Genomic DNA, 57,671 nt, shown 5'->3' on the forward strand with positions numbered 1-57,671 from the left:
CAACTTTTTTCATTTTTTTAAATTATTTTTTCAGTTGTTTCAAAGAGCGGAGAAAGAGGGATTTGAACCCTCGCGCCGGTTACCCGACCTATACCCTTAGCAGGGGCACCTCTTCAGCCTCTTGAGTATTTCTCCTGAAGTGTTTTTCAATATGATAGCATCTGTCGTTCACAGTGCATTATTGATTATACTAGAGGTTTTATAACTTGTCAATGTTTTTTTACATGTTTTTTTACATATTTTTTTCTTCTATTTTATTCTTCTCTTTCTACTACTTCCGCAATACGTTTTTTCACTTCATTTGCTATCTCCGTTGTCTTCATATCTTTATATTCTTCATAGTACATAGGTTTCAAAAAATGTACTTCCACATTAACCTGTTTAATTGAATTTGTATCAAACGGTTTAAACGAATTTACAAGCGCAACCGGCACAATAGGACATTTTGCTTTTGTTGCTGCTTTAAAACTTCCTCCTTTAAAGTCTAATAACTTATTTCCCAACTTTGATCGTGTTCCCTCAGCGAAAATCAAATAATTTCTTCCTGACGCCACTTCTTTTGATACATCTATAATTACCTGCATAGATTGTCTTAGATCATCTCTATCAATTAAATATGCTTTCATGCAGGCAAATACCTGTTTTAAAAACTGAATGTTTCCCACTTCTTTTTTTGCCACAACAGAAAAAGGAACGGAACAAGCCTCTACAATGGCAAGTACATCGTACATTCCTTGATGATTTGGATAGAACATAAATCCATTTTCTTTAGGAATATTTTCTTCTCCATGTACATCAATATGCACATTTCCACCTTTGTTGGCACGAAAAACAATGAAACGAAGCATATCATATCTTTTTTGCTCTGCATATTTTTCTACATGTGAAGCGTAATAGCACAGTTTACACCACATAAACGGAACTAATATAATATTTCTAAATACCATTAATAAAATTCTTTTCATTTTATTTAACCTTCTTTGTACTCTTCTATTGCTGTTTCATATAAATTATTTCCCTGACTGTCGATTACAACGATAACAGGAAAATTCTCAACTTCTAATCTTCGGATTGCCTCTGTTCCCAAATCATCATACGCCACTACTTCAGATTTTTTAATACATTTTGACAATAACGCTCCCGCTCCGCCTACTGCTGCAAAATATACTCCTTCATTTCTTATAATTGCTTCTATAACTTCTTTACTTCTCTTTCCTTTACCTATCATTCCCACAAGTCCTAAATCCATTAATCTCGGAGCATATTTATCCATTCTGCTCGCCGTTGTAGGACCGGCCGAGCCAATTACTTTACCTTCTCTGGCAGGAGATGGACCCATATAATAAATAATTTTATTTTCTATACTAATAGGTAAATCTTCATTTCTATCTAAAGTTTCATTTATTCTTTTGTGTGCTGCATCTCGTGCTGTATAAATTGCACCGGTAAGATACACATAATCGCCTGCTTTTAATTCTCTAATAATCTCTTTTTTAATTGGTATCTGTATCTGTTTTTCCATTATTATACCTCCCGAATAATATGCCTGTTTACATGACAACAAATATTTACTGCTACCGGAAGTCCTGCAATATGAGTCGGATATGTGTTAATATGAACTGCTAGAGCCGTAGATGTTCCACCTAAACCTCCAGGTCCTATTCCAAGTTGATTGATTTTCTTAAGCATTTCTTCTTCCAATTCTTTTACATATGGAATTTCAGAATAAGTCCCCGTTTTTCTTGTCAGAGCCTCTTTTGCCATTAACGCACATTTTTCAAATGTACCACCAATCCCTACACCGACAACCATCGGAGGACAAGCATTTGGACCTGCATCTTTTACTGCAGTCAAAATTGCATTTTTCACCCCATCTAAACCATCTGCAGGCTTAAGCATAAATACACGGCTCATGTTTTCACTTCCAAATCCTTTTGGGGCAACCTTTATCTTTACTTTATTTCCCTCTACCATTTTATAATGAATAACTGCAGGCGTATTATCTTTTGTATTTTCACGGATAATAGGATCATTTACAACGGATTTTCTTAGAAATCCTTCGGTATATCCTTGACGTACCCCCTCATTTACTGCATCTTCCAGCAATCCTCCCTCAAAATGAACATCTTGTCCTATTTCCAGAAAAATAACTGCCATTCCCGTATCCTGACAAATCGGAATCATTTCCTTTCCCGCAATTTCCAAATTTTCCTGTAATTGCCCTAAAATCTGCTTTCCCAAAGGTGAACGTTCTGTATTTTTCGCATTTTCCATTGCACAAACCATATCATGTGACAGAAAATGATTCGCCTCAATACACATTTCTTTAATTTGTTTCGTGATTTCATTTACATTTATCGTGCGTATCATATTATCCTCCTATGTTTTCTCTGTTTAGTGTTTATCATAGCATATGTTTTTTAAATAGAAAAGTCACTTCCTTATTTCACAAAAAAATAATTTGATTCTGTTTACTACACCATGATAAAATTTATTTAGTATATTTATTGTTTTATAAAGGAGGTTTTTTATGACAACAAACATAGATATGCAAGCATTAAAAAATGACGCTGTAGAAATTTTCAATCAGGGGTTTGCCTGTTCTGAATCTATAATTTATGCAATTAAGAAACATTTTGAATTGGATTTATCAGATGATGCTATTGCAATGAGTTCCGGTTTTCCATGGGGACTTGGTGGGGGCGGATGCATTTGCGGCGCACTTGCCGGTGGAACAATGTGTCTTGGATACTTTTTTGGAAGACGAACACCAAATGATCCTGCCATTCAAAAATGTTTTCGATTAACAAATGAGTTACATGACTTTTTTAAACAAAATTGCGTGGGAACCTGCTGTAGAATTTTGACTAGAGGATTAGAAAAAAATTCTCCTGAACGCAAAGCCCAGTGCACGCGCTTTGTTGCTGATACGGTTCAGAAAACCGCTGAGATTATATTAAGAGAATTATAAAAGGGACGGGGTAAAACTTAATTGGGGACGTAGTGTTTTTCAATTTTACTACGTCCCCGTTCACAGTTTCTACACAATTTCTCCACAGGCTATTTTCTTTCCTGCATTTCCTGACGGCTGTGTTTTAAAATCATCTGCCATATCATGTATTACAACCGTCCTTCCAACAACATCTTCCGGATAAAATCTTTCCGTATATACCGCACTCCATGAAACTCCATCATTTGCCAATATTGGTGGCAAATCTCCTCTATGTTTTGGATGCGCTGTTTTTTCAGGATTATAATGCTCTCCTGTATTTTTAAAGGAATCTTCCGTATTTCCTGTACACTTCACCCCTTCATGTATGTGAAACCCATAAAAATTTCCATTTTCTTTCTCTTCTGTATTTGGTAATCCATAAATTTCTGTAACAACAAGTGTCCCTTTATACATCCCATAAAAATAGACTTTTCCATGTGTTTTTGAATAATTTTTATTTCCTTTAATCTCTGCATACGCATCCGGAATACCCTTTATATTTTTAATCATATCATCCCTCCCTTATTAGTATATTCTTTAATTAAATATATGTTAATAAGATTTGTACCTCTAAAAAGGGACAGGGCAAAACTTAATTGGGGACGTAGTGAAATCAAAAAACACTACGTCCCCAATTATTAATTATTCTCATTCTTTTTATTTTTTTCACGGTCATAATCGGCCTTACTTATCTTATAACCTCTTACCAGACTAAATACAATTAACCCCACACCAATAATTGCAAACGCAATCATGGCTACAAATAATACAAGTTGCTCTGAACCCGCACTGTCTGATATTCCTTTAAAGATACTATATGCCATATAAAGAATATAAAGTCCGGCCATTCCATATATCGCCAGTCTTCCTTTTTCTCTTGCTTTGTCGCTCATAACTTCTCCTATTTACGAACAAGGTATTTTCTCATATCGATTGCACAAGCAACTAAGATAATTAAACCTTTGATTACATATTGTAAGTTCTGGTTGATTGATAAGAAGTTTAATGCTACGAAGATGATACGAAGGATAAATACACCCATTACAACGCCACGGATTTTACCAGTACCACCTACGAAAGATACACCACCGATAACACAGGCTGCGATAGCATCACATTCATAGTTAAGACCAGTATTTGCCTGGTTTGAACCAATACGTGCTGCTTCAATAAAACCTGTTACAGCGTACATAGCACCTGCTAATGTATGTACTAAAATAATTGTTTTTGCAACATTTACACCAGATACGTTTGCTGCTTCCTGATTTGAACCAACAGCGAACATATTTTTACCAAATGAAGTTTTATTCCAAATGAACCACATTAAAATAACAATAATACAAGCATACCAAACATAGTTTGGAATTGGAACTCCATCGATCTTCAAGACACTACCAGTTACAAAATCTTTAAATGATTGATCTAATCCTGATAATGGCTGTCCATTGTTTCCATTTAACATAATGTACATTAATAAAACACCATATACAATTAACTGTGTTGCCAATGTAACGATAAATGGATGTAATTTAAAGTGTGCTACAAAGAAACCGTTGACTACACCAACAATTGCACCAACTAACACTACGATTAAAATAACAAGTGGAATTGGTAATACCGGTAAATCAGGGAAAATTTTTGTTGGATAATCAACAGCCTGTAATAAAGATGCTGAAATACATGCTGTAAGACCAACTACACGACCTGCTGAAAGGTCAGTACCTGTAAGTACGATACATCCCGCAATACCAACAGCAATTGGAATATTTGCTGCTGAAAGTGAAATAATATTTACAATAGATGATGTACTAACAAATTTAGGGTTTTGTACTGCAGTGTAAATAACTGCAACAATAATTAAGAAATATAATGCATTATTTAACGCAAATTCCTTCCAATATGTTCTTTTATCTTTGCTGTCCAAGGCTTTGTAACTTGCCTGACGTTCTTTTATATTTGCAACTAATCTCATAAAAACGCTCCTCCTCTATACGAATTTTGCCGCAAGGGTCATAATTTCTTCCTGTGTTGTCTCTTTTGCATCAACTTCTCCTGCAAGGCGTCCGCCTGACATAACAAGAATTCTATCACAAATTCCAAGTAATTCCGGCATTTCTGAAGAAACTACCATAACAACTTTTCCTTTGTTTGCTAAATCAAGTATTAACTGATAGATTTCATATTTAGCACCAACGTCAATACCACGTGTCGGTTCATCAAGAAGAAGTACTTCCGGTTCTGTAAGAAGCCATCTTCCGAGAATAACTTTCTGCTGATTACCACCTGACAGAGAACGGATTTTTGTTTCCTGAGTAGGTGTTTTTGTATGCATTGCATCAATAGACCACTGTGTATCTTTTTTCATTGATTTTTCACTTAGATACAAACCAGCTTTTTTATGTTTTTTCAAACTGGAAATAACCGTATTTTCACGAATACTTAAAATTCCAAAAATACCGGTTGCACGTCTTTCTTCTGTTAATAATGCAAAACCATTCTTAATAGATTCTCGTGCATTTCTATTTTTTACTACTTTTCCGTCCAACTTAATTGTACCTGAATGTCTTGTGGCAATACCGAAAATATTTTCCAAAGTTTCTGTACGTCCACTTCCGTCAAGTCCTGCTAGACCTACAATTTCTCCTTTTCTTACATTGAAAGAAACGTCTTTTAATGAAGAATACTGTGCAGTTAATCCTTCTACTTCTAATGCAATTTCTCCCGGTTTATTTGTTTTTGGAGGAAACTGATTAGTTAATTCACGACCTACCATTAATCTGATAATATCATCCATAGATAATTCATCGGCAGGTTTTGTTGCTACCCATGTACCATCACGCATAATAGTAATTTCATCAGAAATTCTCTTGATTTCTGCCATTTTATGTGAAATATAAATAATACCTACTCCGCGATCTCTTAACATATTGATAATCTTAAATAAATGTTCTACTTCTTCTTCTGTAAGTGAGGAAGTAGGCTCATCAAATACGATTACTTTTGAATTGAATGAAACTGCTTTTGCAATTTCAACCATCTGTCTTTGTGAAACCGGCATAGTACTCATAATTCTTTTTGGGTCTACATCGATTTCCAATTCTTTGAATACATCCATTGTATCTTGGTAAATTTTCTTTTCATTTACCATTACTCCGGCAACTTTCGGATAACGTCCAAGCCAGATATTATCCATTACATTACGTTTTAGTGCCTGGTTTAATTCCTGATGCACCATTGCCACACCATTTTCCAATGCCTCTTTAGAATTTTTAAAATCTACTTCTTTTCCTTCTAGTTTAATTGTTCCGCCATCTTTTTTGTACATTCCAAACAGACATTTCATCAGTGTTGATTTTCCCGCACCGTTTTCACCCATAAGCGCGTGTACCGTTCCCCTTTTTACAGTTAAGGAAACATCGTCAAGTGCCTTAACACCTGGAAATTCTTTACTGATATGACTCATCTGCAAAAGAACATCGTTTGCCATGACCATTCCTCCATTCTTTTAGATTTTAGACTTCAAGAAAGCAGCCGTCAAGTTTTGGCAGCTGCTTTCAATATTTGTTATTTTACAGTCCCGATTATTTACCTTCACCTGTATAGATTCCGTAAGGAATATAGATTTTTGTATCAACTTTTTTAGATTTGTTGTATGAATCTGTTCCTTCCATTAAATCTTTTCCTTCAGATGTGTTCTTTGTTAAATCAGCGATACATTTAGCCATACCTTCAGCATCCTGTTTGATTGTACCAACCATTTTTCCGTCAGCAATTAATTTCTTAGCTGCGTCTGTAGCGTCTACACCAAATACTGGAATTGTTTTGTTTGCATCACCTGTGTTCCAACCTTTATCATTTAATGCTGCAATAGCACCTTCTGCCATACCATCGTTATTACAGATAACAAGTTCAATCATGTTTTTATTACCTTCGTTGAACTGTGAAAGGTTTGTAGTCATGTAGTTATTTGCTGCTCCAGCACTCCAGTTACCATCCTGGTCAACCTGATATTTATCTTTGTTTGATGGATCAAAGAACTGTAATTCTGGTTTTCCTGCTTCAGTTAATTTTTTGTTAGCATCTTCTACACCATACTGTGTACGGTAGATTGCTTCAACATTTCCTAACTGTCCCATGAACATAGCATAAGAAATTTTTCCGTCTTTGTTAAGGTCTACTTTGTCATAATTTTTAACTAAGTAATCACCAATCATTTCACCCTGCATATGTCCTGCTTCCGGAGCGTCTGTTCCAACGAATGCACATTTGTCATATGTCTTAAGAACTACACCTTCTTCTCCTTTTGGATCTTCTACTGCACGGTTAAAGAAGATTACAGGTACATCTGCCGCTTTTGCTTTTTCGATAATCTGTGTAGAAGCATCATTTGAGCCTGATGTTACGATGTTAACAACTAATAAGTTTGTTCCTGATTGAATAGCTGTGTCAATCTGTTCATTCTGTGTTGTCTGGTTACTGTTTCCATCATAATCCTGATATTCAACACCCATCTCGTCTAACTGTTTGTCAAGTGCTGTACGAACTGAAGAGATATAAGTATCAGCATATGTGTAATAGAATACACCTACTTTTAAGTCTGATTTTTTGTCTCCACCTTTTTTACCATCGTCAGATGAACCACAACCAACGAGTGTTGCTGCTACCATTGCCACGCAAAGAACAGCTGCTAATAGTTTCTTTTTCATGATTGTTTCCTCCCTTTGCTAATCATTGATGAGGTTATTATAACACAAACTTGTATAAATTCCTATTAAATTATTTATTTTTTTTGTATAATTTTTTACGATTTTATTCAAAAGCAAACAATGTTTTTTGATATTCGTCATCATACATATTCTCTCGAGTGGCACAAATTGTTTCCGTATCTACTCTTTTACTCTTTAACGGAATATCATTTAAAAGATTATATGCGCTTTCTACTCCTAAATATCCCATTGCATATGGGTTCTGTACAATCAACGCATCTACCTCTCCCGTTTCCAACATTCCCACAGAAACCGCATTATTGTCAAAAGCAACTACCTGTACTTTATTCTGCATTCCAAGTTCCTTGACCGCATACCCCACACCCAGACTTGTCCATTCATTAAATGTAACAAGAACGTTCATTTCCTGATGATTTTTCAAAAATTCTTTTGTCTGTTCTTTTGCCTGCTCCACCGTGGAAATAACATTAATTGTTTCCACATTTTTTACACGTTCATCTTTTTTGATAGAATCCTTAAATCCTCTTTCTCTTTCCTGACCATTTTGCGAGTTTTTATCAAAGTTTACAATACCGATATTTAATTTTTCTACCTGATTTCTTAATACGGCTTCTCCTGCCATCTTTCCGGCATTGTAATTATTTGTACTAATTCTGCAATTTACGTTTTTGCTGTTGACGTCACTATCAATGACAATTGTTTTTATACCTGCCTTCACTGCTTTATCGATTGCGTCCGCATTAGCGTTATAATCTACTGCCGAAAATACAATCGCATCATATTTCTCTTCGATTGCCTTTTCAATCATTCTGTTTTGTGTCAAATAATCTTCTTCATTTTCAGGACCTTCAAACAAGATTTCCATGTTATATGCAGTTCCCGCAGCATTTGCTCCCGAACTTACCGCCTTAAAAAAAGCGGAATCTGTTGATTTCATAATAACGGCAACTTTTCTCTTCTGAATATTTTCACTTTTTTCCATTACACAGCCGGATAGGAGCAACATACAAATACAAAAAAATGCAAGTATTCTTTTTTTATTTTTCTCCATAATCATTCTCCGTTATTTTTGGCATACTGATTGTTACACGAGTTCCTTCATCCAATTCACTCTGTATCGTCAATCCGTATTCTTCACCAAAATAAATTTTAATTCTGTCATTTACATTTTTAATTCCTATTCCCACTCTGTCACTTGCGTCTTTGTGTAAAATTTCTTCACACTGTTCTTCTGTCATACCTACACCGTTATCTTCCACAGTAAAGAGAATGGTATCTCCTTTTTGATGTATACCTATATTGATTTTTCCTTCATCTACCATTCTATCTATTCCATGATAAATGGCATTTTCAATAATCGGTTGTAATGTAATTTTATTGCAAAGGTAGTTTAAACATTCTTCATCCACATCAAAAGAGTAGGTAAACTGGTTCTTGTAACGGAAATTTTGAATTTTAAGATAACTTTTTGCGTGTTGCATTTCTTTTTCAATTGTAATAAGTTCATGTCCCCTACTTATACTTATTCTAAATAATTTTGCAAGAGAATTTACCATTTCAACAGCATCCTTATATCGTTCTTCCTCACAAAGCCACGCTATCGCATCCAACGTATTGTAAAGAAAATGTGGATTAATCTGTGCCTGAAGTGCTTTTAATTCCGTTTTCCTCAACGTAATTTCTTCCTGTCTTACCGTTTCTACCAGTTCTTTAATTTGCACGACCATATGCTCAAAGGACTCCGTCAGAGAAGTAATTTCTGCTGTTCCTTCAATCGTTTTAAACTCAAAATTATTTGTATCCTTTTCAAATTCTCGCATGGCATTGGCAAGTTCTTTCGCCGGATTTGAGAAAAGTTTTGAAAAGAAGCGGATAATGATAACCGTAAATAGTACAACTACAAGAAATATAACAAATAATGTTTTCATAATATGGTTGACTTTGTTCGTTATCATCTCATCAATATAACACACACTTATAATTTTCCACTCACAGTTATCCAATGACTGCACCGAGTAAATTGCGTCCTTCTCTATATGAGAGCCGTCTTCCAAATAATTATATTTTTCTTCCTTTAATCCCGCATAAATCAACTGTTGTTGCGGATGATAAATAATATTCCCTTTTTTGTCCGCTATGTAGCAGTATCCATGCTGTCCTATTCCGACTTCATCAATATAGTTTGCAATCTGCGAAAACTGAATATCCAGTGCAATCTGAATCGTTTCACCATCAGCATTTTTCATATATTCCGAAATCGTAACGACCCATGGATAGTATTCTACAAATAAGGATGACACATGAGGCTTTGAAATATTTAATGTATCCTCCCCATTTTTAGAGATATTTGAATTAAAAGAAAGATTTTTAAAAATATTTTGTTTTAATTTTCCCCTATCAGACCACGCCTTTAACAAATTTCCTTGTTCATCATAAGTTGTAATCGCCACAATATCTTTTCGGATACCGATTAAATTATTTAGGTATATGTCCGCTTCATTTTCTCCCTGACTAATATTTTTCTTAATCATTTCCATCAGAACGTCCATATCACTCGTATAATTTTCGACTGTATTTTTTACCTGTAAAATAGCCTGCTCGCTACTTGTAACAACGCTCTCTTCCGTTGTGTTTTTATAAATATTAACGAAAGTAAAGAAAAACATCAGTGTCAGAACAAGTACTATTACGACAACAATGCCTGTAAGCATCTCCGAAAGAGAGATTTTTTTCATTATATTTCGCTTATTCTTTGTTTTCTTCATGATTTCTCCTACAAGCATTCGGAGACATTCCCGTATACTTTTTAAAACAGTAACTAAAGTAATGTTGATCGTTATATCCACATTTTTCTGCTATTTCTCTAATTTTCATTGAAGTACAGAGAAGTAATTCCTCTGCTTTTTCAATTCTTCTCTTTGTCAGTAAATCTTTAAATGTACTTCCGTTTTCCCGTTTAATTACCGCACTAAGATAATTCGGGCTTACCGAGTTTTCACTACTTACATCGGACAGAGAAAGGTTGGGATCCATATACTGCTCATTTATAATTCTAATTGTATTTTCACATAACACTTCACTACTCTTTTTTCTCTGTTCCGATACAATGTTTCGTGCCATTAAACAAATTTCCTCATAATATTTTAATGCTGATTCTGTGCTTCCTGTCAGCACCGGCATATTATAAAACGCAAAATTTGTCTGTATCTTCTGCACTGCATCATTTCCTGCAACTGCATACACAACCTGAAAAACAGATGCAATAAGTTGTACGAAAATAAAATTGATTGCCATTTTGGCGACTTTTTTCTGCTCAATCAATTTTCCAAAAGAAATAAAATACTCATGTATTTCCTCTTGGCTTCCGCTTCGGATTAAATTTTCAATATCCTGTATCGTCTGCTGTACCAATTCCTGATCAAGCGTGTCCATTCTCTCCTCATCACCAATAAAATGAATATTTCTCCTGTTTTTCTTGGAATAACTTATGGCATTCATCGCCTCCAAATAACATTCATGAATACAAGATAAATCTTCTCCTACACGACTTACCCCTATTCTACAGTTCAACCCCATAATTCTCTGTACACTTTGGCTTATATCTTCTACGATGATGTGAAGATATTTATTAAATCCCGCATTGGTTGCACTTAGAAGTGAAACAACCTTTCCCTGCATATATACGCTGGAATGTTTGATATATTTTTTTAAAATCGAATCAATGGCATTGACACTTGTTCTATCTGTACAAACTTCTCCATCCTCATTCAAAATACGTGTTACAAGGACGACATATTTCAACACATCTAAGTTGCCCGACTCAAGCACACCGCACTCCACCGCTTTTTCTGCCAGTCTTCTTTTTTCATCCTCAGAACGCTCTTTTTGAAAACTGTCCAATAATAAAGGCATTAAAAATTCAGATTTTTCCATTTTCTCTGTGCTTGGTGTTTTCGTCGCAAATTCTTCAAATTTTCTTTCAATCTTCAGTTTTATATTTTTTAATTCTTTTGTAATTTCCTCTGATGAAATTGGTTTCAGCATATAACTTACGATATTGTACTGAATTGCCTGCTGTGCATAAGAAAAATCATCATATCCGCTTAAAAATGCAATCTGAATGGTTGGTCTTATTTCCCTTACCTGCCTTGCCAGTTCAATTCCTGATATAAACGGCATTTTTACGTCTGTTAACAATAAATCCGGTTCTAATTTTTCGACAAGTTCCAAAGCATCTTCTCCATTTGCCGCTTCTCCTACAACTTTAAATCCAATATCTTCCCAATCAATTTTTCTAATCAGAGAACGTCTGATTTCTTCTTCATCGTCTGCAATGATTACTGTATACATTGACTCTTTCCTTTCTGTTTAGGCTGATAAATTTCTGAGCCTATCGCCCCCACAACGATAATAACTGCACCTGCTATCTGTAAACCTGTTAAATGTTCATGGAAAACAAAAAAACCCGCAAGAGTTCCGACAACAACTTCCAAAGCAGAAAGTATACTTGTTGTAGTAGCCTCCACATATTGTGTTGATTTTACACAGGCAACATTTGCCACCATTGTACATAAAATTCCAATTCCAAATAAATCCCACAGTAAATTTGTCATCGGTACTTTTGAAATATGTTCGATAACTGCTCCTACATCCATTCCAAACAGCAATACAAATGCCGCTCCCAAAAATCCATAAACAAGTAACGTATCTCTATCATACTCTTTTGCAAAAAATTTCGGAAGTAAAATTTGCAATGCAACACCTATTCCATTTACAATCCCCGCCAAAATTCCAATTGCGTCCAACTTAATGTTTCCGGCTCCGATAATGTTTGCTACAAGTACCGCTCCGGTAAAACATATAAAAATTGTAACTATTTTACTTTTTTCCAATTTTTCTCTAAACATAACCGTACTGAGAATTGCCACCCAAATTGGACTCATAAACATTAATACCGTTGCAACTCCAACCGGAATTCTTGATACGGACACACTGTAACTGACAAAACTTATGCTATAGGCAATTGCTCCGTAAAGCACACAGATAATAAGCCCTTTTAAATTAATTTTTAATGCTGACGGGTTTTTAACAAGTAAAAACAGAAAATATGCTGCTCCCGCCAACGCGCATCGAAAAAAGGAAATCTCTATGTTTGAGAATTGATAGTGGGATAAATCTCTCACGAAAATTCCCATAATTCCCCACATTACAGCCGTTATGACTGCCAGTATAATTCCTTTACTTCTCTGATTCATTTTCATTATCTCCGCTTTTGTAAATTACTTTATTTTCTTTAATCGTCATCACCACTTTAATGTCTGCAAGTTTTTCCTTTTCTGTTTCCAATGGATTTTTATTTAAAACAACAAAATCCGCATATTTTCCTTCCTCTATTGTTCCCTTTTCATTTTCCTCCGAATACTGATATGCAGCATAACTTGTAACTGCTTTCAGCGCATCCAATACAGAAACACATTGATTTTTCCCAATGCTCTGTCCCGTTTTTGATACTCTGTTTACAGCAGCTGAAATGGTACGCATCATATCCGGCGGAACAACCGGAGTATCCTGATGAAATGTATATTTCATTTTTAAATCTACCGCATCTTTTACCGGTGAAATCTGACTACCTCTTTCTTCACCAAAATTTTTCAAATGAATATCTCCCCAATAATATGTGTGGGCAACGAAGAAACTTGGTATCATCCCAATATCTGCCATTCTCTTTAATTGGTCTTTTCTTACAAGTTGTGCATGAACCATAACTGCACGATAAATATCTTTTTCTTTTTGCTCTTTTAATACCTGCTCAAACATAGAAACATACTGTTCTGCAGCCGCATCTCCGTTACAGTGTGCAAGTAACTGTTGTTTTTTATCTAATGCAAGACAAATATATTTTTTTAATTCTTCATCACTATGAATTGGATATCCACGGTAATCGTCTTCATTTTCATATGGCTTTGTCATCCACGCTGTTTTTCCCTGCGGAGAACCGTCCAAAAATACTTTAAATCCTCCAAGTTTAAAATGATTCTGATACTTGTTTGCATACGCCTTTTCTTCTTCAAATATATTTTCTGCCGTCATTATATCGGCATAACCGACTACATCCAAATATAATTTCCCGGTGGATGCCGCATACTGAAGTAGTTGAAATAACGGTTTTCCTACCATTCCGTCCTGGACGGTTGTCACCCCATAACTTGCATACATTTTCTGTGCTTCCTGTATACAAGAAATTAACGTTTCCACAGACTGCATCGGAAGTTTTGACTGAAAATCCAAAAATACCTTTTCTTCCATGTATCCGTCAGGAATATTTGTTCCTTCTATTCTTCCGTATTTTCCTCCTGCACAATCCTTTGTATTTTCATCAATCTTCTGTATTTCCAAACCCTTGCTATTTGTCACCGCCATATGTGATGACGCATGGACAATAAGTACCGGATTTGTATCACTAATCTGATTTAAAATATATTTATCAGGATGGCGTCCTTCCCGTAAAAAATTCTGGTCATAATTACTGCCTATAATCCATGTATCATCAGATAATTTTCTTTTTTCTTTAAAGTTTTTCATCGCCTTTACAATATCTGCAAAATCTTTACAAGAAGATAAATCACACTGTGTCATTGCATTTGCCGTCCCTACAAAATGTGAGTGAGCATCAATAAATGCAGGAAGCATTGTTCTCCCTTGTAAATCAACAGTTTCATCTCCTTCATTTCGCAGCGCCAGTACTTTTTCCTGTTTTCCAACAGAAAGGATTCGACCATGTTCTACACATACCGCCTCTGCACATAGTGAAGTTTCATCCATTGTAATTATTTTTCCGTTAATATAAAAAGTTTTCATACATCCTCCCACAGTTCTGATATAGCAGAAAATCAGAGTGGATATGGAATATTTCTTCCTATCCTCTCTGATTTTTCTATTTTATTCCACTGTTTCCTCCGGATTTTCTTCCAACTCCGAAGAAGTTTCTCTTACTTTTGCAATGCTTGCAACCTTTTCATCTTCGTGTAAATTAATCAGTTTTACACCTGATGTAATACGTCCCAAAACGGAAATACTACTACATTCCATACGAATGATAATTCCTTCCGTGTTAATGATCATCACTTCATTGTCTTCATTGACTGCCTTAACACCGACTACATTTCCTGTTTTTTCTGTAATCTTATAACATTTTACACCTTTACCTCCACGGTTCTGACTTGTAAATTCACTCATCTCCGTGCGTTTTCCCATACCTTTTTCAGATACGATCAATAGATGTTCTCCCTGTGTATTTAACTGCATTCCGACAACTTCATCTCTATCGCCTAGATTCATTCCCCTCACTCCCATGGAAGTTCTTCCTGTTGAGCGGACGTCTTTTTCATTGAAACGTATACACTGACCGTATTTTGTCACTAAAATAATATCTTTTTCATTATCTGTCGCTTTTACTTCGATTAATTCGTCTTCTTCACGAAGTGTAATTGCAGCAAGTCCTGTTTTTCTTACGTTTGCATAATCCGTAATCGGTGTTTTCTTCACAAGACCTTTCTTTGTCGCCATAAACAGATATTCACCCTGCACATATTCTTTGATTGGAATAATTGCAGTAATCTTTTCTTCCGGCATTAACTGAAGTAAGTTAATAATTGCTGTGCCTCGCGCTGTTCTGCTTGCTTCCGGAATTTCATATGCTTTCAAACGGTACACACGACCTGTGTTCGTAAAGAACATAACATAGTGATGAGTACTTGTCATAAACAGATCCTCAATGTAGTCCTCCTCGAGAGTCTGCATTCCCTTTATACCCTTACCGCCTCTGTTCTGACTCTTAAATGTATCTACCGTCATACGTTTAATATAACCAAGTTTTGTCATTGTAATAACAACATTTTCTCTCGGAATTAAATCTTCCATGGAAATATCATACTCATCAAATCCGATTGATGTTCTTCTCTCATCACCGTATTTATCACGGATAATGATAATCTCTTCTTTGATAACACCCAACAATAACTTTCTGTCTGCAAGAATTGCTTTCAACTCTCCAATACGTTTCATCAGTTCCGCATATTCTGTTTCGAGTTTTTCTCTTTCTAATCCTGTTAATGCACGCAATCTCATATCAACGATTGCCTGTGCCTGCACTTCTGTTAAATCAAACGCTGCAATCAAGCCTTCTTTGGCAATCTGCGTTGTCTTAGAGCCCCTTATAATTCTGATGACTTCATCAATATTATCAAGGGCAATTAATAATCCCTGCAAAATATGAGCTCGTTCTTCTGCCTTGTTTAACTCATATTTTGTTCTTCTTGTTACCACTTCTTCCTGATGTTTTAGGTAGTGGTTTAACATATCAAGAAGATTCATTACTCTTGGTTCATTATTTACTAGCGCAAGCATAATTACACCAAATGTATCCTGCATCTGTGTATGTTTGTATAATTGATTTAAAATTACATTTGCATTTGCATCACGGCGAAGTTCAATACAAATACGCATTCCTTCTCGATTTGACTGGTCACTTAAATCTGTAATACCGTCAATTTTCTTATCACGGACAAGTTCTGCGATTTTCTCTATCAATCTTGCTTTATTAACCATATACGGAAGTTCCGTTACAACAATACGGCTCTTTCCGTTCTGCATCGGTTCAATATCCGTCACTGCACGAACACGAATTTTTCCACGTCCTGTACGATATGCTTCCTCAATTCCTCTTGTGCCTAGAATTGTAGCGCCTGTCGGAAAATCAGGACCTTTTACAATCTGTAAAATATCCTCAATCGTTGTTTCTCCTGTTTCTTCAATCTGATCATCGATAATTTTTACAACCGCATTAATCACTTCTTTTAAGTTGTGCGGTGGTATATTTGTTGCCATTCCTACAGCAATTCCTGATGTTCCGTTTACAAGAAGATTTGGAAATCTCGCAGGAAGTACGGCAGGTTCTTTTTCTGTTTCATCAAAGTTTGGTACAAAATCAACAGTATCTTTGTTAATGTCTGCTGTCAGTTCCATTGAAATTTTACTTAAACGTGCCTCTGTATAACGCATTGCGGCAGCACCGTCGCCGTCCACAGAACCGAAGTTTCCATGTCCGTCTACAAGAGGGTATCTTGTAGACCATTCCTGAGCCATATTTACTAATGCACCGTAAATGGAACTATCTCCGTGCGGATGATATTTACCCATTGTATCACCGACAATACGAGCACATTTACGGTGTGGTTTGTCCGGCCCGTTGTTCAATTCTATCATCGAATATAAAATTCTTCTCTGTACAGGCTTTAATCCATCTCTGACATCAGGCAATGCACGGGAAGCGATAACACTCATGGCATAATCGATATATGAACTTTCCATTGTCTTTTTCAGGTCAACATCATGAACTTTATCAAAAATATTATCTTCCATTTTTCTTTCTCCTTCTCGCTATCCTAGACGTCTAAGTTCTGGACATATTTTGCATTTTCCTCAATAAATTCTCGTCTTGGCTCTACTTTATCGCCCATAAGGGTTGTAAATGTCAAATCAAGTTCTGAAGATGTTTCCTCGTCCATTGTAACACGGAGCAATACTCTGTGTTCAGGTGACATTGTTGTTTCCCACAACTGTTCTGCATCCATCTCTCCAAGACCTTTATATCTCTGAATCTTATTATTTCCGTCCCTTCCCACTTCCGTAAGAATTTGGTTTAACTCTTCATCGCTGTACGCATACCATACTTTTTTGTTTTTCTCAAGTTTGTAAAGAGGCGGCTGCGCAAGATAAACATATCCCTCTTTAATCAAATCCGGCATAAAACGATACAGGAAAGTCAACAATAATGTACTGATATGAGCGCCGTCTACATCGGCATCCGTCATGATAATGATTTTATGATAACGCAATTTTGAAATGTCAAAATCATCGTGAATTCCCGTACCGAAAGCAGTAATCATCGCTTTGATTTCCGCATTGGCATAAATTTTATCTAATCTTGCTTTCTCCACATTCAAAATTTTCCCACGAAGAGGAAGAATTGCCTGTGTAGCTCTATCTCTCGCAGTTTTTGCCGAACCGCCGGCAGAATCACCCTCTACAATGTAAATTTCGCAATTTGCCGGATCCTTATCCGAACAATCTGCAAGTTTTCCCGGAAGTGACATTGTTTCTAAAGCAGATTTTCTTCTCGTTAAATCTCTTGCCTTTCTTGCCGCTTCTCTTGCACGTTGTGCCATAACGGATTTTTCTACCGTCATTTTTGCAACATTCGGATTTTGTTCTAAAAATATTTGTAACTGTGTGCTGACAATATTGTCCACTGCACCTCTCGCTTCACTGTTACCTAATTTCTGCTTTGTCTGACCTTCAAACTGAGGGTCGCCGATTTTTACACTTACAATGGCAGTAAGCCCCTCTCTTATATCTTCTCCTGAAAGGTTTGGCTCACTGTCTTTTAATAGTCTGTTTTTTCTCGCATAGTCATTAAATGTTTTTGTGAGGGCATTTCTAAATCCGACAATATGTGTTCCCCCTTCCGGAGTTGTAATATTATTTACAAAACCGTAAGTATTGTCGCTGTAGGAATCATTGTGCTGCATGGCAACTTCAACTGCAACACCATCCTTCTCACCTTCACAATAAATGATTTGTTCATATAGCGGTGTTTTGCTTTTGTTTAAGTATGTTACAAATTCCTTAATACCGCCTTCATAGTGAAATGTCTTCTCAACCCGTTCTTCAGGACGTTCGTCTGCAAGAATAATTTTTAAATTTCTTGTTAAGAATGCCATCTCTCTGAAACGTTGTTTTAATGTATCATAATCGAAAATTGTTTCTTCAAAAATTTCTTTATCCGGTAAAAATGTTACTTTCGTTCCTGTTTTTTCTAGGTCACAAGTGCCTGTAACTTCCAGTTTATACATTACATGACCTCTCTCGTAACGCTGTTTATAAACTTTTCCGTCCTTGTAAATTTCTACTTCAAGCCATTCTGAAAGTGCATTTACAACCGATGCACCTACACCGTGAAGTCCTCCGGATACTTTGTATCCTCCTCCACCGAATTTACCGCCTGCATGAAGGACCGTAAACACAACTTCAACCGCCGGAAGTCCCGCTTTATGATTAATTCCCACAGGGATACCACGCCCATTATCAATAACCGTAATGGAATTATCTTTGTTAATTGATACATAAATTGTATCACAATACCCTGCAAGCGCCTCATCAACCGCATTGTCTACAATTTCGTACACCAGATGGTGAAGTCCTCTTACCGATGTACTTCCAATGTACATTCCCGGTCTTTTTCTTACCGCTTCCAATCCTTCCAGTATTTGAATCTGATCTGCACCATATTCTGTACTCATATAAATCCTCCTAATTTTCTTTCTTTACCTGTCCGCCATTAACATGAAATACTTTATTTATCAAAAAGCGTCTGTTGACAAATTCATCTACACCTGTACAGGTGATGATTGTCTGTATATTGCTTATACTGTCCAATAAATAATTCTGCCTATTTTTATCCAACTCCGATAATACATCGTCAAGAAGTAAAATAGGAGTATCGTGAATTAACAGTTTTACCAATTCTATTTCCGAAAGTTTTAAAGACAATGCCGCTGTCCGTTGTTGACCCTGCGATCCGAATTTTCGAATATCTAAATCACCTGTCTTAAAACATATATCATCCCGATGCGGTCCTACAGACGTACTTTTCATTCTAATGTCCCTCTCTCTATTTTTCTGAATTGCCTCAGAAAAATCCGCATCTCCAATGCTTTTCTCATAAAATAAATTTAATTTTTCTTTACCGCCGGTTAATTTTCCATGCACATCCTCAATAATCTCATTGATTTGTGCAATAAATTTTTCCCGCCTTTGCATAACTCTGTTTCCATAATGTGCCATTTGTATATCCCACACATCAAGAGTAGCAAGTAAATCATCTCTGCCGCAAATATCTTTCAGCAACTTATTTCTCTGATTGATAATCCGATTATAGTTTGACAAATCATTCAAATATACTTTATCCAATTGGGAAAGTTCCATGTCTATAAATCTTCGTCTTTCCGAAGGACCGTTTTTTATAATATTTAAATCCTCCGGCGAAAAAAACACAAGATGAATTACACCGAACAGTTCACTCGCCTTTCTGATCGGCATTTTATTGATAGCAATTCCTTTTGGGCTATTTTTCTTTAAGTGAATATCAATTTTAAATTCTATTCCCTTTTTCTCAATAACAGTTTCAATGTGAGATTCTTCCTGCCCGAACCGTATCATATCTCTGTCTTTCGTTCCCCTGTGGGACTTTGTTGTCCCTGATAAATAAATTGCCTCCAAAATATTTGTCTTTCCCTGTGCATTATCGCCGTAAAGAATATTTGTTGCATTATCAAAATCAAGGTTTAACAAATCATAATTTCTAAAATTTTTAAGTTTCAAAGATTTAATAATCATTTTTCTATCTGAATTTCTTCTCCGTCAAAAAAGACAATATCTCCGTCATACAGTTTTCTTCCTCTTCTTGTATCCACTTCTCCGTTGACCTGAACAAGTCCGTCCTGAATGACTTCTTTTGCCTCGACGCCGGACTCAACAAGTCCGGCTGCTTTTAACGCCTGTCCTAATTTAATAAATTCATCTCTTAATTTTATTTTTTCCATCTCTACACCACCGCACTAAAATTTACCGGTAAAATCAGGTAAATGTAACTTTCTTTTTCATCTCTGATAAAACAAGGTGCTTTCGCATTTGTCAGATAAATATTAATCTCTTCATCCTCTATAACACGAAGTGCATCCATCAAAAATTTAGGATTAAATCCAATCAATAAATCTTTACCTTCTTTGGCAATCAGAATATCCTCGTTCATTGAACCGAGTTGAGATTGAATCTTTAATTCCATTGTATCATCGCCGATATTAATGATAATCGGTTTCTTATCTCCTTCTTTGACAAGAAGCATTGCCCTGTCGATACAGTTTAACAATTCTTTCTTATTCACTCTTACTTTAGTTTCATAATCACTTGAAAGCATTTGATCTATTTTGAAATATTCTCCCTCAATCAAACGGGATACAACAACTGTTCTGTCAAATTCAAATACAATATGATTATCCGTAAAATAAATATTTGCCTTGCTTTCTACTTCACCTGAAAGGATTTTACTAACCTCAATCAAAGTTTTTCCCGGAACAATCACTTTTCTCGATGTATAATTATTCATCAATTCTACTTTTCTGATAGAAATGCGGTGTCCGTCCAGCGCGACCACTTTCAGAATACTCTCATTAATTTCAAACAATTCTCCGGTCATTAATTTATTACTGTCATGATCAGAAATTGTAAAGATGGTCTGTCGTATAATTTCTTTTAAAGTAAATTGCGACAATTCTACCGGTTCTTCTTTTTCGATATAAGGCAGATAAGAAAATTCTTCTCCTGACTTTCCTGCAATATTGAATTTTGCTTTTTCACAAGTAATCAATGTCTGAAGGTTTGGTTGGGTTTCAATAACAACTTCATTATCAGGTAATTTTCTAACAATTTCAGAAAAGATTTTTGCATCAATGGCAATTAACCCTTTCTCAATAATGTCACCTTCAATAATTGTTTCGATACCAAGTTCCATATCATTTGCTGTCAACTTAATAATATCTGTTGTAGCATCTATCAGAATACATTCAAGTATAGGCATTGTTGTTTTTGAAGGTACTGCTTTCGAAACAATGCTTACACCTTTAACTAGATTTGATTTTGTACAAATAATTTTCATGTGTTGTTAACTCCTTTCACAATCCCCATAGAGAGTAAATAATATAAAAGATATCCGCCTTATTCGCCGTAGGGGCTGGGGATATGTGGATAACTCCCCTTAAACCTGTAAATAAAAGCATTCTAAGGTTGGATAAGTATGTTCATATCTGCTTTATAATGTGTGTAACCTTTAAGGATAACTTTTAAACCGGGTTTAACTTTTTCTTAATAATGTCAATTGTATTGTTAAGTGTATCGTTAGTTTTCAACTCAGCCTTAATTTTATCCACACCGTGATTAATAGTGGAGTGGTCACGACCGCCAAGAATAATTCCAATGGATTTTAAAGGCGTATCTATCATTGTTCGGCAAAGATACATGGCAATTTGTCTTGGCATAACAATTTCTGAGTTACGTTTACCGCTCTTTAAGTCGGCAACGGATACGTTAAAGTGTTCTGCAACAACATCTATAATTAAATCAATCGTGATAGTACGATTTTCATTCGGTGAAATAATATCTTTCAAAGCTTCCGCGGCAAGAGGAATATCAATTTCTTTGGAAGAATTATAGTTCAGTTTATAAAGGGCAATTAACTTATTTAAAGACCCTTCCAATTCTCGAATATTTGATTTAACGTTGTTAGCTATATATTCCACAACATCATCAGGAATGTGATAAACATCTAAATTATCCAGTTCGATTTTTTTCTGAAGAATAGCCATTCTTGTTTCATAATCCGGTGAAGAAATATCGGCGATAAGTCCCCACTCAAAACGGGTACGAAGGCGCGCTTCCAGTGTTTCAAAGTCTTTAGGCGGCTTATCACTGGAAAGAATAATCTGTTTTCCTGATACATGAAGGTGGTTAAAAGTATGGAAAAATTCTTCCTGTGTACTTTCTTTACCTATGATAAACTGAACGTCATCGATTAAAAGAACATCGATATTACGGTATTTTTCTCTAAATGAAGTCATTGTAGATTCATTTCCTGTACGACCGCTTTTAATTGCTTCGATCAGTTCGTTTGTAAATGTTTCACTTGTAACATATAACACCTTTTTTGTAGGGTCTTCTTCTAATATAAAGTGGGCGATTGAGTGCATAAGGTGGGTTTTACCCAATCCTACACCTCCATATAGAAATAGAGGATTGTACACTTCGCCGGGAGATTCGGCAACTGCCAGAGAAGCCGCATGGGCAAACTGGTTGTTATTACCTACGACAAAAGTATCAAAGGTGTATTTATGATTTAGGTTGGCTTGTTCAATAATGGTCTTAATTTTTTGATTTTCTTCTTTTGTTTCTGTTTTCTTTATATCGTCTTCACAAATAAAAACTACATTATATTCCTCATCTGTTACTTCGGCGATACAAACACGCAAAGGAAGTTCGTATTTATGTTTTATGTGGTCGATACTTGCTTTTAACTCACATAGAAGAAAAACGGTATTGTCCTTTACTTCATGAACCTTTAGAGGTTTAATCCATGTATTAAAAGACACATTTGAAAGCCCATATTCAATTCTTAATTTTTCAATAATTTCACTCCACTTTTCCTTGACGATATTCATATTAACGACTCCTAATTCTTGCATTTGTGCATAGTACACCTACTATACCTATACTATAATACAGTATATTTTACATCAAAATTGGTGTTTAAGCAATGAAAAATCATGTGGATAACTTTATAAACACGGAAAATCCCAGTAAAATAGGGGAAAACTATAAAGGAAAAAAAGAAAATACACATAAAATTAACACTATATCCCCGAAATATCCACAAGTTATCCACACAATGTGGATAATGTGGAGAAATGAAAAAAATAGTATAAAATTGTAGGTTTTGCTTGACGAAAAGCGGTTTTATAACTATAATTAAAAGCGATGTCTTTAAAAAATAATATACTTATATATATAGTATAGGTTTGAGTTTAAGGAGGTGGATATCAATGAAAATGACATTCCAACCAAAAAAGAGATCTAGAGCGAAAGTTCACGGATTCAGAGCAAGAATGAGCACAGCAGGTGGAAGAAAAGTTTTAGCTGCCAGAAGAGCAAAAGGAAGAAAGAAATTATCAGCGTAGGCCGCATATATGTGGCCTTTTCTTCTATAAAAATTGGGAGATGAAAGATGCAATTTTCCGAATCTTTAAAGAAAAACAGAGATTTTCAAATCGTATATAAGCGTGGCAAATCGTACGCAAATAAATATTTGGTTATGTATAAGAAACCAAACGGTTTAAATAAAAACAGAATAGGAATTTCGGTAAGTAAAAAAGTAGGAAATAGTGTGGTAAGACACAGACTAACTCGTTTGATTAGAGAAAGTTATCGACTACAAGAAAGTAAAATGCAATGTGGATATGATATAGTTGTGATTGTGAGGGCATCGGCGAATGACAAATCGTATAGAGAAATAGATAGCGCCCTAGTCCACTTGGCTAAACTTCATCATATATATAATCTGATGGAAAAGAAAAATGGAGATGGAATAAGTGAAGAAACTGCTTATAATGCTAATTAAGTTTTATAGAAAATATTTATCCGGATTGAAAGTAAGAACGCACTGTATTTATATACCAACCTGTTCAGAGTATGGGTTAGAGGCAATTGAGAAGTACGGTGCTTTTAAGGGAAGTATTCTTACAATATGGAGAATTATGCGTTGTAATCCATTTTCAAAAGGGGGATATGACCCCGTACCTTAAAGTGCAGTAGGAGGAAAAAATATGACTGGTACATTATTAACACAGGCAACTACGCCAATCATTGGACGGATAGCATGGTTGCTCGGAAAATTAATGGACGGTATCTTTAATGTAATGAGCAGTTTATTCGGTATTGAAAATATCGGTATCTGTATTATTATCTTTACAATTATTATTTATACATTATTAATACCGTTGACAATTAAACAGCAGAAGTTTTCAAAAATGTCTGCGGCAATGAATCCTGAACTTCAGGCAATTCAGAAAAAATACAGAGGAAAAAGAGATCAAACGTCCGTGCTGAAAATGCAGGAAGAAACACAGTTGGTTTATGATAAATATGGAACATCACCAACAGGCGGATGTGGTTCATTATTAATTCAATTTCCTATTTTATTGGGACTTTGGCAGGTAATTCAGAATATTCCGGCATATGTAGGCGGAGTTAAAGATGCTTATTTACCGCTTGTAAAATCCATTATGGCAACAGACGGTTACCAGAAGATTATGGAAGGTATCGGAAAAGCCTCTCCTATATTAATCGACCCGAAACATTTTGATTATACAAAAACAAATACAATTATTGACGTATTATATAAATTTCAGGATAGCACTTGGGATACACTTGCAGATAAATTTAGTAATTTGGATTCCGTTATTGAAAGCACACATCAGAATGTACAGCATTTAAATAGTTTTCTTGGAATTAATCTTGCAGAAACACCTAAAACAATGTTTATGGATGGAATTAAGACGGGTGCGTTAGTATTAATTGTTGTAGCGTTAATTATTCCTGTTTTATCAGGTCTTACACAGTGGCTCAGTATTAAGTTGACATCAACAGCATCAACAACACAGACAGCAGATAATCCGATGGCAAGTCAGATGAAAATGATGAACGTGATGATGCCTATGTTATCAGTATTTATGTGTTTCACATTCCAAGCCGGTTTAGGTTTGTACTGGATTGCCAGTGCGGTTGTCCGATGTGTGCAGCAGTTGATTATTAATAAGTATTTGGAAAAAATATCAGTAGATGATTTGATTGCTAAAAATGTAGAGAAAGTGAAAAAGAAACGTGAGAAAAAAGGAGCATCTGCTAAGAATATTAACGAAATGGCTCAAAGAAACGTAAGAAACATTCAGGAGCCAAATGTGAATAAGATGACAGATGCTGAAAAAGAAGAGCGTTTAAAGAAAGCAGCGGAAGCAAATAAAAATGCTAAAGCGGGAAGTCTTGCATCAAAGGCAAACATGGTAAAGAGATTTAATGAGAATAACTAAGGGGGTTTCATTATGAATGAAATTACAGTATCGGCAAAAACATTGGACGATGCGATTACAGAGGCTCTTATTCAGTTAGGCGCTACAAGCGATCAGGTTGAATACGATGTAATTGAAAAAGGAAGTGCCGGATTTCTTGGAATAGGAAGTAAACAGGCAGTTATTAAGGCATGGAGAAAAGTTGAAACACCTGTTGTAGAAGAGATAAAAGAAGAAATTAAACAAGAGATAAAAGAAGAAAAAGAACTTACTGTTGAGAAAAAAGTTGTTGAAGAACATCCTGTAAAAGAACATAACGAGCATAAACTTGGGGCGGTGGAAAAAACAACTGTATCAGTTTGCGAAGCATTTTTACATGATGTATTAAAAACAATGGGAATGGAAGTTGAAATCGTTTCTCATATTGACGAAGAAGGTGCGTTAAATATTGAAATGAAGGGTGAAAATATGGGAATCCTTATCGGAAAAAGAGGACAGACTTTAGATTCACTTCAATATTTAACAAATCGTGTTGCAAATAAATCACAAGAAGAATATGTTCGTGTGAAATTAGACACAGAAAATTATCGTCAAAGAAGAAAAGAAACATTGGAAAATCTTGCAAAGAATATTGCATATAAAGTTAAGAGAACAAAAAAATCAGTTTCTCTTGAGCCGATGAATCCTTATGAAAGAAGAGTAATTCATTCAGCATTACAGGGCGACAAATATGTATCTACGCACAGCGAAGGTGAAGAACCATACAGACGCGTAGTTGTAACATTGGCAAGAAGATATTAAGAATAAAGGCGGCATCTTTTATAAAGAGGCTGCCTTTTTTGAAAGGAAGATTTCTTATGAAAAAAGATACGATTGTGGCAATTGCAACGGCGATGTCCAGTGCGGGAATCGGCATTGTCAGAATAAGCGGAAACGAAGCGATAGAAATTATTCAAAAAATATTCAGAGGGAAAAAAGAGAAGAATTTTGAGGAAGAAAAAACATATACAATTCATTACGGATATATTGCTGATGGGGAAGAAATCATTGATGAAGTATTAGTTATGCTGATGAAAGCACCTCATAGTTACACCGGAGAAGATACGGTAGAAATAGATTGTCACGGCGGAATTTATGTAGTGAAAAAAATTATGGAAACTGTTATTAAATATGGTGCAAGACCAGCGGAGCCGGGAGAATTTACAAAAAGAGCATTTTTAAACGGAAAAATGGATTTATCACAGGCAGAGGCAGTTATTGATATTATTGATTCAAAAAATGAGTATGCCTTGAAGAGTTCCGTAAGTCAACTGAAAGGCTCGGTGCAGAAGAAAATTAAGGAAATTAGAGAAGAAATTCTATATCATACGGCATTTATTGAAACAGCGTTGGATGATCCGGAGCATATTAGCGTAGATGGTTATGGGGAAACATTAAAAGAAGTTGTAGATAAACTGCTGGAAGAAATCGACAGGTTGCTGATAAGTGCAGATAATGGTAGAATAATCAAGGAAGGAATTAAGACGGTTATTGTTGGAAAACCAAATGCCGGAAAATCATCCCTGCTAAATGTCCTTGTAGGTGAGGAACGTGCTATTGTTACCGATATTGAGGGAACGACAAGAGATGTTTTGGAGGAAAATATTCAACTACAAGGCGTAAGTCTTAATATTATGGACACAGCGGGAATTCGAGAAACAAAAGATATTGTGGAAAAAATCGGAGTAGATAAGGCGAAAAATCATGCCAGTGAAGCGGATTTGATTATTTATGTGGCGGATGCGTCCAGACCGCTTGATACAAATGATGAGGAAATTATCGAGATGATACAGGATAAACAGGCAATTGTTCTGTTAAATAAATCTGACTTGGAAATGGTTGTAACAAAAGAAGAATTGCAAAAAAAACTGGACAAACCGATGATTATCATTTCTGCAAAAGAAGAGCAGGGAATAAAAGAACTGGAAGAAACGTTAAAAGAAATGTTTTTCCATGGAGATATTTCTTTCAATGATGAAGTGTATATTACAAATATAAGACATAAAACGGCACTTCAAGATGCGGCGGAAAGCCTTAAAAAAGTGCTTATCAGCATAGAAAATGGAATGCCTGAAGACTTTTACTCCATTGATTTGTTAGATGCATATGAGTCACTTGGAAGTATTACGGGCGAAACGATAGGAGAAGATTTGGTAAATGAAATATTCAGCAAATTCTGTATGGGAAAATAAAGATGAATACGATGTTGTTGTAATCGGAGCGGGGCACGCCGGCTGTGAAGCAGGGCTTGCCACGGCAAGACTCGGATTAAAAACGATTGTATTTACGGTAAGTATAAATAGCGTTGCCCTTATGCCATGTAATCCAAATATCGGCGGGACATCAAAAGGGCATCTAGTAAGGGAAATTGATGCTTTAGGCGGAGAAATGGGAAAGGTAATTGATAAAACATTTATTCAGTCTAAGATGTTAAATAAATCAAAAGGACCTGCCGTGCATTCATTAAGAGCGCAGGCGGATAAAGCGCAGTATAGTAAAACAATGCGGTGCGTGTTGGAAAATCAGGAAAATTTAGAATTAAAACAGGCGGAAGTAACGGATATTTTGGTGGAAAATGGAAAAGTAACCGGTGTTCAGACATATTCGGGTGCAATTTATCATTGTAAAGCAGTTGTTTTATGTACGGGAACATACTTAAAATCAAGATGTATTTACGGTGATATCAGTAATGAAACAGGTCCTGACGGTTTACAGGCTGCCAATTATCTAACAGATTGTCTGAAAAGTCTTGGTATTGAAATGTATCGTTTTAAGACAGGGACACCTGCAAGGATTGATAAAAATTCTATTGATTTTAGTAAAATGGAAGAGCAGTTTGGTGATGAGAGAGTTGTTCCGTTCTCCTTTACGACAAATCCGGAGGACATACAGATTGAACAGGCATCTTGTTGGCTTACTTATACAAATGAAAAAACGCATGATATTATCCGTAAAAATTTAGACCGTTCACCTTTATTTTCAGGGATGATTGAGGGAACAGGACCACGTTATTGTCCGTCTATAGAAGACAAAGTTGTAAAATTTGCGGATAAAAACAGACATCAAGTATTTATTGAACCGGAAGGATTGGACACAAATGAGATGTATATTGGAGGAATGTCCAGTTCACTGCCGGAAGACGTACAGTATGAAATGTACAGAAGTGTTCCGGGCTTGGAAAATGCAAGAATTATGCGAAATGCCTATGCCATTGAATATGATTGCATAGATGCAAGACAACTATATCCGACACTGGAGTTTAAGAAAATAGAAGGGCTTTACAGTGGAGGACAATTTAACGGAAGTTCGGGATATGAGGAAGCGGCAGCACAAGGATTAATTGCAGGAATTAATGCGGCATTGAAACTTCTCGGACGGGAACAGATTGTTATAGACCGCTCAGAAGGATATATAGGTGTTTTGATTGATGATTTGGTAACAAAAGAAAGTCATGAACCGTATCGTATGATGACTTCCCGTGCAGAGTATCGCTTGTTATTAAGACAGGATAATGCAGACCAAAGATTAACGGAGATTGGCTATAAAGTGGGATTGATCTCAAATGATAGGTATTCTCATTTGAAAGAAAAGGAAAAGCAAATTGCTCAGGAAGTTGAACGAGTTAAACATACAAATATAGGAGCAAATGCAAAAGTACAGGAAGTTTTGGAAAAGTATGGAAGTACACCACTTAATTCGGGGACAACTTTAGCAGAATTAATAAGAAGACCGGAGTTGAATTATGAGGCACTTGCACCTATTGATGCGAAGAGAGAAAAATTGAGCGATGAAGTAATTGAACAGGTAAATATCAGCATTAAATATGAAGGATATATTACACGGCAGATGAAGCAGGTAGAACAGTTTAAAAAATTGGAAACGAAACGTATTCCGGATGATATTGATTATGATGATGTAAAAAGCCTTAGAATTGAAGCGGTGCAAAAATTAAAACAGTATCGACCTATTTCTATTGGACAGGCATCTAGAATTTCGGGTGTTTCACCTGCGGATATTTCAGTACTTCTTGTATATATGGAACAGTGGGGAAAATAAGATGAGCAAATTATTTGAAGAAAAATTAGCACATTTAGATATAGTATTAGATGATGTACAGAAACAACAATTTCATCGATTTTATGAAATCCTTGTAGAGTGGAATAGTTTTATGAATTTAACAGGGATTACAGAGTATGAAGAAGTAAACGAAAAACATTTTGTGGACAGTGTATCTCTAGTAAAAGCGTTGGATGTATCAAAGGTAAAGACGGTGATAGACGTAGGAACTGGGGCGGGTTTTCCGGGGATTCCGCTAAAAATTGCATTTCCTCATTTAGAAATTGTTCTTTTAGATTCATTAAATAAAAGAGTGAAATTTTTAAATGAAGTGATTGAACAACTTGGATTGACTGGAATAAAAGCAATTCATGGAAGAGCGGAAGACTATGCGAAACAGAAAGAGTATAGAGAACAGTTTGATCTCTGTGTTTCACGAGCGGTAGCAAATCTTTCTACTTTATCAGAATATTGTCTTCCGTATGTAAATGTGGGTGGAATGTTTATTCCATATAAATCGGGAGAAATTGATTCGGAAGTAGAGGCGTCTAGGAAAGCGATTCATATTTTGGGAGGCAAACTTTCGGAAGTGATTAAATTTCAGTTGCCGGGAACAGACATTGGACGTTCATTTGTAAAAATAGAAAAAGTACAGAATACAAGTAAAAAATATCCAAGAAAAGCCGGATTACCGGCAAAAGAGCCACTTTTGTAAAGTGGCTCTTTTATTTATTCTGTTTCTAATAAAATCTGTAATTGTTCAATAAAGGTTTCGGGTTGTTCTATATGAGGAACAAAAAGAGATTTTTCAATATGGACAACTTCGATGGAAGGAAGTTTTTCCTGATATTGTTCTCCTATACACTTACATTCTTTTATATGTTCATCTCCTGAAATAATAAAAATACTATTATTTAAAGAATGCAAAGCGCTTATTACATTTGCGTTTAAATAGCGCCCTTTTATACTTGCAAAAACATATTTTGATGCGGAATTACAAGTGTGTGCAGACTCGTAATAATTTTGTATCAGTTCTTCGGATACTTTGTTGCTATTGTAATAGTATTCCTTTTCTAATAGGGAAGTAATATTTTTCTTTGTGAAAATAATATTATAAACCAAAGTACCAATAATATGTGTATTTAAAAGTAGTTTTAGTATTTTACTGTTTTTATTAGGTGATTTGTTTAATGATGCGAAAGAATGTGGAGAAACCATGACAATTTTATTTATAATGGTATCATCCATATAACACGCCATCAAAATAAATGAAGAAGATAATCCGCTTGCGACAATATCTGTCTTTTTACCGATTACCTGCTTAATAAAATCAGTAATTAACTGTACATATAAATAATTGGTGTATGTGATATTTGGCTTTTCTGAACGACCACAGCCAAGCAAATCTATTGTGTAAACCGTATTTGTTTTAGATAATTCCTTTACAATTTTATTCCATTCATATCCGGAATTCATTGAAGTTGTATCGTGAATGAGTAGCAGTGGTTTGCCTGTTCCGTGTTTTGTATAAAAAATTTTCCCGAAACGCCACTCATAATAGTTTCCCTTGATTTTATCTAAAACATTTTCAACAGTAGAAATAAAATAGATTAGTTTATTTATAATGAACATAACAAATGTAGTTATTGCTACAAATAAGGCGCAGTTCATTAATTTTTTCTTCCAGTTCATAAAATCACCTCGCATCTTTTTGTTTTTATTATACTACAGAATAAAGGACAAGGAAAGAAAATGTTTCACGTGAAACATTTTTGAGAAAAATCTTTTAAAAATAACAATGTTTCACGTGAAACATTGTAGATTTAAAAATAAAAAGGTGTTATAATTGGAAAGTGATAGAAAGGGGACTATACAAATGGGAAGAATAATAGCGATTGCGAATCAGAAAGGTGGAGTTGGAAAAACAACTACATCTATTAATTTGTCCGCTTGTTTGAGTGCTTTAGGAAAAAGAGTTTTGGCAATAGACATGGATCCACAGGGAAATATGACCAGTGGATTAGGAATAGATAAGGACAATGTGGAATATACTGTATATGATTTGATTATTGGAGAGGCTGATATTAAAGAAGTTATCTGCAAAGAAACTTTAGAAAATCTAGATGTTTTACCAACAAATATTGATTTGTCAGCAGCTGAGATTGAATTGATAGGAGTAGATAATAAAGAGTACATTATCAGAGATGCAGTAGATAAAGTAAAAGAAGACTATGATTTTATTATTATTGACTGTCCGCCGTCATTGAGTATGCTGACAATTAATGCAATGACAACAGCAGATACAGTTCTTGTTCCAATTCAATGTGAATATTATGCATTGGAAGGTTTAAGTCAGTTGATACATACGATAGATTTGGTAAAGGAACGTTTAAATCCTAAATTAGAGATGGAAGGCGTTGTCTTTACAATGTATGATGCCAGAACGAATTTATCACTTCAGGTTGTGGAAAATGTAAAAGAAAATCTCAATAAAGCAATCTATAAAACGATTATTCCAAGAAACATACGTTTAGCAGAAGCACCAAGTCATGGAATGCCAATTAATTTGTATGACCCGAAATCAGCAGGTGCAGAAAGTTATATGTTGTTAGCAGAAGAGGTAATTAATAAAGGAGAAGAATAATGGCGGTAAAACGTGGTGGTTTGGGAAAAGGACTGGACAGCCTGATTCCTGAGAAAAAAGAAGTAAAAACAAAACAGGAAAAACCTGTCAAAGCAGGTGAACAAATGATTAAATTATCATTAATTGAGCCAAATCGGTCACAGCCAAGAAGAATGTTTGAGGAGGACTCTTTGCTGGAATTGGCAGATTCAATTAAACAGTTTGGTGTATTACAACCGCTGCTTGTACAAAAAAAAGATGATTTCTATGAAATTATTGCAGGGGAAAGACGCTGGAGAGCGGCAAAACTTGCGGGAATAAAAGAAGTTCCGGTTGTTGTAAGAAAATATACAGATCAGGAAATGGTAGAAATTGCACTGATTGAAAACATACAAAGAGAAAACTTAAATCCGATAGAAGAAGCAATGGCATATAAACGCTTGTTAGAAGAGTTTTCGTTGAAACAGGATGAAGTAGCGGAAAGAGTTTCAAAAAGCAGAACAGCAGTAACAAATTCTTTGCGTCTGCTCAAGTTGAATGAAAAAGTACAGCAAATGATTATTGATGATATGATTTCCACAGGACACGCGAGAGCATTGCTTGCCATTGAAGATGAGGAACAACAATACCTTTTGGCAGACAAGATTTTTAATGAAAAATTAAGTGTGCGTGAAACGGAAAAATTAATTAAAGAATTAAAAAATCCGAAAAAGGAAAAAGCGAAAAAAGTTATAGAAAATGACTTTATTTACAAAGCAAGTGAAGAACGAATGAAATCACTTATGGGAACAAAAGTCAGCATTAATCCGAAGGCAAACGGCAAAGGGAAAATAGAAATAGAATATTATTCAGAGGAAGATTTTGAACGCATATATGACTTGATTATGAGTATAGAAAAAGGAGATGCGTCAAATGAACAGTAAGATATTAGAAAGTATTGGAATTGATCCGTTTTACATTTTGGTTGTTATGCTGTTATTGATTGTATTATTGTTTGTGATCGTAATCGGTATAAATATGAAATATAATCGTCTAAAAGCAAGTTACAATTCTTTTATGCGCGGAAAAGATGGAAAAACATTAGAGAAAAGTATTTTATCTAAATTCAAAGAAATTGATGCACTTTCCACGTTGACAAAAAGAACACGACAGGAAGTAAAAGAAATGAGTCGAAAAATGGCAGGCTCATATCAGAAAGTAGGAATTGTAAAATACGATGCTTTTAATGAAATGGGAGGAAAACTAAGTTTTGCTCTTACATTATTAGATGGAAACGACAATGGATATATTATTAATGCGATGCATAGCAGAGAAGGCTGTTATCTCTATATAAAAGAAATTGTAAAAGGACAAAGTTATATAGAACTTGCCGAGGAAGAGGCAGAATCATTAGAAAGAGCAATTTATCAGGAAACATTCGGTTTAGATGTTTAAAGGAAATAAGGAGGAAGATGATATGTTAGACATTAAATTTTTGAGAAGTAATCCGGAGGTAGTAAAGCAGAATATCCGTAATAAATTTCAGGATGCTAAATTACCTTTAGTAGATGAAGTGATTGAGTTAGATAAAAGAAACAGAGAAATTAAACAGGAAGTAGAGGCTTTAAGAGCAAACAAAAATCAGATTTCTAAAAAAATCGGTGCGTGTATGGCTCAGGGAAAAAAGGAAGAAGCAGAAGAATATAAAAGACAGGTAGCACAAAACGCAGGAAGAATGGAAGAATTGTCAACAGAAGAAAAAGAAGTAGAAGAAAAAATTAAAACAATTATGATGACAATTCCAAATATTATTGATCCATCAGTTCCAATTGGAAAAGATGATAGTGAAAATGTAGAATTGGAAAAATTCGGTGAACCGGTTGTGCCTGATTTTGAAATTCCATACCACACAGAAATTATGGATAAATTTAACGGAATTGATACAGAGGCAGCCGGAAAAGTTGCAGGACAGGGATTTTATTACTTGATGGGAGATATTGCAAGATTACATTCGGCAGTTATCTCATATGCTCGTGACTTTATGATTGACAGAGGATTTACTTACTGCATTCCGCCATATATGATTCGAAGCAATGTTGTTACAGGAGTAATGAGTTTTGCTGAAATGGATTCTATGATGTACAAAATTGAGGGGGAAGATTTATACCTTATCGGAACAAGCGAACACTCAATGATTGGAAAATTTATCGATACATTAAATGATGAAGAAAAACTTCCATATACATTAACAAGTTATTCACCATGTTTCCGTAAAGAAAAGGGAGCGCACGGTATTGAAGAACGAGGTGTATATAGAATTCACCAGTTTGAAAAACAGGAAATGATTGTTGTATGTAAGCCGGAAGAAAGTATGGAATGGTATGAAAAAATGTGGAAAAATACAGTGGATTTATTCCGTTCTCTTGATATTCCTGTTCGTACATTGGAATGTTGTTCAGGTGATTTAGCAGACTTGAAAGTAAAATCAGTAGATGTGGAAGCATGGTCACCAAGACAGCAGAAATATTTTGAGGTGGGAAGTTGTTCAAATCTCGGAGATGCACAGGCAAGAAGGCTTGGCATCCGTGTAAAAGGAAAAGACGGAAAATATTTTGCTCATACATTAAACAATACGGTAGTTGCACCGCCTAGAATGTTAATCGCATTTTTGGAAAATAATTTACAGGCAGATGGCAGTGTGAGAATTCCGGAAGCGTTAAGAGCATATATGGGTGGAAAAACAGAAATCAGATAATACAAAGGCGGAAATAAAGTGCATGAATTTTTAAAAGCAATTGGATTTTCAGATTTACATTCAAGAAAAGAATTAAAAGAAATAGTATCGGCTGTAGAAAATGATTTTTCTATAGAGCAGAGGATTACTCTGGAAGAAAATGTGGATTATTGCGAGAGAAAAAAAGAATTTGGGGATAATATAGGAATAACCGTTTGTGGTGAAATCAATGAGGACGGTAAGTTTGAAAGGGAATATTACTATCCTTATTTCGAAGGAACGGGAGTTACAAGTTATGCCGATGTAATTTTGGAAAAACGTATGGAGAAAGAAATGTATGCCGGACTCTGTGAGGAAATGAAAGTAGGAGTAAGTCTTATTTTTCATTTGCAGAATATGGTGGAATATCGAAGAGAAAAACGTCTTGGACATATTAAGAAAAATTCTATCTCCGTTACGTTATCCGCACTTGCAGAAAGCGGAACAATTTTATTTCCTATTCAAAAGGATGAATTGCAGGAACAGAGAAGTCAGGAAGATGCGAGAAATCGAATGATGTTGATGAGCGCTGCAAAAAGCGGAGATCAACAGGCGATTGAAAGCCTTACATTAGATGATATTGATATTTATTCTCAAGTATCTAAAAGGTTGATTACAGAGGACATATTTAGTATTGTAGATACCTACTTTATGCCGTATGGTGTAGAGTGTGACAGATATTCCATTATGGGAACAATTTTGGGCATAAAAGAAATACATAATTCTTACACAAATGAGGAATTATATATATTTACATTGGACGTAAATGAATTGGTTTTTGATGTGTGTGTTCCAAAGAAGAGCGTAATGGGAGAACCGGAAATCAGAAGGCGATTTAAAGGGAATATATGGTTGCAAGGTCGCATTAATTTCGGTATAATATAAAAGATGAGAAGAAATCGGAAGGTTTCTTCTCAAATTGAGTTCCCTTAGTTAAATGGATATAACAAGTGCCTCCTAAGCACTAGTTGTGAGTTCGATTCTCGCAGGGAACGGTTGTAAAGGAAATGATGAAAATCATTTCCTTTTTTGTTAGAGATAAAAATGTGATATAATATCCTATAAAGCGGTAAATATAATTGAATAGGAAGGTGATAAATTGTTACATTTAATATTATTTATAATCTATATTTTGCTGATTCTTATGGTAATTTTTGTAGAACGGAAACGTCCCACAGAAGCACTTCTATGGGTGGTAATTATGATTTGCCTTCCGTATTTTGGAACAATTTTATATCTTATTTTCGGAAGCACCGTTGCAATTAAGTTGACAACTGTAATTCGTAAAAAGAAGTTGAATGCACAGCCGTATAATGTGGAATTATTACCGTCAGTTTCTATTGATGAAAGTCAGGTTTCTGAATCGGATTTACAGGTTATTAGATTTAATACGGTTTATAATGCAAGTGAACTTACCTGTTATAACAAGTCTGATTTCTATACAAATGGGAAAAGTCATTATACGCAATTATTTCAGGATATTACTTGTGCTAAAAAATGTATTTTTATAGAATTTTATACGATTCATCATGACGTGGTTGGGGAAAAATTTGTAGAACTTCTTACCGAGAAGGCGAAAGAAGGAGTAGAAGTATGGGTAATGTGTGATTTTATTGCCAATTTATCTACTCCGAAAAAGATGTTTCAACCACTTGTTGATGCAGGCGGAAAAGTTGTACGTGTGAAACCGTATTTTACACATTATAGAAGTCATAGAAAAATTGTATCTATTGATAAAAAAATAGCGTATATAGGTGGAATGAATATTGGAAAACAGTATGCAAATATGGATAAAATCAAAAATCCGTGGCGAGATACACAGATTCGTTTGGAGGGAGCATGTACATCTGTTTTGAATACATATTTTTTAAAAGATTGGTTATGTTCAATTAAACGATGTGATTGGCAGCATACGATTTCCTATATAAATAAGATGAAAGTAGAAGAATATGAGATGACTTCATCTTTATGTCAATTTATTGTTGGTGGTGTAGATACGGATAAGGAAGCCGTTAAGATGTGTTATCTGAGTATGATTAGAAGTGCAAAAAAACGTATTCGTATTCAATCACCATACTTTATACCGGATGCTTCAGTTTTAGATGCGCTTAAGACAGCAGCGGCTTCAGGAGTGGAAATAGAGTTGATGATTCCGGGAATTAAAGCAAGTTTCTTTTTAGATCCGGTTACAAATTATTATAGCGGGCAGTTGTTGGAATACGGAATAAAAGTGTATAAATATAAAGGATATATTCATGCGAAGACAATGATTATTGATGAAGAATTATGCTGTATTGGTTCTGTAAATATGGATATGAGAAGTTTGATGGTTGATGATGAGGTATGCGGAGTATTCTATGAAAATCAGTTAGTACAGAAATATAATCAAATATATGATGAAGATATTTTAAATAGTGTTCCGTATACTTGGGAGCAATTTCAAAATCGTAGTAGAAAAGAGAGAATAATGGAATGTATTTTCTTTCTGTTTGCACCATTAATGTAGTAGATTTTCTTTGGCATTTGAAAAAAGGAGAGTATATGTCGCAGATAAAAGTAACAGAAACAAAATTACAGGGGATAAAAGTCGTGCAACCGCAAGTGTTTGGGGATAATCGAGGTTGGTTTATGGAAGGGTACCAATACGACATATATAGCCAAGCGGGAATTACCTGCACGTTCGTGCAGGATAATCTTGCATATTCAAAGAAAGATGTGTTGCGGGGATTACATTTCCAAAAGAAGCATCAGCAGGATAAATTAATTAGCGTATTGCACGGGAAGATTTTAGATGTGGTTGTAGATATAAGAAGAAACTCAGCGACATTTGGACAATGGTTTAGTATTGAATTGTCTGCTGAGAGTAAAAAGCAGTTATTTATCCCGAAAGGCTTTGCACACGGATACATCGTACTGTCTAAGGATGCAGAAATATTATATAAATGTAGTGAAAAGTATTATCCGGAAGAAGAGAGCGGTATTTTGTGGAATGATAAAGACTTACAGATTGACTGGCAGGTTGAAGATGAAGGAAAGTTGATTTTGTCTGAGAAAGATAAAAAATGGCAGACATGGAAGGAGTTTTCCTGCGGATGCGAGTATTAGTTACAGGGGCTGACGGACAACTTGGCAAAGCAGTTGTGGAAGTGCTGGGTAGAAGAGGTTACGAGATTATCCCGACAAATAAAAGAAATATGGATATTACGGATGAACGGGCGGTTGAAGATATTTTTTCTCAGAGAGATATGGATGCAGTTATACACTGTGCAGCTTATACTAATGTGGAAAAAGCCGAAGAAGAACGGGAACTTTGTGGAAAAATAAATATAGACGGGACAAGAAATATTGCAAGATCGTGTGAACGAAAGAAGATAAAGATGGTTTATATCAGCACAGATTATGTGTTTGATGGGGAAGGAACCCCCCCATATTGTATTGCCACGCAGAAGAATCCGTTGAATATGTATGGTTGGAGTAAACACATGGGGGAGGAGATTGTCCAAGAAGAAGTAGAAAAATATTTTATTGTTAGAACATCATGGATATTTGGAAATTCAGAGAATGACTTTGTAAAGAAAATGTGCAGACTCGCGAAAGAGGGAAAAACGCTAAAAGTGGTAAATGACCAGTTTGGAAAACCTACATATGCTTGGGATTTGGCTGAGGTTATCGTTGATTTGCTCGAAGCAGAGAAGTATGGTATATATCATGTGGCAAATGATGGGGATTGTACATGGTATGAGTTTGCAAAAGAAATCTTTAAACAATTAGAAAAAGATATAGATGTTCTTCCGGTTTCCAGTGAGGAATTTTTACAGAAAGCAAAAAGACCGACTGACAGCAGACTAAAATGTAGTGTGATTTTACCCCATTGGAAAGACAGATTGAGAAGATATTTAGGAGGTAGAAAATGACAGAAGAAATGATTAAAGAAGAATTTATGAAAGGATACGATTGTTCACAGGTAGTTTTAAGAGCGTTTTCGGATAAATTAGGATTGACGGTAGATGAGGCGAACAGAGTATCGGCCTGTTTTGGCGGCGGAATGATGATGGGAGAAGTATGCGGGGTTGTAACGGGAGCATTAATGGTGCTTGGATTGAAATATGGACACAGTAAAGAAGAAAATCTGTTGGAACAGAAAGAGATAATGGCAGAAAAGAGCGGAGAATTTAGAGAAAAATTTATGAAAAAATACGTAACGGTGAATTGTAGAGCGTTGCTTGGTTATGATGTTTCTAAACCGGAAGAGTTGGAGGAGGCATTGAGCAGCGGACGTATGTTAGGTTTTTGTCCGAAACTGGCAAAAGAAGCGATAGATATTTTGAATGAAATGATATAGAAAATATCTATATATAAAAATCTATAGAAAAAACCAATTTGATATTGTACATATATTGTGTCAATATTAAATTGGTTAGGAGAAATAAAGTATGGTCAGCATTGTTTTAAGTACATATAATCGTGCAGGAACGTTGAGAATGACATTGGATAATATATTACAACAGACGTATGAGGATTTTGAACTGATTATTGTAGATGACGGTTCTACGGATTGTACGAAAGAATTATTAAAAGAATATACGGACAGGCGAATAAAGATTTTCTTCTTAGAAGAAAATCAGTTTTATTGTATGGCGGCAAATTATGGACTGCAACAGATAAAAGGTGAATATGTGGCGTTTGCCACAAGTGATGATTTGTGGGAAAAGGACAAGTTAGAACTACAAATGAATTATCTGGAAAATCGAAAGGAATGCGGAGCGTGTTTTACCTATTCAGATGTGATTGACGAGAATGGGGAAAGTGCGAAAGAACAGTTCGATATGTTATCAGGATTGCTTATGAAAAATTTCTATACGCAGAAAGAGTGGATTCAACAGTTTATTTTTGAAGGTAACTGTTTAAGTCACCCTTCTGCAGTTGTCAGAAAAGATGTTTTGGACAGAGTTGGAAATTTTAATTTATTATACTGTCAGTCAGCAGATATGGATTTGTGGCTTAGAATTGTGCGTTATTATCCCATTCATGTCATTGATAAAGAGTTGGTGCATTACAGATGCTATAAAAATCCGCAGGATCAGATTAGCGGAGCAGATGAATTAAAGGCAGCAAGATTTTTAAATGAACATATGATTATTCGGCGTAAATTTATTGAAGATTTATCCGATGAAGAAGTGATAAAATTTTTCGGAGATTGCTTCCGAAATAAAGATGCAGGTTCGCATTTAGAATTGGAGATTGAAAAGGCTTTTTTATTATTGCATTGTGCAAAAGGTTTGCCGGATTTTCATATATTAGGAATTGAAAAATTTGAAGAATTGTTGAGAAATCAAGAAGTGGTTTCTATTTTAAGAGAGAAATATCATGTGAAATTGCAGGATATTTATGAATGGAATTTAGGGCATTTTTATATGGATTTCGGGATTCATGTTAAATTGGCAGAGCGGGATCACGAAATTCTGGTTTTGCATGAGCAATTACGAAAAGAAAAAGAGTATACGCAGGGATTACAGAGATTTAGAAGAGAACTGCAGGATGAATTGAAACAAGCACAGAACCGGATAAAAGAACAGGAAGAGGAACTGGAAAGCAAGAAAAATCATATCGAAGAGATACAAGAAAAGATGATAGAAACGGAACTGTGTTTAACCGTGAAAGAAAAGGAATTGCGGGAAGAGAAAGAAACGCACAAAAATACAATGTTTCTTTTAGAAGAGGCTTTGTTGGAAAAATTAAAAATGCAGGAAGAGAGAAGGAAAAAATGAGAAAAACAGGAGTTATTTTATGTAGTGTAGCGTTGGCTATTTCTGTTATTTTATCGGGATGTGGAAATAAGAGTCATAAGACGGAGAAATCAGACGGTTCATCAACATTTACGGGAGAATTTATTATCAGTGCAAAAGAGGCTGAGAAAAAGTTGGAGGATGATGACGTTTTATTTATAGATGCCAGAGGAACAAAAAAAGCGCTTTTAGGAACAGTTGAAGGTGCAGTTGTGACTGATTGGCAGTCATTGTCTACCTGTCAGGAAGGTAAGGCGGGAGATGAGAACTGGGGACTTGTGCCTGAGCCGAAAGAACTGACAAAGCGTTTACAGGAACTTGGAATTGAGAAGGACAAAGAGATTATTGTTCTCGGACAACCGGAAGACGGTTGGGGAGAGGACGGAAGAGTTCTTTGGGAATTAAGACAGGCAGGTTGTAAAGATGTGAAGATTGTGGATGGCGGAATTACGGCAATGAAAGACATCGGGGTATCGATGAAACTCGGGGCGTCAAAGCCGGAAAAATCAGATATAAAAGTAAAAGAACTGGATACATCACATGATATTATGACAGAGAAACTGCAAAAAAATTATGATGATTATAAAATAATAGATGTCCGTACAAAAGAGGAATACGATGGAGCAATTTTATATGATGAGGCAAAAGGAGGACATCTTCCGAACGCTGTTCACATTGCATATGTAGATTTATTCCAAAAGGACGGTACATTAAAGGATAAAGATAGCATTGTGAAAATGTTTGAAGATAAAGGTGTAAAGAAGGATGATGAAATCGTAACGTATTGTACGGGAGGAATCCGTTCGGCATATGTACAACTTGTTTTGGAAATGTGCGGATATGAGCATACATATAGTTATGGACAGTCATTTTGGAGATGGGCAGTAGTTGGAGAAGTAGAATAGGAGAGAGAGGTGTTCCTTCCATGCGTGTTATCCGTGTGGGAGAGTAACCTCTTTTTCTTTGAGTAAGAGAGAAAAAGATGAAAGAGTTGTGGAAATACAAATCTCTGTTGTATGAACTTGTGAGCAGGGACATTAAAATCAAATACAGAAGATCAATTTTGGGCGTTTTGTGGACTGTTTTAAATCCACTTTTGATGATGATGATTTTATATCTTGTCTTTTCAAAATTGTTTCGTTTTGATATTGAAAATTATGCGATTTATATTTTGAGCGGACAGGTTATTTTCAATTATTATCAGACGGCTACGACAGATTGCATGATGGCGATTTTGGGAAACGGTTCTCTTATTAAGAAAGTGTATCTTCCTAAATATATGCTTGTTTTGGCGAAGATTTTATCAGGGGCAGTAAATCTTTTTGCATCATTTATAGCGCTTCTTGTCGTAATGCTGCTGACAAATGAAAAATTGTCATTTACGCTTGTGTGGGCAGTTTTTCCTTTTGTTTGTCTGATTTTGCTTTCATTTGGAGTGGGACTTTTTCTTTCTGCCATTGCGGTGCGGTTTAGGGATGTACTTCATTTATATAGTGTATTCTGTACGGCGTTGTTTTATCTGACGCCGGTTATCTATCCGTTCTCTATTTTGCCGGAGTATATAAAAGACATAGTGAGTTATAATCCGATTACGAGAATTTTAGAATCATTTAGAATGATTATTATAGAAAATGCAGTGCCGAACAGTGCGGATATGGCATATTGTTTTTGGGCGGCAGTTGTTATTTGGGCGGCGGGGGCTATGGTGTTTCATCGAAGGCAACAAAAGTTTATTCTTGATTTATAGGAGGAAATATGAGCAGACCGATTATTCAAGTAGAAAATATTTCCATGCAGTTTTATATGGCATCGGAAAAGGTGGATAACTTAAAAGAATACTTTGTGAAGAAAATCAAAGGGCATATTTCTTATGACAGTCTTTGGGCATTACGCCATGTTTCGTTTGAAATGCAGAAGGGAGAAAGTGTGGCGCTTGTTGGGCTTAACGGAAGCGGAAAAAGTACGTTTCTGAAGATTTTGGCGGGAGTGCTTAGACAGACAGAGGGGAAAGTTGTCGTAAACGGCTCAGTTGCCCCTCTAATTGAACTGGGAGCAGGATTTGATATAGATTTAACTGCGAAGGAGAACATATGGCTGAATGGGGCGATTTTGGGATACAGCAGAGCTGTGATGAAGGAACATTATGAAGAAATAGTGGATTTCAGCGGTTTGGAAGAATTTATGGATACCCCGATTAAAAATTTTTCATCAGGTATGTTGGCAAGGCTTGCATTTTCCGTAATGACTTTCGGTACACCGGATATTTTGATTGTGGATGAGGTTCTTTCCGTTGGAGACTTTACATTTCAGGAAAAGTGTAAAAGGCGTATAAGAGAAATGCAGGAAAAAGGAACGGCGATTTTACTTGTTTCACACAATATAGAACAGGTGAGAGAAGTCTGTTCAAGAGCGGTTTGGCTCGAGAAAGGGCAGGTTAAAATGGACGGACCATGCGAAGAAGTGACGAGAGAGTATTTATTGCGAGGAGAAATATAAGTGGAAAACAGGTTTTATATACAGTACGCCAGATTTCACACTGCGGAGAAAAATACATTTTTAATTTGCGGACATTGGCATGAGGGCAGTAAAAAAAATAGAGAACTGTTAGTTTCTTTAGATTATACAGCATTAAAAGTTACAGTGCAGAAACAGAAAACGATTAAGACGCCAAAAGCATATATTGAGCAGGGGGAGAGTGATGAAAAAGTATTTTATTGGATTACACTTCCGGAAAAGTATACGACATACGAAAAACTGCGGGTTTTTGAGAGGGAAAGATTAGAGTTAAAGGAAATTTTCTGTATGGATACAGACACTCTAAGGAAACTGGAAAATCGTGTGGAAATGAATATTGATGAGATTGCTTTTGGAGGAACAGGTCTTATTGTGCGGGGCTGGTGTATTGCAAAAAAGAATTATTCCATTGCAATTAATGGAAATACTATTGACAAGGAGAAGATTTCTTTTCAGAGAAGACCGGATGTGGAGAGGGTATATCCTGAATGTGAGAGAGAATGGATTCGCGGATTTATCGTGGAAACGGATGAGAAGCAGCAGGGAAAACTTTTGATAACCGTACAGTGTGACGGGAAGATGAAGTCGGAAAAGAAGTCAGTTTCTCAATCTGTTTTATATAAGGGGTATCGTAAATTAAAGGAGATCGGCTTTAAATCAAAAGTGTATTATCAGCAGTTTGGAATAAGGCGGACAATCCGAAGGGGAATGGAAAAACTGACAAAGAAAGAGCGGGCGACTTACGAAACATTTCGTCTGAAATATTTTCCAAATAGGAAACAGTTGGAAATGCAGAGAAAGATGAAATTTCCGTATGAGCCGGAGTTTTCTATTGTTGTACCGCTGTATAAGACACCTCTTGTTTATTTGGAAGAATTTATTCAGTCTGTGGAAGAGCAGACATATCCGAAGTGGCAGTTGTATTTATCAGATGGAAGTGGAGAGGACTCTCCTTTACGGGAGAAACTGCGAAAATATGCGAAGAAAGATAGTCGTATTCATATTATAGAAAATGACAGACAGTTGCAGATTTCAGAAAATACAAATGAGGCGTTAAAGAGGGCGGAGGGCGATTTCATTGTGTTTGCAGACCATGATGATACGCTATCGCCTGATGCATTATATGAATGTACGAAAGCGGTCAACACATTTCCAAAGACGGACATTATTTATACGGATGAAGATAAGGTGTCTATGGATGGAAAAGAGTATTATCAGCCTCATTTTAAGCCGGATTTTAATATAGATTTATTGCGGAGCGCAAACTATATGTGCCATTTATATGTGGTGAAACGGACATTGTTTGAAAAAGTTGGTTATCTACGTCCGGAATATAACGGTTCGCAGGATTATGATTTTATCTTGCGGTGTGTGGAGCAGACGAAAAATATTTTGCACATTCCGAAAATATTGTATCATTGGAGGATACATCCTAATTCTGTTGCGGGTAATCCGGACAGTAAGACATATGCCTATGAGGCGGGGAGAAATGCAATTCAGGCACACTATAAACGAGTAGGAATTGATGCGGATATTGAGTTTCTTTCACCAGGATTTTATCACTCTATATATCATTTGAAAGAAGAACCTCTTGTTTCTATTATCATTCCAAATAAAGATCATGTGAAAGATTTGGAAAGATGCATAAAGTCTATTCAGAAGAAATCAGATTATCAACATTATGAGATTGTGATTGTGGAAAACAATAGCGAAGAAGAGGAAACTTGGGGATATTATAAGAAACTTATGGAGGCACATAAAAATATCTTTGTATATGAATATAAGGGGAATTTTAATTATTCTGCCATTCAAAATTTTGCGGTGCAGAAGGCGAATGGGGAGTATCTTCTTCTTTTAAACAACGATACATGGCTTGAGCGTACGGAAAGTATAAGAGAAATGCTTGGTTACTGTATGCGAAAAGATGTGGGAATTGTGGGAGCAAAACTTCTCTATCCCGATGACACAGTACAGCACGCAGGGGTAATTGTCGGTTTGGGCGGTGTAGCAGGACATGCCTTTCTCGGAGCAGATAAAAAAGAACCGGGATATTTTTGCCGTATGACTTGTGTGCAGAATTACAGTGCGGTGACGGCGGCGTGTATGATGGTGAAAAAATCCGTCTATGAAGAGGTGGGTGGAATGGATACAGAATTACAGGTTGCCTTTAATGATACGGATTTCTGCTTAAGAGTGGGAGAAAAAGGATATTTGGTTGTTTACAATCCGTTTTCGGTATGGTATCACGATGAGTCTAAGACGAGAGGACTTGAGGATACGGAGGAAAAAATAGAAAGATTTCGCAGAGAAATCGAGTATTTCCAGAGAAGATGGAAAGTATTTTTAGAAAACGGAGATGGAAATTACAATCCAAATCTTGCTCTGGACAGACACGATTTTTCGTTAAGACAGTAGACGTCTTTTGATATATTGAAAGAGATAGAGAAATGTACCGTACCAAATCCACGGTTCTGTTCGACAAAAAGACCGAAAATCCGGTTCGGAAATGGTTAGATTTGTGCGTAAACCGTCTATAATGCCCTTTCTATAGTAGGTATGGAGATGATATTTACGGAAATAGATATATTTCCCAATCATTCCTGCAAAGAAGAAAGGGGCATGGATAGTACGCTGGAATTTTGTCAGATTTTTCTTTCTGAGCCATATGTTGTTCCGTGCAGAGTGATATACTTTAAAAGAAGTATATTTTGCCTTGGTTGTTCCGCTGCCATGATGATATACAATAGCAGTTGGACAGTGGACGTTTTGAAAGCCAAGTCTTTTTGCACGGAAGCCGAGGTCTACATCTTCCAGATAAGCGAAGAAAGACTTATCGAAAAGTCCGACACGGCGAAGGAGCGAGCGTCTGTAAATAACGGCACAGCCACAGTTTGAGAAAACTGCGGAAGAAGTTTTATGGGAAGGATTTAATCCCTGACTGCGACAGAACGCATATCCTTGTATACTGTAGAAATCTCCGTTTGTATCTGTAAGATGAGGAGATTTTAGAGTGAGGACATTTGCACCTGCGGAAAAAATTTTAGCACTTTTTTCCATTGTACAGATAAGATTGGCAATACAATCGGGGGCAAGTATGGTATCATTATTTAAAACCATAATATACGGACTCTTTGAGTGGCATATTCCCACATTGACAGCGGCGGCAAATCCTGTGTTTTCAGACAGTGCAATGATATGCACATCAGGATAATTATCGGATAACCAGCGTATGCTGTCATCGGAAGATGCATTGTCCACAATTATGACGTCAAAATCCGTAAAGGTTTGTTTTGTCAGAGAATGTAAACAGGCAGAGAGAAAGCGTCTGCCGTTATAGTTTGGAATAATAATATTGAGTTTCATCATAACTTTCCTTTAACTTAGAATTAGTATTATTGTAACAGAGGAATAAGAATATGTGTATAGTAGATGTAATGATTCCTGTATGGAAACCGGACGGGCGTCTGCAAAAATGTGTGGAGCGTCTGCTAAAACAGACGGTGGACATTCGGAGAATTACTCTTGTTTTATCGGTGGATTCCACTTGGAATGGAGAAAAAGTGGAAAAGTGGTTTGTGAATAAGAAAAAAGTGGAAATTAGACGTATTCCACGGGAAAGTTTTAACCATGGAGGGACAAGACATGATTGGGCAAAGACAAGTGATGCGGACTATTTTCTGTTTCTTGTGCAGGATGCAGTGCCTGTAGATAACCGATTGGCAGAGAGATTGATAAGTTGTATAAAAAATGAAAATAACGCTGTGGTATATGCCAGACAGATTCCGTTTCGGACAAGCGATGAGATAGAAAAATACGGAAGATACTTTAACTATCCGTCGGTAACTGAGAAAAAAACAGGAAAGAAGTTAAAAAACGGAGGAATTAAGGATTGCTTTACTTCAAATGTATGTGCCGCATACAGAAGAGATTGGTATGAGAAAGTCGGAGGATTTGAGCGGGATATTTTGCTCAGTGAGGACAGTGTTTTTGCGGGAAAAGCGTTGATGTTGGGCGCGAACGTGATTTACTGTGCGGAGGCAAAAGTATTTCATTCACACTATTATGGCTATCGTACCCAGTGGAAGAGAAATTTTGATATTGGTGTTGTTCATCGGCAGTATGAGAAGATTTTCAAAGGATTGTCTTCGGAACAAGAGGGAGTACGGCTTGTAAGATATACGGCAGTTTATCTGCTGAAGAAAAAAAGGGCAGATTTATTGCCACGGTTATTTTTGATGAGCGGTGTCAGATATGTGGCTTTTGAATGTGGGAAGCATTATAAAGTGTTTCCAAGAATGCTAGTGAAACAATGGAGTTGGGATAAAGAGTATTGGAGGAGAAGAGAACATGGAAGAAAACAAAAATAAGAAGAAAAAAATTATTATCGGCTGTATTGCGGTAGTTCTTGCTTTGCTTGTGGGCGTAGGCGTTTATGCCGGAACGAAACTTTCTAAAATAAAAAAAGGAAAAGTAGATACAACTAAACTTAATATTTCCAAAGAGGTGGACAAGGAACTCGGAGATAATTATTTGAATGTGGCGTTGTTCGGGGTAAATGTGACAAGCCCACAGGAGTCTGTTGTGGACAGTGACGCAGTGTATGTTGTAAGCCTAAATAAAAAGACGAAGGAAGTTAGAATGTTTTCCGTATATGGAAATACAATGATGAAACATAACGGAAAGGATATTAAGATGAAGGACGCCTATGCGAAAGGCGGACCGGAAAAAGCGATTTCTGTTTTAAATGAAACTTTGCGTTTAAATATTGAGAAATATGTTTCTATTAATTTTAAGGCGATGGCAGACGCCATTGATATTCTTGGCGGTATTGAGATAAATATACAGCCGGATGAAATTCCTCATATTAATGGTTATGCACAGGGGATTGCGGAATTGATGGGAAAACAACCTAAACAAGTGACGGCAGCGGGAAATCAGCTGTTGGACGGTGTGCAGACGACAGGCTACTGTCGAATCCGTGTGACAGAAGGCGGAGATGTGAAGAGAGGGAGCAGACAACAGGAAGTTATCACAAAGATGTTAGGCAAGTTAAAAGAGGCGAAGTTTTCACAGATGGATAAAATTATAGACAGTGTATTTTCACAGGTGGAAACAAACTTTAAAACAAAAGAAATTGTAGATTATGGCAAAGATGCCATGTCTTATAAGGTTGAAATACTTAAGCCGTATCCAAGACAGATTAAACCGCAGGTGAGAAAACCGGTTGATCCGAATGTCCCGTTTACAGATTACGAGGAAATCGTAGAGGGAATTGACGTTAAAAAAGATGTGGAAGAGATACACGGGGAACTGTTTCCGGAAATAGAGGGAGATAAGAAAGATGGAGAAGAAGGTACAACGTTATGTGCGAAGCCGGCGATTTTGCGAGGCGTTGGGGATTTCAGCAGAAGATAGACGATTAGAATTACATTTACTCGGACAGGGAGAGTACAATGTGAATTATTGGTTTTGTCATCCAAATACAAAGGAAAAACTTGTTCTGCGAATCAATACGGGAAGTCAGATGCATTTGGATAATCAAATTGTGTATGAATACGAAACGTTGAAACTTCTTCAGAACAGTAAAAGGACACCTCGTCCGATTTTCGTAGATGATACGAGGGAAGATATTGAATATGGCGTAATGGTTATGGAGTTTTTGGAGGGAAGACCTTTAAATTATCGAACAGATATGAAGTTAGCGGCGGAATGTCTGGCAGATATTCATTCTATGCCGATTGAGAAGAATCGTATTCTTCTTTCGCCGAAAGATTGTCTGCGCGCTATCTTAGATGAATGCAACGAGATGATAGAAATATATAATAAATCACCTCTCGGAGAAGAGAAGAAAAAGATAAAAATACAGAAAATGCTTGAAAGTGGGGAAAAAAAACTTACCATGGCAAAAACATATGATGGTCAGGTCTGCTGTATTAACACTGAGTTAAATTCAGGTAATTTCCTTATAAATGGAGCAGGAAAAGATAATTACCTTGTAGATTGGGAAAAGGCGCTTTTGGGAGATATGGCGCAAGATTTAGGGCATTTTTTAGCTCCGACAACGACTTTTTGGAAGACGGATGTTATTTTGTCTGAAGAGGAAATGGACGACTTTGTACAAGAATATAGAAAACAGGTTGGAAATCGCATTGAAGTGGGGGATTTAGAGGAAAGATTGAAGTTATTTCTTCCAATCAACTGTCTGCGTGGGATAACTTGGTGTGCAATGGCGTGGATACAGTATCAAGGTGGGGATAAACTGATACAAAATGAAAAGACATGGGGAAAACTCAACCAATATCTTGCGGATGAATTTTTGGAAGAAATTAGCAGACGATACGAATTGTAAAGGAAGAGAAGATGAAGAATAAAAAATTATGGATATTTATTGGAATGATTGTTCTAATAGCCGTTTTTAATCAGATTTTTGGATGGTCATCGTACATAGGAGATATAAATAATCTGTCTTTCTTAAAGAGGATGGTGGAGGAAAACCTTGCCATAGCCGTTTTACTGTATATTGTATTTACCATTGTGGGATGCGTAGTTCTAGCGCTTCCCGGCGTTACTTTTGCCATTTTGGCAGGACTTTTGTTCGGTTCGGTTTTAGGAACAATCTGTTGTTCCGTTGCAACGACAATCGGTGCGGTACTGGCATTTATCGTGGGAAGATATTTCCTAAAAGACAGTATAAAACCTCTTGTTGTTAAAAATAAATATTTAAAGAAATGGCTTTTTGACAGTTCGGGAAAAAATGAATTGTTTGTTTTGATGATAACAAGACTTGTCCCGATTTTTCCTTATAATCTGCAAAATTTTGCCTATGGAATAACAGATATAAAATTTAGTACCTACACGATAGGTTCATTTCTTTTTATGCTGCCGGGGACGGTGATGTATACGGTTGGAACGGCGGGACTTACAGATGGTAAACATAGAGTACTCTATCTCGGGATAGCAGTGTTACTTGCGGTTATTGTTATGGGAGTAGGATTTTTTCTGAAAAAACGCTATATAGGGGAGGATAAAGATGAAGAGTAGAGAAGATTGTACGCATTGCGGACTCTGTAAGAAAAACTGTAGTTTTTTAGAAAAATACGGATTGGACATCGGACAGATTGAAGATAGAGAAGATTTGATTTATCATTGTTTTCTCTGTGGAAAATGTACAGAAGTATGCCCGCAAAATATAGACGGTAGGGAGATTATTCTTCGTATGCGTCAAAAACAGGTGGAGGAAAATAGGGGAAAAGTAAAAGAGAAAGGTTACACAATGCTGTTAAAAGAAAAGCAAGACTATCTGTTTCGGAATTATCAAAATGTAACGACAAAAAGTGTTCTTTTTACAGGATGTAATTTTCCTTCTTTTTATCCCGAAACAACAAAATATTTGATTACAAAGTTACAGAAAGAAAAGGGAATAGGAGTGATTTTTGACTGTTGTGGAAAACCGATAGCGGAACTTGGTTTAAAAGAACAGGAGAAAAGAATTATAGATGAGATGGAAGAAAGATTACAGCAGGAGGAGATTGAAGAGGTTATCATGCTTTGTCCGAATTGTTATTCTTTCTTGAAGGACCGTCTGCGTATAAAAATTGTAAGTATTTATGAAAAATTACAAGAGTTTGGCTGGGGAGAAGAAATTAAAGGGAAAGTAAATATCTTTCCGCCATGTCCGGACAGGGAAAAACAGACGCTTTTAAAAGAGATAAAGTCATTCCTTGCGGAAGAACCAAACATTATTCAAGATGTACAGTGCTGCGGTCTTGGAGGATGTGCGGGGAAAAACGAGCCGGATTTAGTGGATAATATGGTAGAAAACATACGAAAAAGTGGAAAAGTATATACATACTGTGCATCCTGTTCGGGAAATTTTACAAGAAAGGGATATACAGATACGGACAATTTGCTCGTGAAAATACTTGGCATGGAGGAAAAGCCGGATACAGCAAAATCCATTGTAAATCGAATGAAGATGAAATACTGGAGGGGTGAAAACTAAAATGAAGAAGAGTACAATGAAGAAAATAGGTGTTTTGAGCGTTTTAGCAGTCTGTATAATAGGGTGTTATGCCATTACACCAATCAGAGATACGATGAAAGAGATTTTTCGTATGTTTGCAAGTGGGGATTTTACAGTTGTAAAAGAGTTTGTTGCATCTTACGGAATATATGCGGGAATGATTTCCTTTGGATTGATGATTTTTCAGTCCGTAGCCGCACCGCTTCCAGCGTTTTTGATTACATTTGCTAATGCAAGTTTGTTTGGTTGGTGGAAAGGTGCAATTCTTTCCTGGACAAGTGCGATGGTAGGAGCGGCGCTCTGCTTTTTTATTGCAAGAATTTTAGGAAGGGATATTGCGGAGAAACTGACAAGCAAGGCAGGACTTGCACAGATTGATACGTTTTTTGAGAAATATGGGAAAAATACGATTTTAATTTGTCGTCTTCTTCCATTTGTTTCATTTGATATTGTAAGTTATGCGGCAGGACTTACGTCCATGTCTTTTGGTTCATTTATGATTGCTACGGGAATTGGGCAGTTGCCGGCAACAATCGTGTACTCTTATGTGGGCGGAATGCTTACGGGAGGAGCGAAACTTCTTGTATCGGGGTTGATGATTTTATTTGCGTTATCTATTTTGGTAATGATGATTCGTAAAATATATATGGACAGGCAGATGAAAAAATGATGAAAAGAGCAGTCATTATCTTTACAAGAGCACCTATTCCCAACCGGACAAAAACGAGATTGATGCCATATTTTAATCCGAAGCAGTGTGCCAAACTTCATGAATGTTTTCTAAAAGATATTAGGCGGGAGTGCGACAGAATAAACGCAGATGTTTTTGTCTGTTATACTCCCAATGAGAAAGAGGCAAAGGAGCAGTTGCAGTCCTTACTTGGAAATGAAAAGAAATATTTTCATCAGCAAGGGGAAGGGCTGGGAGAGAAAATGTATCAGGCTTTTGAGAAGGTTTTTTCTCTTGGATACACATCCTGCATTCTTATGGGAACGGATATACCGGAGATTAGGAGAGAACATATTGAGAAAGCATTTTCGGTTTTGGAGAAAAAGGAGGTTGTTTTTGGAAGAACTGAAGATGGAGGCTACTACCTCGTAGGTATGAAGAAAGCAAGGCGGGAAGTATTTGGTCTTGATACATATGGACATAGTAGTGTTTTTGCGGAAACATTGGAACAGTTGAAGAAGAAAAAGATTAGTGTAGGCTATACGGAAACTTTAAATGACATGGATACTCCTATCGACTTAAAAAAGTATCGAAAGAGATTAAGAAAAGACAGAAAACTTTTTCTGACAAAAACAGAAAAATATATTTGGGAACAACTTCGCATATCCATTATTGTTCCAACCTATAATGAAGAAAAAACTATTCAAAAACTACAAAGGCAGTTAAAACCGTTGCAGAAGAAATGTGAAATTATTTTTGTGGACGGTGGCAGTACAGATAGAACATTACAGTTAATTGACAGTGCATATCGGGTACTGCATACAAAAAAGGGAAGAGCGAAACAGATGAATGCAGGAGCGAAGGCAAGTCATGGAGATGTATTGTTTTTTCTGCATTGTGACAGTGAACTTCCTAAATATCCGTTAGAGGAGATAAAGCGGGTGATGCGAAAATATAGAGTGGGATGCTTTGGAATTGCATTTCATTCAAAGAATTTCTTTATGTTTACCTGCCGTGTTATATCGAACCATCGCATAAAAGACAGAAAAGTTATGTTTGGCGATCAAGGGATTTTTATCGATAGAGATTTATTTTTTGATATAGGTATGTTTCCAAACCTTCCGATTATGGAAGACTATCAGTTTTCTTTAAATTTAAAGAAAAGGAAAATAAAATTGGGTATTGCCCGAAAAAGAATTTATACATCTGACAGACGTTTTCCAAAAGGAACGTCAGCAAAACTTCAACTTATGTGGAAGATGAACCGTCTTCGGAAAATGTACAGGGATGGGGTGGATATAGAAACCATTTCAAAACTGTATAGAGATGTAAGATAACAAGAGAGAGGAAGAAAGAAGTGAAAAAGAGGATTTTAGCAGGAATTTTGGCACTTGCCATGTCATTTTCAATGATGGGTTGCAAAAGTGAAGAACAAAAAAAAGAGCAGAAACAGGAAATAAACATTCAGACAATGTCATTTGATAAAATAAAGGAAGCTGCAAAAGGAACAACTGTAACTTTCTATGGCTGGGGCGGTGATGAGAAGTTGAATGAATGGTTGGACAATAAGTTTGCACCACGAATGAAAGAAAAATATGATATTACAATGAAACGTGTTCCGATGGATATTGATCAGGTATTAAGCCAGTTATCAGGGGAGATACAGGGTGGAGAAACAGACGGAAGCATTGATATGATTTGGATTAATGGTGAAAACTTCCAGTCAGCGAAAGAAAATAATATGCTTTATGGACCGTTTACGGACAAACTTCCGAATTTTGAAAAATATGTAGATGGAAAGAGTGAAGACGTAACACTTGATTTTGCATATGAAATTGATGGATATGAAGCACCTTACGGAAAAGCACAGATGGTTATGCTTGCTGATAAAGCAGTTGTGGAAGACGTTCCGAAAAGTGTCGAAGAATTAAAAGTGTTTGTGAAAAAATATCCGGGAAAAGTAACATATCCTGCACTTCCTGATTTTACCGGTAGTGCCTTTGTCAGAAATATTATTTATGAAATTTGCGGATACGAGCAGTTTTTAACAATGAAACCGGATAAAGAAATAGTCAGAAAAGCAGTTGCTCCTGCAATGCAATATTTAAGAGAATTAAATCCATACTTATGGAACAAGGGAAAAACATTCCCTGAATCTTCTACAACTTTGGATAAAATGTTCTCTGACGGAGAAGTGAATCTTTTTATGACATATGGTGCGTATGATGCAGCGCTGAAAATTGCAGATGGCTCATATCCGGAAACAGTGCAGTCATTCCAGTTTGATAAAGGAACAATCGGAAATACGAACTTTATGGCGATTGCGAAAAACTCAGGTAACAAAGCGGGTGCGATTGTTGCAATTAACGAAATGCTCTCTCCGGAAGTACAGGCAGACCGTTATGACAAATTAAAAGTTATTCCTGTTCTTGATAATGCGAAACTTTCAGAAGAACAGAAAGAAGCATTTGCATCTGTTGATTTAGGAAAAGGAACAATTCCGCAGGATAAATTATTATCAAAACGTCTTCCGGAAATGCCTGCTGAATTAGTACCGCTTATCGAAGAAATCTGGATAGAAGAAGTTGTAGGAAAATAAAATGAAAAAATGGGTACCATATATACTTTTGGTTCCTCAGATTGTACTTACCGTATTATTTATGATAGGGTTAATTACAGGAATTACTCAAAGTTTTGGAGTAATTCCTGCTTTTGAATTGAGAGAACCTACATTGAGATATTATAAAGAAATTTTGGCAAGACCGGATATGTTTCAGTCAGTTTTATATAGTATAAAAATAGCATTTTTTTCAGCGGGAATTGCGACAGTTGGAGGTGTGCTTCTTTGCTATGTTTTTGTGAAAATCGGAAAAACAAAGGGAAATGCTCTTCGTGTGATTCAACTTCCGATTATTGTTCCTCATGTAATTGTTGCTCTGTTTGTCGTCAACATCTTTTCACAAAATGGTATATTGGCGAGAATGGCATATGCTTTTGGGTGGATTGCGGAACAGCAACAGTTTCCTATGCTCATTTATGATACAAAAGGAATTGGAATCATTCTTGCGTATATATGGAAAGAAATTCCGTTTATTTTCTATTTTGTTATTGCTCTTATGGCAAATATACAGGACGGATTGGGTGAGGCGGGAATGAATCTCGGTGCGGGAAAATGGACTGTCTTTTGGAAAATTACATTGCCTCTCTGTAAAAACACGATAGCAAGCGGATTTTTGATTATTTTTGTCTTTGCATTGGGGGCATATGAACTTCCTCTTTTGCTTGGTGCGACTTTGCCGAAATCTCTTCCGATTTTGGCATATCAGCAATATATTCATCCAAATCTTAGAAACCGTCCTTATGCGATGGCGCTCAATGGAGTGATTATTGTTATTTCTTTACTCAGTGCAGTGCTTTACTTTTTACTGATGCAGAAAAATGTGAAAGAATTGAGGAAGAAACAGTTATGAAAAAGAGAAAATCAATTTTAGGCAACTGTATTTTTGCTTTCATGGTGCTTATTATTTTACTTCCTGTTTTCACATTGTTGATTTGGATATTTACGGAAAGGTGGGCGTGGCCTGATTTTATTCCACAAGTATTTTCTCTTCGTGCAATAAGGGAAGTGGTAGGAAGAAAAGAAGAATTAATCAGTGTGTTTTCTTCGAGTATTTTTATTTCAAGTGTGGTTGCATTATTTTCTGCAATGATAGGATTAATGACAGCAAGGGCTATTGTTGTTTATGAGTTTATCGGAAAAAAGATGATTTATTTTCTTTCCGTATTACCTTTTATGGTTCCCGGAACAGTTTTTGCTATGGGGATTCAGATGATATTTATTAGATTGGGATTGAATAATACAGTTTTAGGTGTGATAATTGCACATTTAATTTGTTCTTTACCTTATGCAGTACATTTGCTTATAGATGGAACGAGAGCGGTAGGAAATAGATTAGAAGAGCAGGCGAGAGTGTTGGGGGCATCTCCGTTTCAAGCATTTTATAAAACTACATTACCAATGCTTGTTCCAGTGATTTTATCAGCGGTCAGTATGTCTTATATTATATCATTTAGCCAGTATTTTCTTACACTTATTATCGGTGGAGGAAATGTAAAAACATTTACTATAGTAATGGTTCCGTATTTACAAAGTGGAAACAGAAATATTGCCAGTATTTACAGTGTGATTTTTCTTGGCGTAACATTGCTTGTGTTTACCGTGTTTGAAAAAATAGGAAAACATTGGACGAAAAACAGTGGTGGGGAATTTTATAGTTAATTGATAAAGAGGAAAAAAACATGAGTTTAACAATAGAAAATTTGAAAGTGACTTTACAGAAAAAAGAAATTTTGCATGGCATCACATTGGACATCAAAGAAGGAGAGTTTATTTCTCTTTTAGGAAAGTCAGGCTGTGGAAAGACCACTTTGCTGAAATGCATAGCAGGATTTTTAGAAATGGAAGAGGGAAATATAAGTATTCAAGGAAAGTCTGTTATGAATGTTTCTCCTGAAAAAAGAGGTACGGTTATTGTTTTTCAGGATTTAAGGTTGTTTCCACATATGACTGTAGAGAAAAACATTATGTTTCCGATGGAGTTAAGGAAAGTTCCAAAAAAAATACAGAAAGAGACAGTAAAAAAATTACTGGAGGACGTACAACTGGTAGGATTTGAAAAGCGTAAAATTAGGGAAATGTCGGGAGGACAAATGCAACGAGTGGCGATTGCAAGAGCATTAGCAGCAAATCCGAAAGTTCTTCTGTTAGATGAAGCGTTTTCCGGATTGGATGAAAATCTCAGAGGGGAAATGAGAAGTCTTGTAAAACGGTTACATGAAGAGTGGAAGATAACAACCATTCTTGTTACCCATGATAAGCGGGAAGCGTTGCAGATTTCTGACAGGATTGCCTTGATGAGTGAAGGGGAAATTTTACAGTATGATACGCCAAAAAGAATGTTTTATTATCCCTCTTCAAAGAAAGTTGCGGAATATTTCGGTGAGGTGAATTATATTCGTGGAATCGTTCAGAAAGGGAAATTTGTAAGTGAACTGTTTGAGAAAGAGGTGGATTTACCGGACGGAGAGTATGAGGCTATGATTCGCCCTTCTTCTGTAAAAATTACGGAAAATGGAAAATATAAAGTGATAGACAGTACGTTTATGGGAGAAATACAGGAAGTAAATATACAAGCAGGAAAACAGATGTTAAAAAGTCAGGTAATGAACGAAAGAGTAGAAAAAGGCGATGTAGTTGGAATTGAAATAAGCGATAAGGAAATCAATTGGTTCAAAAGTGGAGAAAAAGACAATGAAACAGATTATATTTGATTGTGACAATACATTTGGAGTAAAGGATTGTGATGTAGATGACGGGCTGGCGTTATTATATCTTCTCGGTTGTGGGGAGGCGAAAGTACATGGCATTACAACAACATATGGAAATAATGAGGTGGAGGTTGTTTATCACACAACGAAAAAGATGCTAAAAGATTTGGGAAGAATGGAAATTCCCGTGAAAAAAGGTGGGTCAAAAAAAGGAGCATACGAAAGTGAAGCAGTAGATTATCTTGTAGATATGGCAAATCGTTATGCAGGAGAACTGAGTATTCTTGCAACAGGTTCACTGACGAATCTTTGCGGAGCATACAAAAAAGATTCGCATTTTTTTGAAAAAGTAAAAGAGATTGTGCTAATGGGTGGTATTACAAGTCCGCTTGTTTTTGAGAAAAAAGTGATGAATGAATTAAACTTTTC

At 36.0% G+C, this 57,671-nt stretch carries 56 protein-coding genes and 2 tRNA genes (1 of these 58 running past the window's edge); 36 read left to right on the plus strand and 22 right to left on the minus strand.

Annotated features, from left to right (window positions below; all coding sequences use genetic code 11):
- Positions 1-47 precede the first annotated feature (47 nt).
- The 4 genes from ACYPXO_RS03340 to ACYPXO_RS03355 form a co-directional block, all read right to left on the minus strand.
- Positions 48-135: transfer RNA gene (locus ACYPXO_RS03340), tRNA-Ser, on the minus strand.
- A 119-nt stretch (positions 136-254) separates the two neighbouring features.
- The gene (locus ACYPXO_RS03345; protein WP_459639267.1) at positions 255-965 is read right to left on the minus strand and encodes a lysophospholipid acyltransferase family protein; all 711 of its coding nucleotides are present in this window, start codon (positions 963-965) and stop codon (positions 255-257) included.
- Between the two features lie 5 nt (positions 966-970).
- Positions 971-1,522, minus strand: coding sequence for a Fe-S-containing hydro-lyase (locus ACYPXO_RS03350; RefSeq protein WP_459639268.1), 552 nt, complete (start codon positions 1,520-1,522; stop codon positions 971-973).
- Between the two features lie 2 nt (positions 1,523-1,524).
- Entirely contained in the window at positions 1,525-2,370 is an 846-nt protein-coding gene (locus ACYPXO_RS03355; RefSeq protein ID WP_459639269.1) for a fumarate hydratase, read from the minus strand.
- 160 nt (positions 2,371-2,530) lie between these two features.
- On the opposite strand from ACYPXO_RS03355, the gene ACYPXO_RS03360 reads away from it, so the two are divergent.
- Positions 2,531-2,971 (plus strand): C-GCAxxG-C-C family (seleno)protein, encoded by a 441-nt coding sequence (locus tag ACYPXO_RS03360; protein WP_459639270.1) that lies wholly within the window; start codon positions 2,531-2,533, stop codon positions 2,969-2,971.
- A 69-nt stretch (positions 2,972-3,040) separates the two neighbouring features.
- On the opposite strand, the gene ACYPXO_RS03365 is transcribed toward ACYPXO_RS03360, so the two are convergent.
- The 16 genes from ACYPXO_RS03365 to dnaA form a co-directional block, all read right to left on the minus strand.
- A complete protein-coding gene (locus ACYPXO_RS03365) occupies positions 3,041-3,502 on the minus strand; it encodes a superoxide dismutase family protein (RefSeq protein ID WP_459639271.1) in 462 nt (153 codons plus the stop codon).
- Positions 3,503-3,630: 128 nt separating this feature from the next.
- Positions 3,631-3,885 carry a hypothetical protein gene (locus ACYPXO_RS03370; protein ID WP_459639272.1) on the minus strand — a complete coding sequence of 85 codons (255 nt, stop codon included), beginning with the start codon at positions 3,883-3,885 and terminating at the stop codon, positions 3,631-3,633.
- 8 nt (positions 3,886-3,893) lie between these two features.
- The gene (locus tag ACYPXO_RS03375; protein WP_459639273.1) at positions 3,894-4,964 is read right to left on the minus strand and encodes a galactose/methyl galactoside ABC transporter permease MglC; all 1,071 of its coding nucleotides are present in this window, start codon (positions 4,962-4,964) and stop codon (positions 3,894-3,896) included.
- 15 nt (positions 4,965-4,979) lie between these two features.
- A complete protein-coding gene (locus tag ACYPXO_RS03380; RefSeq protein WP_459639274.1) occupies positions 4,980-6,479 on the minus strand; it encodes a sugar ABC transporter ATP-binding protein in 1,500 nt (499 codons plus the stop codon).
- A gap of 94 nt (positions 6,480-6,573) precedes the next feature.
- Positions 6,574-7,698 (minus strand): galactose ABC transporter substrate-binding protein, encoded by a 1,125-nt coding sequence (locus tag ACYPXO_RS03385; protein ID WP_459639275.1) that lies wholly within the window; start codon positions 7,696-7,698, stop codon positions 6,574-6,576.
- A gap of 103 nt (positions 7,699-7,801) precedes the next feature.
- Positions 7,802-8,770, minus strand: coding sequence for a substrate-binding domain-containing protein (locus ACYPXO_RS03390; RefSeq protein ID WP_459639276.1), 969 nt, complete (start codon positions 8,768-8,770; stop codon positions 7,802-7,804).
- A complete protein-coding gene (locus ACYPXO_RS03395) occupies positions 8,757-10,484 on the minus strand; it encodes a sensor histidine kinase (RefSeq protein WP_459639277.1) in 1,728 nt (575 codons plus the stop codon). The genes ACYPXO_RS03390 and ACYPXO_RS03395 overlap by 14 nt, the downstream gene beginning before the upstream one ends.
- Positions 10,465-12,069: a response regulator transcription factor gene (locus ACYPXO_RS03400; protein ID WP_459639278.1), complete on the minus strand. Its 1,605-nt coding sequence runs from the start codon at positions 12,067-12,069 to the stop codon at positions 10,465-10,467. Before ACYPXO_RS03400 ends, ACYPXO_RS03395 begins: the two co-directional genes overlap by 20 nt.
- Complete coding sequence (locus tag ACYPXO_RS03405; protein WP_459639279.1) at positions 12,057-12,974, minus strand: DMT family transporter; 918 nt, start codon at positions 12,972-12,974, stop codon at positions 12,057-12,059. The genes ACYPXO_RS03400 and ACYPXO_RS03405 overlap by 13 nt, the downstream gene beginning before the upstream one ends.
- A complete protein-coding gene (locus ACYPXO_RS03410; protein ID WP_459639280.1) occupies positions 12,958-14,577 on the minus strand; it encodes an amidohydrolase in 1,620 nt (539 codons plus the stop codon). The genes ACYPXO_RS03405 and ACYPXO_RS03410 overlap by 17 nt, the downstream gene beginning before the upstream one ends.
- Positions 14,578-14,658: 81 nt before the next feature.
- The gene (gene gyrA, locus ACYPXO_RS03415) at positions 14,659-17,139 is read right to left on the minus strand and encodes a DNA gyrase subunit A (RefSeq protein ID WP_459639281.1); all 2,481 of its coding nucleotides are present in this window, start codon (positions 17,137-17,139) and stop codon (positions 14,659-14,661) included.
- A 23-nt stretch (positions 17,140-17,162) separates the two neighbouring features.
- Positions 17,163-19,079, minus strand: a complete 1,917-nt coding sequence (gene gyrB, locus ACYPXO_RS03420) for a DNA topoisomerase (ATP-hydrolyzing) subunit B (RefSeq protein WP_459639282.1) — start codon at positions 19,077-19,079, stop codon at positions 17,163-17,165.
- A gap of 10 nt (positions 19,080-19,089) precedes the next feature.
- Positions 19,090-20,175 (minus strand): DNA replication/repair protein RecF, encoded by a 1,086-nt coding sequence (gene recF, locus ACYPXO_RS03425; protein ID WP_459639283.1) that lies wholly within the window; start codon positions 20,173-20,175, stop codon positions 19,090-19,092.
- Positions 20,172-20,381, minus strand: a complete 210-nt coding sequence (locus tag ACYPXO_RS03430) for an RNA-binding S4 domain-containing protein (protein WP_459639284.1) — start codon at positions 20,379-20,381, stop codon at positions 20,172-20,174. The genes recF and ACYPXO_RS03430 overlap by 4 nt, the downstream gene beginning before the upstream one ends.
- A gap of 2 nt (positions 20,382-20,383) precedes the next feature.
- On the minus strand, positions 20,384-21,493 hold the full coding sequence (dnaN, locus tag ACYPXO_RS03435; RefSeq protein ID WP_459639285.1) for a DNA polymerase III subunit beta: 1,110 nt from the start codon (positions 21,491-21,493) through the stop codon (positions 20,384-20,386).
- Positions 21,494-21,677: 184 nt separating this feature from the next.
- The gene (gene dnaA / locus ACYPXO_RS03440) at positions 21,678-23,048 is read right to left on the minus strand and encodes a chromosomal replication initiator protein DnaA (RefSeq protein WP_459639286.1); all 1,371 of its coding nucleotides are present in this window, start codon (positions 23,046-23,048) and stop codon (positions 21,678-21,680) included.
- Positions 23,049-23,429: 381 nt separating this feature from the next.
- On the opposite strand from dnaA, the gene rpmH reads away from it, so the two are divergent.
- The 8 genes from rpmH to rsmG are packed head-to-tail and all read left to right on the plus strand — an operon-like array spanning position 23,430 to position 30,261.
- A complete protein-coding gene (rpmH, locus tag ACYPXO_RS03445) occupies positions 23,430-23,564 on the plus strand; it encodes a 50S ribosomal protein L34 (RefSeq protein ID WP_009461914.1) in 135 nt (44 codons plus the stop codon).
- Between the two features lie 47 nt (positions 23,565-23,611).
- Entirely contained in the window at positions 23,612-24,004 is a 393-nt protein-coding gene (gene rnpA / locus ACYPXO_RS03450; RefSeq protein WP_459639287.1) for a ribonuclease P protein component, read from the plus strand.
- Entirely contained in the window at positions 23,994-24,188 is a 195-nt protein-coding gene (yidD, locus tag ACYPXO_RS03455; RefSeq protein WP_459639288.1) for a membrane protein insertion efficiency factor YidD, read from the plus strand. Before rnpA ends, yidD begins: the two co-directional genes overlap by 11 nt.
- Positions 24,189-24,209: 21 nt before the next feature.
- Positions 24,210-25,472: a YidC/Oxa1 family membrane protein insertase gene (locus ACYPXO_RS03460; RefSeq protein ID WP_459639289.1), complete on the plus strand. Its 1,263-nt coding sequence runs from the start codon at positions 24,210-24,212 to the stop codon at positions 25,470-25,472.
- A gap of 12 nt (positions 25,473-25,484) precedes the next feature.
- Positions 25,485-26,252: an RNA-binding cell elongation regulator Jag/EloR gene (jag, locus tag ACYPXO_RS03465; RefSeq protein ID WP_459639290.1), complete on the plus strand. Its 768-nt coding sequence runs from the start codon at positions 25,485-25,487 to the stop codon at positions 26,250-26,252.
- A 56-nt stretch (positions 26,253-26,308) separates the two neighbouring features.
- The gene (mnmE, locus tag ACYPXO_RS03470; protein ID WP_459639291.1) at positions 26,309-27,682 is read left to right on the plus strand and encodes a tRNA uridine-5-carboxymethylaminomethyl(34) synthesis GTPase MnmE; all 1,374 of its coding nucleotides are present in this window, start codon (positions 26,309-26,311) and stop codon (positions 27,680-27,682) included.
- Positions 27,648-29,546, plus strand: coding sequence for a tRNA uridine-5-carboxymethylaminomethyl(34) synthesis enzyme MnmG (gene mnmG, locus ACYPXO_RS03475; RefSeq protein WP_459639292.1), 1,899 nt, complete (start codon positions 27,648-27,650; stop codon positions 29,544-29,546). Before mnmE ends, mnmG begins: the two co-directional genes overlap by 35 nt.
- Position 29,547: 1 nt before the next feature.
- Positions 29,548-30,261 (plus strand): 16S rRNA (guanine(527)-N(7))-methyltransferase RsmG, encoded by a 714-nt coding sequence (gene rsmG / locus ACYPXO_RS03480; RefSeq protein ID WP_459639293.1) that lies wholly within the window; start codon positions 29,548-29,550, stop codon positions 30,259-30,261.
- A 14-nt stretch (positions 30,262-30,275) separates the two neighbouring features.
- Here rsmG and ACYPXO_RS03485 read toward each other — a convergent pair whose 3' ends face one another.
- A complete protein-coding gene (locus ACYPXO_RS03485) occupies positions 30,276-31,238 on the minus strand; it encodes an alpha/beta fold hydrolase (protein WP_459639294.1) in 963 nt (320 codons plus the stop codon).
- Between the two features lie 184 nt (positions 31,239-31,422).
- On the opposite strand from ACYPXO_RS03485, the gene ACYPXO_RS03490 reads away from it, so the two are divergent.
- From ACYPXO_RS03490 to ACYPXO_RS03560, 15 genes are all read left to right on the plus strand, one after another.
- Positions 31,423-32,190: a ParA family protein gene (locus tag ACYPXO_RS03490; RefSeq protein ID WP_459639295.1), complete on the plus strand. Its 768-nt coding sequence runs from the start codon at positions 31,423-31,425 to the stop codon at positions 32,188-32,190.
- Positions 32,190-33,092 carry a ParB/RepB/Spo0J family partition protein gene (locus ACYPXO_RS03495; RefSeq protein ID WP_459639296.1) on the plus strand — a complete coding sequence of 301 codons (903 nt, stop codon included), beginning with the start codon at positions 32,190-32,192 and terminating at the stop codon, positions 33,090-33,092. Before ACYPXO_RS03490 ends, ACYPXO_RS03495 begins: the two co-directional genes overlap by 1 nt.
- On the plus strand, positions 33,082-33,603 hold the full coding sequence (locus tag ACYPXO_RS03500) for a DUF4446 family protein (RefSeq protein WP_459639297.1): 522 nt from the start codon (positions 33,082-33,084) through the stop codon (positions 33,601-33,603). The genes ACYPXO_RS03495 and ACYPXO_RS03500 overlap by 11 nt, the downstream gene beginning before the upstream one ends.
- 22 nt (positions 33,604-33,625) lie before the next feature.
- A complete protein-coding gene (gene serS / locus ACYPXO_RS03505; protein WP_459639298.1) occupies positions 33,626-34,903 on the plus strand; it encodes a serine--tRNA ligase in 1,278 nt (425 codons plus the stop codon).
- Positions 34,904-34,921: 18 nt separating this feature from the next.
- Positions 34,922-35,806 carry a DUF3881 family protein gene (locus ACYPXO_RS03510; RefSeq protein ID WP_459639299.1) on the plus strand — a complete coding sequence of 295 codons (885 nt, stop codon included), beginning with the start codon at positions 34,922-34,924 and terminating at the stop codon, positions 35,804-35,806.
- Between the two features lie 38 nt (positions 35,807-35,844).
- Positions 35,845-35,916, plus strand: a tRNA-Arg gene (locus ACYPXO_RS03515).
- Between the two features lie 104 nt (positions 35,917-36,020).
- Positions 36,021-37,427, plus strand: a complete 1,407-nt coding sequence (gene cls / locus ACYPXO_RS03520) for a cardiolipin synthase (RefSeq protein WP_459639300.1) — start codon at positions 36,021-36,023, stop codon at positions 37,425-37,427.
- Positions 37,428-37,462: 35 nt separating this feature from the next.
- A complete protein-coding gene (gene rfbC, locus ACYPXO_RS03525) occupies positions 37,463-38,026 on the plus strand; it encodes a dTDP-4-dehydrorhamnose 3,5-epimerase (protein ID WP_459639301.1) in 564 nt (187 codons plus the stop codon).
- Complete coding sequence (gene rfbD / locus ACYPXO_RS03530) at positions 38,014-38,835, plus strand: dTDP-4-dehydrorhamnose reductase (RefSeq protein WP_459639302.1); 822 nt, start codon at positions 38,014-38,016, stop codon at positions 38,833-38,835. Before rfbC ends, rfbD begins: the two co-directional genes overlap by 13 nt.
- Complete coding sequence (locus ACYPXO_RS03535) at positions 38,832-39,263, plus strand: C-GCAxxG-C-C family protein (RefSeq protein ID WP_459639303.1); 432 nt, start codon at positions 38,832-38,834, stop codon at positions 39,261-39,263. Before rfbD ends, ACYPXO_RS03535 begins: the two co-directional genes overlap by 4 nt.
- A gap of 91 nt (positions 39,264-39,354) precedes the next feature.
- Positions 39,355-40,689, plus strand: a complete 1,335-nt coding sequence (locus ACYPXO_RS03540) for a glycosyltransferase family 2 protein (RefSeq protein WP_459639304.1) — start codon at positions 39,355-39,357, stop codon at positions 40,687-40,689.
- A complete protein-coding gene (locus tag ACYPXO_RS03545) occupies positions 40,686-41,612 on the plus strand; it encodes a sulfurtransferase (RefSeq protein WP_459639305.1) in 927 nt (308 codons plus the stop codon). Before ACYPXO_RS03540 ends, ACYPXO_RS03545 begins: the two co-directional genes overlap by 4 nt.
- A gap of 77 nt (positions 41,613-41,689) precedes the next feature.
- Positions 41,690-42,454 carry an ABC transporter permease gene (locus ACYPXO_RS03550; RefSeq protein WP_459639306.1) on the plus strand — a complete coding sequence of 255 codons (765 nt, stop codon included), beginning with the start codon at positions 41,690-41,692 and terminating at the stop codon, positions 42,452-42,454.
- Between the two features lie 8 nt (positions 42,455-42,462).
- Complete coding sequence (locus ACYPXO_RS03555; protein ID WP_459639307.1) at positions 42,463-43,203, plus strand: ABC transporter ATP-binding protein; 741 nt, start codon at positions 42,463-42,465, stop codon at positions 43,201-43,203.
- Positions 43,204-45,636 carry a glycosyltransferase family 2 protein gene (locus tag ACYPXO_RS03560; protein ID WP_459639308.1) on the plus strand — a complete coding sequence of 811 codons (2,433 nt, stop codon included), beginning with the start codon at positions 43,204-43,206 and terminating at the stop codon, positions 45,634-45,636.
- Here the strand turns inward: ACYPXO_RS03560 and ACYPXO_RS03565 are convergent.
- Entirely contained in the window at positions 45,625-46,587 is a 963-nt protein-coding gene (locus ACYPXO_RS03565; RefSeq protein ID WP_459639309.1) for a glycosyltransferase family 2 protein, read from the minus strand. The genes ACYPXO_RS03560 and ACYPXO_RS03565 overlap by 12 nt on opposite strands.
- A gap of 50 nt (positions 46,588-46,637) precedes the next feature.
- On the opposite strand from ACYPXO_RS03565, the gene ACYPXO_RS03570 reads away from it, so the two are divergent.
- The 12 genes in view from ACYPXO_RS03570 to ACYPXO_RS03625 are tightly spaced (at most 20 nt apart) and all read left to right on the plus strand, a layout consistent with a single transcriptional unit that may run on beyond the window.
- Positions 46,638-47,588 (plus strand): glycosyltransferase family 2 protein, encoded by a 951-nt coding sequence (locus tag ACYPXO_RS03570; protein ID WP_459639310.1) that lies wholly within the window; start codon positions 46,638-46,640, stop codon positions 47,586-47,588.
- Positions 47,569-48,636: an LCP family protein gene (locus ACYPXO_RS03575; protein ID WP_459639311.1), complete on the plus strand. Its 1,068-nt coding sequence runs from the start codon at positions 47,569-47,571 to the stop codon at positions 48,634-48,636. Before ACYPXO_RS03570 ends, ACYPXO_RS03575 begins: the two co-directional genes overlap by 20 nt.
- Positions 48,563-49,570 (plus strand): phosphotransferase family protein, encoded by a 1,008-nt coding sequence (locus ACYPXO_RS03580; protein WP_459639312.1) that lies wholly within the window; start codon positions 48,563-48,565, stop codon positions 49,568-49,570. Before ACYPXO_RS03575 ends, ACYPXO_RS03580 begins: the two co-directional genes overlap by 74 nt.
- Positions 49,571-49,581: 11 nt before the next feature.
- Positions 49,582-50,262, plus strand: a complete 681-nt coding sequence (locus ACYPXO_RS03585) for a TVP38/TMEM64 family protein (protein WP_459639313.1) — start codon at positions 49,582-49,584, stop codon at positions 50,260-50,262.
- On the plus strand, positions 50,252-51,223 hold the full coding sequence (locus tag ACYPXO_RS03590) for a (Fe-S)-binding protein (RefSeq protein ID WP_459639314.1): 972 nt from the start codon (positions 50,252-50,254) through the stop codon (positions 51,221-51,223). Before ACYPXO_RS03585 ends, ACYPXO_RS03590 begins: the two co-directional genes overlap by 11 nt.
- A gap of 1 nt (position 51,224) precedes the next feature.
- A complete protein-coding gene (locus ACYPXO_RS03595; RefSeq protein WP_459639315.1) occupies positions 51,225-51,914 on the plus strand; it encodes a TVP38/TMEM64 family protein in 690 nt (229 codons plus the stop codon).
- On the plus strand, positions 51,914-53,251 hold the full coding sequence (locus tag ACYPXO_RS03600) for a TIGR04283 family arsenosugar biosynthesis glycosyltransferase (protein ID WP_459639344.1): 1,338 nt from the start codon (positions 51,914-51,916) through the stop codon (positions 53,249-53,251). Before ACYPXO_RS03595 ends, ACYPXO_RS03600 begins: the two co-directional genes overlap by 1 nt.
- A gap of 20 nt (positions 53,252-53,271) precedes the next feature.
- The gene (locus ACYPXO_RS03605) at positions 53,272-54,513 is read left to right on the plus strand and encodes an ABC transporter substrate-binding protein (RefSeq protein ID WP_459639316.1); all 1,242 of its coding nucleotides are present in this window, start codon (positions 53,272-53,274) and stop codon (positions 54,511-54,513) included.
- A 1-nt stretch (position 54,514) separates the two neighbouring features.
- Positions 54,515-55,384 carry an ABC transporter permease gene (locus tag ACYPXO_RS03610; RefSeq protein WP_459639317.1) on the plus strand — a complete coding sequence of 290 codons (870 nt, stop codon included), beginning with the start codon at positions 54,515-54,517 and terminating at the stop codon, positions 55,382-55,384.
- Positions 55,381-56,193, plus strand: a complete 813-nt coding sequence (locus ACYPXO_RS03615) for an ABC transporter permease (protein WP_459639318.1) — start codon at positions 55,381-55,383, stop codon at positions 56,191-56,193. The genes ACYPXO_RS03610 and ACYPXO_RS03615 overlap by 4 nt, the downstream gene beginning before the upstream one ends.
- A gap of 20 nt (positions 56,194-56,213) precedes the next feature.
- Complete coding sequence (locus ACYPXO_RS03620; protein WP_459639319.1) at positions 56,214-57,245, plus strand: ABC transporter ATP-binding protein; 1,032 nt, start codon at positions 56,214-56,216, stop codon at positions 57,243-57,245.
- Positions 57,226-57,671, plus strand: the 5' portion of a protein-coding gene (locus ACYPXO_RS03625) for a nucleoside hydrolase (RefSeq protein ID WP_459639320.1). The gene runs 424 nt beyond the window's last position; only the first 446 of its 870 coding nucleotides appear in the window; its start codon is at positions 57,226-57,228; the stop codon falls past the right edge of the window. Before ACYPXO_RS03620 ends, ACYPXO_RS03625 begins: the two co-directional genes overlap by 20 nt.

It is taken from the genome of Faecalimonas canis, assembly GCF_054601575.1.

What these genes read in the sequence shown, in the direction of transcription:
- ACYPXO_RS03565 (WP_459639309.1), bottom strand. Translation starts at nt 46,587, where the DNA reads ATGATGAAACTCAATATTATTATTCCAAACTATAACGGCAGACGCTTT.
- ACYPXO_RS03500 (WP_459639297.1), top strand. Translation starts at nt 33,082, where the DNA reads ATGAACAGTAAGATATTAGAAAGTATTGGAATTGATCCGTTTTACATT.
- recF (WP_459639283.1), bottom strand. Translation starts at nt 20,175, where the DNA reads ATGATTATTAAATCTTTGAAACTTAAAAATTTTAGAAATTATGATTTG.
- ACYPXO_RS03345 (WP_459639267.1), bottom strand. Translation starts at nt 965, where the DNA reads ATGAAAAGAATTTTATTAATGGTATTTAGAAATATTATATTAGTTCCG.
- mnmG (WP_459639292.1), top strand. Translation starts at nt 27,648, where the DNA reads ATGAAATATTCAGCAAATTCTGTATGGGAAAATAAAGATGAATACGAT.
- ACYPXO_RS03385 (WP_459639275.1), bottom strand. Translation starts at nt 7,698, where the DNA reads ATGAAAAAGAAACTATTAGCAGCTGTTCTTTGCGTGGCAATGGTAGCA.
- ACYPXO_RS03410 (WP_459639280.1), bottom strand. Translation starts at nt 14,577, where the DNA reads ATGAAAACTTTTTATATTAACGGAAAAATAATTACAATGGATGAAACT.
- rpmH (WP_009461914.1), top strand. Translation starts at nt 23,430, where the DNA reads ATGAAAATGACATTCCAACCAAAAAAGAGATCTAGAGCGAAAGTTCAC.
- ACYPXO_RS03460 (WP_459639289.1), top strand. Translation starts at nt 24,210, where the DNA reads ATGACTGGTACATTATTAACACAGGCAACTACGCCAATCATTGGACGG.
- ACYPXO_RS03580 (WP_459639312.1), top strand. Translation starts at nt 48,563, where the DNA reads ATGGAGAAGAAGGTACAACGTTATGTGCGAAGCCGGCGATTTTGCGAG.
- ACYPXO_RS03535 (WP_459639303.1), top strand. Translation starts at nt 38,832, where the DNA reads ATGACAGAAGAAATGATTAAAGAAGAATTTATGAAAGGATACGATTGT.
- ACYPXO_RS03350 (WP_459639268.1), bottom strand. Translation starts at nt 1,522, where the DNA reads ATGGAAAAACAGATACAGATACCAATTAAAAAAGAGATTATTAGAGAA.
- gyrA (WP_459639281.1), bottom strand. Translation starts at nt 17,139, where the DNA reads ATGGAAGATAATATTTTTGATAAAGTTCATGATGTTGACCTGAAAAAG.
- ACYPXO_RS03615 (WP_459639318.1), top strand. Translation starts at nt 55,381, where the DNA reads ATGAAAAAGAGAAAATCAATTTTAGGCAACTGTATTTTTGCTTTCATG.
- ACYPXO_RS03485 (WP_459639294.1), bottom strand. Translation starts at nt 31,238, where the DNA reads ATGAACTGGAAGAAAAAATTAATGAACTGCGCCTTATTTGTAGCAATA.
- yidD (WP_459639288.1), top strand. Translation starts at nt 23,994, where the DNA reads ATGCTAATTAAGTTTTATAGAAAATATTTATCCGGATTGAAAGTAAGA.
- jag (WP_459639290.1), top strand. Translation starts at nt 25,485, where the DNA reads ATGAATGAAATTACAGTATCGGCAAAAACATTGGACGATGCGATTACA.
- mnmE (WP_459639291.1), top strand. Translation starts at nt 26,309, where the DNA reads ATGAAAAAAGATACGATTGTGGCAATTGCAACGGCGATGTCCAGTGCG.
- ACYPXO_RS03540 (WP_459639304.1), top strand. Translation starts at nt 39,355, where the DNA reads ATGGTCAGCATTGTTTTAAGTACATATAATCGTGCAGGAACGTTGAGA.
- ACYPXO_RS03430 (WP_459639284.1), bottom strand. Translation starts at nt 20,381, where the DNA reads ATGGAAAAAATAAAATTAAGAGATGAATTTATTAAATTAGGACAGGCG.
- ACYPXO_RS03585 (WP_459639313.1), top strand. Translation starts at nt 49,582, where the DNA reads ATGAAGAATAAAAAATTATGGATATTTATTGGAATGATTGTTCTAATA.
- serS (WP_459639298.1), top strand. Translation starts at nt 33,626, where the DNA reads ATGTTAGACATTAAATTTTTGAGAAGTAATCCGGAGGTAGTAAAGCAG.
- ACYPXO_RS03550 (WP_459639306.1), top strand. Translation starts at nt 41,690, where the DNA reads ATGAAAGAGTTGTGGAAATACAAATCTCTGTTGTATGAACTTGTGAGC.
- ACYPXO_RS03360 (WP_459639270.1), top strand. Translation starts at nt 2,531, where the DNA reads ATGACAACAAACATAGATATGCAAGCATTAAAAAATGACGCTGTAGAA.
- ACYPXO_RS03570 (WP_459639310.1), top strand. Translation starts at nt 46,638, where the DNA reads ATGTGTATAGTAGATGTAATGATTCCTGTATGGAAACCGGACGGGCGT.
- ACYPXO_RS03405 (WP_459639279.1), bottom strand. Translation starts at nt 12,974, where the DNA reads ATGAATCAGAGAAGTAAAGGAATTATACTGGCAGTCATAACGGCTGTA.
- ACYPXO_RS03545 (WP_459639305.1), top strand. Translation starts at nt 40,686, where the DNA reads ATGAGAAAAACAGGAGTTATTTTATGTAGTGTAGCGTTGGCTATTTCT.
- ACYPXO_RS03400 (WP_459639278.1), bottom strand. Translation starts at nt 12,069, where the DNA reads ATGTATACAGTAATCATTGCAGACGATGAAGAAGAAATCAGACGTTCT.
- ACYPXO_RS03590 (WP_459639314.1), top strand. Translation starts at nt 50,252, where the DNA reads ATGAAGAGTAGAGAAGATTGTACGCATTGCGGACTCTGTAAGAAAAAC.
- ACYPXO_RS03365 (WP_459639271.1), bottom strand. Translation starts at nt 3,502, where the DNA reads ATGATTAAAAATATAAAGGGTATTCCGGATGCGTATGCAGAGATTAAA.
- ACYPXO_RS03490 (WP_459639295.1), top strand. Translation starts at nt 31,423, where the DNA reads ATGGGAAGAATAATAGCGATTGCGAATCAGAAAGGTGGAGTTGGAAAA.
- rnpA (WP_459639287.1), top strand. Translation starts at nt 23,612, where the DNA reads ATGCAATTTTCCGAATCTTTAAAGAAAAACAGAGATTTTCAAATCGTA.
- ACYPXO_RS03600 (WP_459639344.1), top strand. Translation starts at nt 51,914, where the DNA reads ATGAAAAGAGCAGTCATTATCTTTACAAGAGCACCTATTCCCAACCGG.
- ACYPXO_RS03610 (WP_459639317.1), top strand. Translation starts at nt 54,515, where the DNA reads ATGAAAAAATGGGTACCATATATACTTTTGGTTCCTCAGATTGTACTT.
- ACYPXO_RS03620 (WP_459639319.1), top strand. Translation starts at nt 56,214, where the DNA reads ATGAGTTTAACAATAGAAAATTTGAAAGTGACTTTACAGAAAAAAGAA.
- ACYPXO_RS03370 (WP_459639272.1), bottom strand. Translation starts at nt 3,885, where the DNA reads ATGAGCGACAAAGCAAGAGAAAAAGGAAGACTGGCGATATATGGAATG.
- dnaN (WP_459639285.1), bottom strand. Translation starts at nt 21,493, where the DNA reads ATGAAAATTATTTGTACAAAATCAAATCTAGTTAAAGGTGTAAGCATT.
- rsmG (WP_459639293.1), top strand. Translation starts at nt 29,548, where the DNA reads ATGAGCAAATTATTTGAAGAAAAATTAGCACATTTAGATATAGTATTA.
- ACYPXO_RS03575 (WP_459639311.1), top strand. Translation starts at nt 47,569, where the DNA reads ATGGAAGAAAACAAAAATAAGAAGAAAAAAATTATTATCGGCTGTATT.
- rfbD (WP_459639302.1), top strand. Translation starts at nt 38,014, where the DNA reads ATGCGAGTATTAGTTACAGGGGCTGACGGACAACTTGGCAAAGCAGTT.
- ACYPXO_RS03555 (WP_459639307.1), top strand. Translation starts at nt 42,463, where the DNA reads ATGAGCAGACCGATTATTCAAGTAGAAAATATTTCCATGCAGTTTTAT.
- ACYPXO_RS03355 (WP_459639269.1), bottom strand. Translation starts at nt 2,370, where the DNA reads ATGATACGCACGATAAATGTAAATGAAATCACGAAACAAATTAAAGAA.
- ACYPXO_RS03390 (WP_459639276.1), bottom strand. Translation starts at nt 8,770, where the DNA reads ATGGAGAAAAATAAAAAAAGAATACTTGCATTTTTTTGTATTTGTATG.
- ACYPXO_RS03375 (WP_459639273.1), bottom strand. Translation starts at nt 4,964, where the DNA reads ATGAGATTAGTTGCAAATATAAAAGAACGTCAGGCAAGTTACAAAGCC.
- ACYPXO_RS03395 (WP_459639277.1), bottom strand. Translation starts at nt 10,484, where the DNA reads ATGAAGAAAACAAAGAATAAGCGAAATATAATGAAAAAAATCTCTCTT.
- gyrB (WP_459639282.1), bottom strand. Translation starts at nt 19,079, where the DNA reads ATGAGTACAGAATATGGTGCAGATCAGATTCAAATACTGGAAGGATTG.
- ACYPXO_RS03380 (WP_459639274.1), bottom strand. Translation starts at nt 6,479, where the DNA reads ATGGCAAACGATGTTCTTTTGCAGATGAGTCATATCAGTAAAGAATTT.
- rfbC (WP_459639301.1), top strand. Translation starts at nt 37,463, where the DNA reads ATGTCGCAGATAAAAGTAACAGAAACAAAATTACAGGGGATAAAAGTC.
- ACYPXO_RS03495 (WP_459639296.1), top strand. Translation starts at nt 32,190, where the DNA reads ATGGCGGTAAAACGTGGTGGTTTGGGAAAAGGACTGGACAGCCTGATT.
- dnaA (WP_459639286.1), bottom strand. Translation starts at nt 23,048, where the DNA reads ATGAATATCGTCAAGGAAAAGTGGAGTGAAATTATTGAAAAATTAAGA.
- ACYPXO_RS03595 (WP_459639315.1), top strand. Translation starts at nt 51,225, where the DNA reads ATGAAGAAGAGTACAATGAAGAAAATAGGTGTTTTGAGCGTTTTAGCA.